Origin of the sequence: Bartonella henselae str. Houston-1 (genome assembly GCF_000046705.1) — a bacterium.
GTDB classification, from domain to species: Bacteria; Pseudomonadota; Alphaproteobacteria; order Rhizobiales; family Rhizobiaceae; genus Bartonella; species Bartonella henselae.
This window is the reverse complement of the sequence record NC_005956.1, coordinates 690,615-748,285: the sequence shown is the minus strand read 5'-3', so window position 1 is coordinate 748,285 and position 57,671 is coordinate 690,615. Positions and strand designations below refer to the sequence as shown.

The following is a 57,671-nucleotide window of genomic DNA, read 5'->3' as shown; positions in this document are numbered from 1 at the left end:
AACACTGTGCGAACTCATTGACAATGCCTCCTTCATTTTTACAAAACGTCCATTACAGCTTGATGAAAAAGCACAAACGCTCCTAGACAAAAATGGCCTCGCTATTTTAAAAGTTATTTATCTGGCTTTGAAAGCTTGCCCTTCTTGGGATGTAAAAAGCTTGGATGAAACTCTTCGATCTTATGCACAAACACAAGATCTCAAATTTGGATCTATTGCTCAACCACTTCGTGCAGCTCTCACAGGACGCCTAACATCTCCGGGAGTCTTTGATGTCCTTGTTTTATTAGGACGCGATGAATCTCTTAACCGTATTAATGACCAACTTGTCACAACCGCATGCTCATTGCATACAAATCAATGTATTTAGTCCAATGAGAATATACTTAATCACTCTGGGGATCCAGAATAGATGCCTCAACGCAAATTAAAAGTTATCATCTTTTTCAAATAATCGAAATACATGTTTGGCAAAATTGCAAATAAAAATATTTTTAGATTGCATGTACCAACTTTTAGAGTAAATCTACTCTCACATAATAGAAAAAGCTTCATTTATACCCCTCCCTCTCTGATGAAGCGGAATCTTGATTTTCAAGGAGAAGGATCTGAAAGGAATAGCTTATGTCTAAGAATAAAGCGCACATTACTGTGAATGATAAAAAAATAGAACTCTCCGTGCGTAAAGGTACACTTGGTCCTGACGTTATTGAAATTGCTTCTCTCTACAAAGAAACAGATACTTTTACTTATGATCCTGGCTTTACCTCAACTGCTTCGTGTGAATCGAAAATCACTTATATTGATGGTAATGAAGGAATTTTGCTTTATCGTGGTTATCCTATTGACCAATTGGCTGAAAAAGGAGACTTTCTCGAAAGCTGCTATCTTTTGCTTTACGGTGAACTGCCAACAAAACAAGAAAAAATTGATTTTGATCGCTGTATTATGCAGCATACGATGGTTCACGAACAGTTTGCAAGATTTTTCCATGGTTTCCGTCGCGACTCTCATCCTATGGCCGTCATGATTGCATGTCTTGGAGCTATGTCTGCATTCTATCACGACTCTATTGATATTACAGATCCTCAACAGAGAATGATCGCTTCTATTCGTCTCATTTCAAAGGTCCCAACTCTTGCCGCTATGGCCTATAAATATAGCATTGGACAAGCATTTGTTTATCCACGTAATGATCTTAGTTACGCTGCAAATTTTCTCCGTATGTGTTTTTCTGTTCCTTGTGAAGAATATAAAATTAATCCGGTGCTGACTCGAGCTATGGATAGAATCTTTACTCTTCATGCAGATCATGAACAAAATGCTTCGACATCCACTGTACGTCTTGCAGGTTCATCAGGTGCTAATCCATTTGCATGTATTGCAGCAGGTGTTGCATGCCTTTGGGGACCAGCTCATGGTGGAGCTAATGAAGCATGCCTAAAAATGTTACAAGAAATAGGTTCTGTTGAAAGAATTCCTGAATTCATTGCACGTGCAAAAGATAAAAATGATTCTTTCCGCCTTATGGGTTTTGGTCATCGAGTCTATAAAAATTATGATCCACGCGCAAAAATCATGCAACAAACCTGCCATGAGGTTTTAAAAGAATTGAACATTCAAAATGATCCACTTCTTGATATTGCTATCACGCTTGAAAATATTGCTCTAAATGATGAATATTTTATTGAAAAAAAACTTTACCCTAATGTCGATTTCTATTCTGGCATTACATTAAAAGCTCTAGGATTTCCAACAGAAATGTTTACTGTTCTTTTTGCATTAGCACGCAGTGTCGGCTGGGTTGCGCAATGGAAAGAAATGATTGAGGATCCTGCACAAAAAATTAGCCGACCACGCCAACTCTACACAGGCTACGCTGCGCGTGAATATATCCCTATAGACAAGCGTGTAAACTAAAAATAAAGTAACCCCTCATTAAAGCTTCAATAAATTGGAGCTTTAATCAGAATCAATTGTCTAAAATCAAAGTGTTTTTACAAACCTTGATTAGAAAACTCTTTTCATAACTATAACACCATCATAATCCAACAATTATGATAAAAGTTTTCTGATGGACTTTATTTGATGAATTAATGGAATCAAAAACGCTCTTCTTTCAGATTAGCAATATATTTGTAAAATAAAAAACTTCGATTAATGATTCTACTCAATTAGATACGTATTGCTCACCGCTCCATCTGTAAATTAAAAAACCATTATCCACATATGAAAACTCAGTGATAATAAGAATTTCGTTCTCTCCTTCCCCTAAAACAGCATCGTAAAAAAATTATCCAAGTGCTATTTTCAACTAAAAATGCCTTTTTCCCTTTTTCTATAAATTAGAAAAAGATTTAAAGCCCAAGCCTATTATTGAAATTTTTCTATAAAAAACCAACCACCACAAGAAGTATGGTCGTATATGCCTATCATAACCACATACAAAGAATCTTTCTGAAACCATCTATTAGCAATAGACTTCTTTTACGAGTAAAATATCTGTATCTACCAAAAATAATTGATTTTGTATGTTCCTCGATATGTAGACAATTTAGAAAAAATGATTTTATTTAAAGAGTCTTTTTTCAAAGTTAAATTCTCAATTTTTCTCAATTTTTCCTATATTAGTCTTGAATAAGAATAGATAATTTTTTTAAATAATGATACCCTTGCAATAATAATAAAATGAATCCCAATAAATTTTTTATATTGCTCTTAGAAAACCTTACAGATTATAAAATACATGATGATTTAATATTCTCTCGCTTATCTGATAGGAGAACATAATGAAATTATTAGCTGTAGCCCTCATAACAAATTTAGTACTGTTCACCCAATTGGCCAATGCTAAAACGCTGAAAATTGCAAGTGATGCTTCCTATCCCCCATTCAGTTACGTCAACTCAAATAACGAGCTTCAGGGTTTTGATATTGATATATCTTATGCACTGTGCAAAAAAATGAATGTCGAGTGTACTATCGTCACCCAAGACTTTGAGGGAATGATTCCTGGCCTTCTTGCAAAAAAATACGATGCTATCATTTCTTCTCTCGCTCCTACAGAAGAGCGCTTACAAAAAATTGACTTCACAGACGCATACTACAGTACAGAATTGGTTGTAATCGTTCACAAAGATTCAGGAATTAAAGAAATCTCGGCAGAAGCTTTTAAAGATAAGAATCTTGGTGTACAATCAAATACAACACAAGCTGTGTACGCAGAAGATCATTATGCAGCTGAGGGTGTGAATATCAAACTTTATCCTACAGCAATAGAAGTTAAACGTGATCTTTTAAGTCATAGGCTTGATATCGTCATCTCTGATAAACTGGCAGCAGTAAACTGGCTAGAAAATGAAGAAAAAGATTGCTGTCAACTTCTTGGTAGTCTGAAAAAAACAAAACTGCCTATCGCAATTGCTATACGCAAAAATAATAACGATCTTAAAAATAAGTTCAATGAAGCAATAAAAGAAATCCGTGAGGACGGAACTTATGATAAAATTATGAAGAAATATTTTACATTCGATATTTATTAAAAATATCAATATAAACTAAATTTGAACAAATTATTTATTTGTAAGAAAATTTATCTAAATTTTTGTGAGGAGCACAAGGATGGCCCAAAATTTAGCATTGCTATCATTTAGCAATGGGGGGTGGGGTGTAGTTATACTTTCAAGTGCAGGGATCACTTTATCATTGGCTTTATGCTGTGGAATCTTAGGACTTCCTCTAGGACTTCTAAGTGCACTGATGATACGATCTAATATCAAAACAGCTAAAGCTATAGCTACCCTTTTTTCATCAGTATTTCGTAGCTTACCAGAGCTTTTAACTTTATTTTTAGTCTATTATGGTTTACAAAGCGTTATTCAAGCTGTTCTTGATTATTTTAATATTGAAATAATATTTAGTATCAATGCTTTTATTGCTGGTGTTCTTGCACTTAGTATGGTTCTTGCTGCTTTTTCTTGTGAAGTTTGGCTCGGAGCATTCAACATTTTTGACAAAGGTCAATATGAAGCAGCTAAAGCTCTAGGACTTTCACGCTCAACCACATTTTTTCGTGTTGTCTTTCCTCAACTTATTCGAAATGCCTTGCCAGGACTTTCTAATAATTGGCTCACTTTACTTAAAGATACATCACTTGTTTCAACCATTTCACTTGTTGACCTTATGCAACAAACGAATTTAGCAGTCGCTGCTACCAATGAGCCTATGTTATTTTATCTTGTGGCATGTTTACTCTATTTATTATTTTCAGCGTTTTTTTCCGCAATCCTACATTATCTTGAAACACGCACTCAACTAGGATATCAGAAGGTGTTAGTCTGAGATGATTCCAGAGTGGCTCTATTTCCTTTTCAATCCTGCTCTCTTGAACCGTTATGGACTGAAATTTATTGATGGATTTCTTGTTACTTTTGAGCTAGTTTTTATTGCTTGCTCTCTTGGTTTTTTTCTCGGTATGTTTATTACATTTGTGCGTTTATCAAATAATAAGCTTTTGCGGTATTTTGCACATGCTTATGTTTATTTTTTCCGTGGATCTCCCTTATTAGCCCAACTTTTCCTTTTTTATTATGGACTTGGTTCAATGAACAGCTTTTGGCAACAAGTTGGTTTATGGTGGTTTTTCCAAAACGCATGGTACTGCTGTATTTTCATTTTTGCACTTAATTCCGCTGCTTATCAATCTGAAATCTTTAAAGGAAGTTTTTTATCAGTAAAAGCTGGACAAATTGAAGCATCAAAAGCTCTAGGGCTAAGCAGCTCTACAACATTTTTTAAAATTATTCTTCCGCAAGCAATGGTTGTAGCGTTACGTCCCCTAGGAAATGAATTTATTTTAATGATTAAATCCAGTGCCATTGCCTCACTTATTACTATTTATGATTTAATGGGGATTGCTAAACTCACTTATTCACGTACATTTGATTTTCAAGTTTATATTTGGGTTGCTCTTATCTATCTTCTTGTCGTTGCCCTTGTTCATCGTTTTATCATCGCGATTGAACGCCACCTCACCCGATATTTACGATAAACAAAAATGATCAGAAAAATTTTTACCACTAAAATATTAAATTAATCAATTTATTCATCAATGAAAGAATATAAAAGATGAATTTGAAAAATAATAAACTTGTCCATACCACTAAAAGCCCAGTAATCTCTATTCGAAATTTAAATAAATGGTATGGAAACTTTCATGTGCTCCATGATATTAACCTGGATGTAGAAATTGGACAACGCATCGTTATTTGTGGGCCTTCTGGATCAGGAAAATCAACTTTGATTCGTTGTATTAATCAATTAGAACAAACACACAAAGGTTCAATTTGTATCCATAATATTAATATCCATACGGCTCCTATACACCAACAAAAAACTGTTCTGCGCAAAATAGGAATGGTTTTTCAGCATTTTAATTTATTTCCCCACATGACTGTTATGCAAAATTGCATTTTAGCACCTATGACAGTTCAAGGACTTTCTAAACAACAAGCAAAGAAACGGGCAATGCATTATTTGACACAAGTTGGAATTGAAAAACATTGTGAGAAATATCCTTTACAACTCTCTGGTGGGCAACAACAGCGTGTTGCAATTGCGCGTGCACTTTGTATGAAACCTGAAGTAATGCTTTTTGATGAACCAACATCAGCTCTTGATCCAGAAAGTGTTGGAGAAGTTTTAGAAGTTATGGTTCAATTAGCAAATACAGGCATAACAATGCTGTGTGTCACCCATGAAATGGGTTTTGCTCGAAAAGTTTCAGAAAGAATACTTTTTTTAGAAAATGGAAAAATTATTGAAGATACAGCATCTGATGAATTTTTTATCAATCCTAAAAGTCAACGTGCTCGTGATTTTCTTGCTAAAATTAAACACTAATTATTAACATTGATTTATCTACGAGAACTTTAAAGATCCTGATCTCTTTTTGAGAAGAGTAACAATTGTTTGAGCAGCAATGACCCCAGATGGAACTTCAGTCTTCATTTTCTGTTCTACCATCTCAAAAACATCGAGCTGTGCCTGTCGTAATAAAGGATTATATAAAAGTTCTTCTATCTGCCTTGCTAACATGCCAGGACGTAGAAATTCATTAAAGTATTCCGGCACAATAGGCTTATCAGAGATAATATTTGGAAGAGCAGCACTCCATAACATTATTTTGGGAAAAATGAATAATTTAGAAAAACGATCAAGTTTATAGCAAAGAACCATGGGAATTTTTGCTAATGCTAATTCAAGTGAAACCGTTCCAAGTGCTGCAAGTGCAACATCAGCCTTCGAAAAAGCATGCCATTTTGCATCTTCATCAACAAGAATTTCTACTTTGTTTTTCCAGCTTTGTACAAAAGCACGAATTTCATCCACAAAATGTGGTAAGGTTGGCAAAATAATATGTAAATGAGGAATGCGTTGTATAAGAATTTCTACTGCTTCTCGAAAAATCGGCATTAAGTAGCGAATCTCTAAATTGCGTGATCCTGGCAAAATAACTAATGTAGGCGATGACGTTTGTTTAGCAAACACATGTTTTTTTTCTGATTGGTGCCTTTTTTTTGATTGGATAGTCAACAGTGGAGGATAAGTCAAAAGACGATGTCCGACATAAGTAGTGGGTGGACCTCCCAAATCTTGCATAATCTTTTTTTCAAAAGGAAAAACCGCCAAAACATGATCAACAAATTTACGCATAGCTTTAGCGCGCTCAGGACGCCATGCCCAAACTGTTGGTGCAATATATTTAATGATAGGAATAGAAGGTGCTAAAACATGCACTTTTTTTGCAACACGATGGGTAAAATCAGGGCTATCAATAATAATTAAACAATCGGGTTGTTCTTTTGCAATAAATTTGGATAAATTGTGAATATGTATCAATAATAATGGCAATTTTTTTAATACTGTGCCTAAACCAATTAAAGCAATATCTTGAAAATCAAAAAAGCTTTTTAAACCTAATGCCTTTAAATGCCTTCCCCCAACACCAATCAAATCAATTTTGCATCCTGTCTGTTGTGATAAACAAGAAATTAAATCTGCTCCAAGCAAATCCCCAGATTCTTCGCCTGCAACAATAGCAATTTTTAAGAAACACTTATTCATGATCAAACTTTTCAAATGTTTCTATAAACAAGGAATATTTGTTAGCTTTTTCTATTGTTGTTTTCACTGATAATATCAGACTTCTGTTTGCCTCCACCGCAATGCCAGACAATCCACTCTTTGCAATATTCATTATTGTCATAGGGCCAATTGATGGCAAATCAACGCGATGATCTTGTTGTGGTTTTGCACATTTAACAAGAACACCACCTTTAGGTGGAATTTGTCCTCTTTCTCGCATTTCACAAACTCGCCATAGCATATTATCAGTTCCCTCTGCTCCCTCAACCGCAATCACCCTTCCATTGATAACAACTGCTGCTTGCCCTATATCTAGACGACCTAAAAGCTTTGCTGCTTCTGCTGCTAACAAAATATCTTTTTTCTCTTTTCGCGTAGCTCGCCGCAATGTTAAATCAAATTCTCTTGGAGCTAAAAGATTTGGGACTATCTCATGAGCACCAATAATACAAAAACCATGCGCTTCAATAATCCGTACAAAGGCTTTTAATAATACATCATCCCCTCCCTTCAAAGCTCCAATTAACTTAGGAAGAGCTAAAAATGTTGTCCAATCGAATTGTAATTGCTTAAGAAGTGGCCGCCTTTTCACACCACCGGCCAAAACAATATTACAAATCTCAGCTGCCTTTAAGATTTTAACGAGACGCGCTAACTCTACAATTGATAACTCACAATGTTCATAGCGATAAAGCAAAGCATCTGCTTCATCACGCAAAAGTACAAGAAAAGGATTCTGCCCATTTTTTTCAAGTTCTTGAGCAATAGTGATAGGTAGAACACCATTTCCTGCTATAATAGCAGTACGGCCGGAAAGAAAATTTCTCGCACCAGAGACAGACATTTTTAATCCTTATTTTCTTTTATTCTATCACCTTCAAATTTGGGAGTACAATAAAAACGTTTTCCTTTTTCTTTAATAAAATTAACTACATCAACAACAGACTGAGAAGCGGGATAGAAAGAAGCAACATCGCTGACACGCTCTTTAAACGGCTTACTGTGATCAAAAAGCATAGCAACCGCATGGCGTAATGCATGAATATCTTTACGCTCAAGACCTGCGCGTTTCATACCAATAATATTTAACCCTGCAAGTTTTGCCTGCACACCAACAGCTGTTCCATAGGGAATTAAATCGCCAACCAGTGCCGATACACCACCAATAAATGCATGATGACCAACACGAACAAATTGGTGAACAGCAGCACCACCACCAATAATAACATAATCGCCAACAGTAACATGCCCAGCGATCATCACATTATTTGCAAATGTTACATTATTCCCCACACGGCAATCGTGAGCGATATGGGCATAACAAAAAAATTGGCAATTATCACCCACAATTGTCATTCCCACACTCGAATCAGAGCCTCTATGCATTGTTACGCCTTCACGAATTGTACAATTTTTACCAATAGAGAGAGTTGTATAACCTCCCTTATGTTTATTATCTTGCGGTTCTGCTCCCAAAATTGCATGTGAAAATACTTTACTATCGGCTCCTAACGTTGTTTTCCCCATTATCACAACATGACTCATCAAGCTGCATCCATCACCAATAACAGCCTCTGAACTAATATGACAAAACGGCCCAACGAATACATTCTCACCAAGCTGCGCTCCCTTCTCCACAAGAGCAGTTGGATGGATTTTCGTACCGGACATTTTTAAATTCCCATCAATATCGTTTACTCTTTCTCGAGAATCATCGCAGCAATTTCCGCTTCAGCAACACGGACACCCTTTACTTCTGCAATACACGAAAAACGCCTCATGCCAGATCGCTTTTTTAAAAGCCGAACATGGATCTTTAGCTGATCACCAGGTATAACTGGCTTACGAAACTTCGCATTATCAACAGTCATTAAATAAACCAAATTTGTTTGCTTATTCCCTAATCTTAAAAGTGAAATTGCTCCTGCTGTTTGTGCCATAGCTTCCAAAATCAACACGCCAGGCATGACAGGTTTTGCAGGAAAATGCCCCACAAAATGCGGCTCATTAATGGTTATATTTTTAATACCAATAGCTTCTTGCTCACCATCAATTTCAACAATCCTATCGATCAATAAAAACGGATAACGATGCGGTAATATTGAAAGCAATTTTTCAATATCTAAAGTCTCTAAACTTCTAGTTCCTTCGGTGGTGATCATATTAGCGTTTCTCCTTTTTAACTTTGCCAATACTACGCAAAGCCGCTACTTCACGGAACCATTGTTTAAATGGTCGTGCAGGACTACCTCCCCATTTTTCACCATCCGGAATGTCATTCATAACACCACTACCAGCAGCAATCTGAACATATTTACCTATGACGATATGATCTGCTACCCCAACACTCCCACCAAGCTGAGACATATCACCTATGGATGTACTTCCAGCAATTCCACATTGAGCGGCAATAAGACAATAACGACCAATCTTCACATTATGAGCAATCTGCACTAAATTATCAATTTTGCTTCCTTCACCAATAATGGTATCCTCAAATGTTCCACGATCAATTGTCGTATTAGCACCAATTTCTACACCATCCTCAATAATAACACGACCAAGTTGTGGGACTTTCTCAATTCCAGAAGCACCACCGATATAACCAAAACCGTCTTGCCCAATGCAGGCACCAGGATAAAGATGAACTTTGTCGCCTATCAAAGAATACTGAACTGTTACCTTAGGAGCAATATAGCAGTCACACCCAATACGGCAGTTTTCACCGATAACAGCAGTAGATGCAATAAGAGATCCTGAACCAATCTCAACATTTCTCCCAATAACAGCTCCCGCCTCAATACATACATCACCTGCAAGCTTAGCACTTGGATGAATATGCGCATGCGGAGAGATCTCTCTCTGTCCAAACCAAGGCATTGGTTTAACAGAATCGGGAAATAAGATGCGACCAATCTGGGCAAAATCACGCTGTGGTGTGGACGTCACCAAAATTGCCATAGATTCAGGAACTTTAAAAACGATTTCATTTGTACAAAAAACAGCAACAGCAGAACTTCCTACTAAAGCATCAGAAAACTTCCGATGCTCCACAAATACAAGAGAACCTTTTCCAGCACTCTCAAGCGAAGAAAGAGTATTTATAACTGTGTTAGAAAACTCTGGATTAAGAAGTTTTGCACCTGTCAACTCAGCAACATTAGCAACCGTCAATCGCCGGGACGGCGTAAAAAAAAATGTATCCGCCATCAAAACACTTTCTCTCCCAGCCTATACCCCATTCTCTTTATTTTTTTCTTCTAAAGAAAATTTAAATCAGAACTTCGTAGAAATACCAAAGTTCAATTGCTGCAAACGATCCCCTTCTTGCTTTTTTATTGGCCACGCATAATCAAAACGCAGCGGACCAAACGGCGAATCCCACATCAAACTAACACCTGCGGACGAACGCCATGCACTTTTGATATTTGTAACAGGCGTTTCACCCTGAAAAACAGGTTTATAGTTACTACCATAAAGCGTTGCAACATCCGCAAATAATGCACCACGAAATCCTAACCCTTCAGGCACAACAGGTATGGGAAACTGTACTTCAGCAGTCGCGTTCATATACGTCGTTCCCCCTAAGAAATAAACTTCACCTTTATTGGATACCTGACGCGGACCTATTCCGTTATATTTGAAGCCACGGATCATATCAGTATTTATTTTAAACATATCGAAGATACGAACTCCTTCTCGGCCTATTTCGTGAATATAACCACCACCAAAAGAAAGTAAACCGACAAGATCCATCCGATCAGAAAGCGTTTTATACATCATTGCTTTACCAGTTGTCTTCAAGAACTTTGCATTGCCGCCAAGCCCTGCATATTCCTGAAGAACACGCACATACCACCCATCATGCGGATTCTTCATATCATCAATAGTATTATAGGTTAGACCATAACTAATTGATGAACGTTTCCAGGGACTATGCTGTGCAGCTTGAACAATTGCACCAGAATATTTCCCATATAATTCTCTTATATCAGTCTCTTTACTTAAGTCATATTTTTTACCGAAATCATATTCTTCCTGTATATAAGAATAAGCTAAATTAGCAGATAACTGGTCATTAATAGGTACCGCAAACCGAAGTGATCCACCCGTCTGTCGTACATCATATGCTTTATCAGCGCGGTAAGTACTGCGAAAAATATCAACCCCAGCAGATAAACGATAACCTAAGAAATAAGGATCAACAAACGATAAATTGTAATTACGGGATTTCTCTTGTCCAGCACCTAAGCCTAAACGAACATACTGACCACGCCCTCCAAGATTACGCTCGGTAACAGATACCTCAAGTGACACACCAGGACTTGTACCACCCGTTGTATACCCTCCAGAAAAAGAAAGATCTCCCGTTGGTGCTTCAAGTACATCTACAACCAAGATAATCTGATCAGGTTGATCGGTGGGAACCATTGAAATATTAACGGCTTTAAAAAAGCCTAAACTCTCTAGACGACGTTTTGCTCGCTGCACTAAGGTCTGATTGTAAGCATCACCTTCATTTAGATCAATCTCACGGCGAATAACATAATCACGTGTCTTTTCATTACCACGTATTTCAATACGCTGAACATAAGCCCGAGGACCTTGTTCAATGTTATACAAAATGGAAATTGTATGATTTGCCAAATCACGATTTCCTCGTGGTTCAACTTTAGCAAAAGCATATCCCGAATCAGCAGCTTTATTGTTAATAATTGCAACAGACTGTTCAATATTTTCTGCACTATAAACATCACCGGAACGGGTTTTAAGTATTCCTTTCATAGATTGAACATCAATCCCATCGATATCACTTTCAATCTGAACATCACCAATTTTATAGCGCACACCTTCATCGAGAACGAAATCAATTTCATAAGCATTACGCGCTTCATCAAAAACTGCTTTAGAGGAAATAACGCGAAAATCTGCATAACCACGGTTATAGTAAAAACGACGGAGCGCTTCTTCATCAGCAGCCAAGCGTTCCTCACTATAAACATCACCTCTCAACAATAACGAAAGTATTCCTGAAGGCTTTGTTGAAATCACATCACGTAAACGGCTACTCCCAAAAGCGTGATTCCCCTTAAAAGTGATATTGCTAATCTTTGTCCTGCGACCTTCAACAATATTAAAGACCACATTTACGCGCCCTTTTCCAAGATTAATAGTTTGAATCGTAACAGCGATATCATTACGACCAACAGTTTTATAAGCTTCACGAATCACATTAACATCAGCTGAAAGCTTGGCAGAATTGAAGGGCTCATTGGGTTTTAAAGAAATAAACCGTTTAAGATCAGGATCTTTAAGAGATTTATTTCCTTGAAATAACACCTGATTAACGACTTCATACTCTTTGACCAGCACAACCAGCCTATCGCCTACCTGGTTTATTTTAACATCATAAAATAACCCTAACGCAAAAAGACGCTTTACCGCAAAATCAACATCACCACTGGAAAAACTCTTTCCAACTTTAATGTCTATATTATCTCGAACCACCTGAGCACTTACAAATTTATTTCCATGAACCTCAATGGAACGAACCACAGATGCTTGCACTTCTTCAACCATAGCAATTGATACAAAGGCTGTTGTTGGGGCAATAACCCTCATCCCTAACACCAACACAGATGCTGCATTTAAAAACCTTGAATTCATAGTCATTGGCTTTTGTACCTTATCTTATTCCCTGAACACAACGCCTCAAAAAGCTAACTGCCATAACAATTCTTTTACACAGCGAGACTTCTCACCCCTTAATTACTCATTATAGCGCATGATGCCACAATATTTTGTGGATATGGTAAACGACTTTTCAGTTGTATTTTTCTACTATTACCTAATTTATAAAATGTTTTCCATAATTTAATTAGCTAAACCAACAAAAATAATCATTAAAAAGCGCAAAAAACATAAATAGAAGAACAAAGCAGAGGCCTAAGCGAAAAATAATCTCCCGAATTTTAGCTGATATTGGCCTCCCAGTAATGATTTCAACAACATGAAATAACAAATACCCACCATCAAGTGGAGGAATTGGAAAAAGATTAATAAGTCCAACACCTATCGAAAGAAAAGCTGTAAAATTCAATAAAGAGAGAAAACCTGTTTCACTCACTTGCCAAGCAATTTTAACCGTCTTAGAAGGACCACTTAGCCGACAATGATCTTCTTTCCCACCGAGTAAACGCCCCATAAAAAAAACTGTTTGGGTAACAATAAACGTAGCACGTTTTGATGCCTCTCTCAAAGCTCTGCCAAAACTATAGCGAATATGTTTTACATAAGCTGGATCTAAACGCGCAGGATTATCTGGATCAACAGGAACTCCTACACCCATCAGTCCACTTCGAACCCGATTACCAAATCCATCATCTCGTTCAACTACTTTTGGTGTAATCACCGTCGTAAATACCTGCCCACTACGTTCCATTTTAAATTCTATAGGATCTCCACCATGAAACGTCACATAGTTCATCAAATCTTCAAAACTTTCAACCTGTTGACCATCCATCTCAATAAAACGGTCGCCTAATTGCAAACCGGCCTGAACAGCAGGAGAATCTTTTACGAAAGAACCAACAACTGGTTCAATGGCTACACGACCATATGTAAAGAAAAAAAACGTTAAAATAACAACGGTAAAAAGAACGTTGAACAAGGGACCAGCAAAAACAGTCGCTGCTTTTTTCCAAGCATGCGCACTACCAAATGAACCGTCAACAATCGGAAGTGATTGAGAAGATGTTCCATGCAATCCTTCTTCATCCCCTATAAACTTTACGTATCCTCCCAAAGGAATAAGTGCTAAACGCCATTGTGTACCACGCTTATCTGTGTAACCCACTATTTGTGGTCCAAACCCAAGCGAAAAAACCGATGCCTTAATACCACACCACCGCCCAATGAGATAATGCCCAGCTTCGTGAACAAAAATGATAATCATAATGACAAAAAGAACGCTCAAACTTCTCAAAAGTACGTCGCCCAAAGCAATTATATGATTCAAAAAATCCAAGATATCTTCTCCCGATTAAACCATACAAAAGAGGTTAAAAGGTGTATCCATATTAGACATAAAAGAACCAATTAAATAAAGAAGAAAAGCAGCCCCTACTAACCCATCCATACGATCCATAAACCCACCGTGTCCAGGTAATAAAGAACCAGAATCTTTAACAGAAAATTGTCTTTTTAGCCATGATTGCCCCAAATCACTCATTTGCGAAACAATTGATAAAATGAGCGCAAGCAATAACACAAAAAAAACGGCTGAATTTAAGTCAAAAAACTGAAAAGCAATCAATATACCGCCAGAAACTCCAACAAATGTACCACCAATTGCCCCCATCCACGTTTTATTAGGAGAAAACTGTGGTGCTAATTTAGGACCACCAAACGCACGTCCGCTAAAATATCCAGCGATATCTGTTCCCCACACTATCGTAAATAAAAAGATAACAACCCAGAATCCTAATGGCTCATGCCCCCGTAAAAAGGATAAAGCCACAACCGGAAAACATACATATAAAAAACCAAAAAAAACCCAAACACTCTTTCTCATAGGCCCGATAGCTAACAGTGCTGCCAAAGCTATCAAAATACAAAAGATCAATGAAGCAGATGCATTCGATATCAAAAAGGCGCCAAAAACCAAATAAAAAACACTCGCTAATATTTTTTGTAAAACATGCCACTTTTCTTTAGTAATACTCATCCATTCGTAAAGAATAAAACCACCAATGACCCAAACAAATAAAAAAAATAAAGTGCCCCCAACCCACGTTAAACACAAAGTAATGAAACCAAAAATCAAAGCAGTCAGAATACGAGAAATCAAATTAGACAAAATATCTTCCAAACATAAAATTAAAAAGACAAACTCAAAAGCCTCTGCAAAAAAAAGCTTTGGCTTTGCTACACAGCATTTTTACATTTATATTTTGCACACTTTACCAATAATTTACCATAAATAATTTGCTCTACCAAGATGGTGTTCATAAGACCAATAATCAGTGATAACGACTTCAAAAGCTTACACATAAAGATCAATCCTAAAACACGTTTCCCAATATACCGCTAACTTTAAAAATAAGAAAACACTCTTCACTCACCTGCCAATTATGAAGTTTGTTATTTATTTGATATTAAAGAATTTTTCTAGAAAACTATTAATCATCTGTTCAAAGTAATAAAATATCAAAAAAATTGCGCAGAACAATTCTCTTTTATCTATCCTATTGCTTTATTCGTAATGAAAAGTAAGATTAATTCTTTAACTCACATTACTTTTCCAAAATTTGCTGTGAAATATTTGAACGATCTTTAATTATGATAATATTTTTATTACAGAACTCAACAAAATTAGATTGAGCAAAAAATTTTCATTACTTAGTTAAATAATATGCTCCAGTAAATAGCCTCACTCAAAGTGTAAACAAAGTTTCAAAAACATCTACCACTCCAAATCAATCTTGCCTTCTACACTATACAACAAAAGGCATCTCTTCACACTTCATGCCCTGCTATCAACAGCACACACGACTTGCCTTTTCTATCAATAAGAACAATGTTATAAGATAGAGATATAATATTCTTTTTCTGGTAAAAAAACCGTCTTAAACGTGCATAATTTCAGATTCTTTAACAGCCAAAATCTTATCAATATCGGCAATGGTTTCATCGGTGAGTTTTTGAACTTTTTCGGATAAACCATGTGCTTCATCTTGACCGATTTCACCTTCTTTTTCTAACTTCTTCAAATTATCCATACCATCTCTGCGAACATGACGAGTAGCAACACGTGCTTGTTCTGCATATTGATGAGCAATTTTTACCAATTCTTTACGGCGTTCTTCATTCAATTCAGGTAAAGGAATACGTAAATTCATACCGTCAGTGATGGGATTTAAACCAAGACCAGAATCACGAATAGCACGCTCCACAGCCCCTACCATCGTTTTATCCCAAACAGAAACTGAAAGCATCCGCGGTTCTGGAACAGAAATATTCGCAACCTGATTTATATGTACAACAGAACCATAAGCCTCAACTGTTAACGGTTCCAGCAAACTGGCCGATGCTCTCCCAGTCCGCAATCCTCCTAATTCATGTTTAAAAGCCGAAATAGCACCATGCATGCGACGTTTCAGATCATCCATAATTGATGTAACACTCATATTTCTGTCTCCTTTAATTACACCTTGAAGATTATCTTCATTCCGATACTATTGTAAACCGTCCTGTTCCATTCAATACCTTAGCTAAACCGCTTTTTTCATGAATGGAGTACACAATAATTGGTACATTGTTCTCGCGTGCTAAAGTAACCGCGGTTGTATCCATAACGGATAAACCCCGTTGTAAAATCTCAACATGTGTTAACCGATCAAAACGCTTAGCTGTAGGATCTGTCTTTGGATCTGCAGAATAAATACCATCTACTTGTGTTCCTTTTAGGAGAACATCTGCACCAATTTCTGCGGCACGCAAAGTAGCAGCAGAATCAGTAGTAAAAAACGGATTACCAGTACCACCTGCAAAAATAACGACCCTTCCTTGATTCATATAACCTATTGCTTTACGTTGTGAGAAACTCTCACAAATTTGTGGCATAGCAATCGCAGATAATACAACTGTTTCAACCCCTAATTTTGTCAATGATGTTCGCAATGCTAAAGAATTAATAGCTGTCGCTAGCATTCCCATATGATCACCTGTCACACGATCTCCCCCATGGGAAGCAACAGCAACTCCACGAAAAATATTGCCTCCACCTATAACAATAGCGACCTCTACCCCTATCGCGCGCACTTCAGCAATATCAGCAGCGATACGGTCTGCAACAGAAACATCAATTCCAAAACTCTGCCCCCCCATAAGGGCTTCACCAGAAACCTTTAAAAGAATACGTTTATACTGAAGTGCTAATGTCATTGATAATCTCCCCAAAAGCATATTTATTTTTTGCTTTTGACACCACTAAGGGCACCACTTTGCTACGTGACGCCCTCTTAATAATAATTATACTCTTTATTACCAGTAATTTTATAATCAATGGTATGATTTAAAATCTCTGATCAATCATTTTAAAATGGCTACCCTTTTGCAGCAGCTGCAACCTCTGCAGCAAAATCAGATTCTTCTTTTTCCACACCTTCGCCCAGCGCAAAACGAATGAAAGCTGTGATTTTTGCCGGCGCACCAATCGATTTTTCAGCATCCTTCAAGGCAGCATCAACAGTAATATCAGGGTTCATAACAAAAGCCTGAGAAAGCAAAACAACTTCTTCAAAAAACTTACGCATGCGCCCCTCAACCATTTTTTCAATAATATTTTCAGGCTTTCCAGATTGACGTGCTTGCTCTGAAAAAATTGCTTTCTCACGCTCAATAGCACTGGAATCAACATCTTCCGCTGTTAGCGCTAACGGATTGGTTGCAGCAATATGCATTGCAACCTGCCTACCAAAAGCAGCTGCTGCCTTCTTATTTCCTGTCGTTTCAATAGCAACCAAAACACCAAGCTTGCCAAGTCCCTCAGCCACACTATTATGTATATAAGTAGCAACAACACCATCCTCAACAGAGAGTTTAGCAGAACGACGAAATGTCATATTCTCGCCAATTGTCGCAATTGCATCTTTAATTGTAGCCTCTACAGTCTTCTCAGAGCCCGGATAAAAAGATGCACAAACAGCATCAATACTCCCCTCTGTTCCCAAAGCAGCTGTTGCTACATTGCGCACAATGTCTTGGAATACATCGTTGCGCGCAACAAAATCTGTTTCAGAATTGATCTCAACTAAAACCGCGCTTAAATCTTGTGATACAACTCCAATCAACCCCTCAGCCGCCGTACGACCAGCCTTTTTATCTGCTTTGGCTATTCCTTTTTTACGAAGCCAATCAACAGCAGCCTCCATATCACCATTGGTCTCTGCCAGTGCTGCCTTGCAGTCCATCATACCAGCGCCTGACAATTCTCGAAGTTCTTTTACTTGTGCAGCAGTAATGCTCATATTTGCCTCTTTATTCTGTAACTGTAAAAGGCGTGCAAAAAGAAAATTCTGTGCACGCCTATAACCTTTTGTGTAGAAAATAAGTACCTACCTAATAGGCGTTTTCTTTAATATTACTCAGAAACCGGAGCAGTATTTTCCAAAACAGGATCCACAGGTGCATCAGCTTGAGCTCCTAAATCGATACCCATCGCACCTTGCTGACGAGCAATACCATCAAGAGCCGCACGAGCAAAAAGATCACAATAAAGAGAAATAGCCCGCGAAGCATCATCATTGCCAGGAATTGGATGATCGACGTTGTCAGGATCGCAGTTAGTATCAATAATAGCAATAACAGGGATACCTAAACGTTTTGCTTCTTGGATAGCAATATTTTCTTTATTGGTATCGATAATAAATATAAGATCTGGAACAGATCCCATATCCTTAATACCACCAAGTGCACGGTTAAGCTTTTCACGATCACGTTCAAGATTTAAACGTTCTTTTTTGGTAAAGCCTTGCGCTTCAGCAGCAAGAATTTTGTCCAGTTTACGCAAACGCTGTATCGAATTAGAAATTGTCTTCCAGTTTGTCAGCATACCTCCGAGCCAACGCGCATTAACATAATATTGTGCCGAACGATTCGCTGCATCTGCAATAATATCAGAGGCCTGCCGCTTGGTACCAACAAAGAGAATGCGACCACCACGTGCAACCGTATCCGAAACAAGTTTAAGCGCTTGGTGTAAAAGTGGAACAGTCTGAGCAAGATCAATAATATGAATATTATTACGCTGACCATAAATATAAGGGGTCATCTTCGGATTCCAGCGATGTGTCTGGTGACCAAAGTGTACACCTGCTTCTAAAAGCTGGTGCATAGTAAAATCTGGTAGTGCCATAAATTTATCCTTTCCGGTTTAACCTCCGCGGAAAAAGTAGGGAACCCTACTACCGGCGGACGCTTGCTAGACTTTCCTTGCAAACACCCAAGCTCCGCGTGTGGAATGAAATAACCATACTAATATTTGATTCTTTTTCAAGTTATTTTATACAATCATTTAACGCTTGCATTGACATTTAATGTTTGCATTGATCAAGGCTTTTCTCACCGTCAAGAAATTCAAGACTGTTCAATTTTGCACGTACTGCAAAAGCTCCATAATCTATATGAAGATCACGCATTACACCATTTTCATGTAAGAGAAAGCTGGTACGATAAACAGGTAAGCCATCTTTTTTTTCTATATCATCAAAATAAGAAATCGTAACGGGCCAATATCCCTCCTCATCCAATTTTCCCAACTTTTCCGTTTCATCATCAGAGAGCTGCGTCTTCTTTTCCCCAATAATTATACTTTCTTTTATGACTTTGTCTGCTTTATCAGTTCCATCAAATACGGTAGTATTATAAAAATGACGACCCGCTTTTGCATGCCGTATGATACTCTTAAGTTGCATAATTGGAAACTCAGCCAGTGCAAGCTTGTATTCCTTATCCTTTGGCTTTTTCAGTTTTATTATAATTCCATCTTGAGTACGTTCAGCTAAACCTTCGACATTATGCGCAACCTCTTGTCCAACCTGATCTTTAACACTAAAATGAAACGTCTGACTGTCACCTGTTTCATAACTCGTTGTTTGTTGATCAGTTAAGCGCACTGGCATATCTTCAATATGGATACGACTGATAAAACGAAAACGTGTTGTATACCCCTGACATACTGAACCCGTGAGTTCATAAACCATTCGCCCAGTCATCCCCAAAATTGCCATGTCATGAGAAGCACTATCAAGCTGAAAATCGTAAACAGCTCGATGAGGAGCAACAAAAATAGACTCCTCAGCTCTTGCTGCACATAAAAAGGCAATATATAAAACTATTACAAATAATAATCTGCTCATTCCCAACTTCCAATTTTATTGCCATTGCATACCATCATAGACGAAGACAAAAAAGGTCACCGTCTTAATTAACCACACATTTCCTTCAATCGAAAAATAGTTTATGCAATAAATGTATAATAGAATAGCTATGGAGTTTAAATTATGACCAACGCAATTGAAAACCATCTCAAAAATTTTGGAATGACTCTGCCAGAAGCAACACAACCTATTGCCAATTATGTAACAGCTTCACAAAGCAGCAACCAACTCTTTATCTCTGGACAGCTCCCTCTTTTTGATGGAAAGCCTGTAGCAACCGGTAAAGTTGGTGCAACTGTCAGCACTGAACAAGCAAAAAAATCAGCCGAAGTCTGCGCACTCAATATTCTTGCACAAATTAAAGCAGCTCTGGGTGACTTAAATAAAATAAAACGCGTGGTAAAAATTACTGTTTTTGTTGCTGTAGATCCTCATTTTACTGATATTCCTCTTGTCGCTAATGGAGCTTCTGATCTCCTCGTCAATATCCTCGGTGATGCTGGAAAACACGCCCGTTCTGCTATTGGTGTCGCCTCTCTTCCTATGGACGTTCCAGTAGAAGTTGAAGCTATCATAGAAATCTAGACTTTTATTAAATGATAGAACACCTAATACAAAACAAAAATTGAATGCCCCCTCTTTGTCAACCCTACCAACTTTCGCACTCTTTCATTTTGAATTAAAAATTTAAACTCAAAACGAATAAAAGGAAATATTTGTATGAAACAAGCTTATGATAATAATAATATTTTTGCGAAATTAATTCGCAATGAAATCCCTTCCGTCCGTGTCTATGAAGATGATGATGTTATTGCATTCATGGATATTATGCCACAAGCACCAGGCCATACACTGGTTATTCCAAAAAAAGGCTCTAGAAACCTCCTAGACGCAGATACTGAAACATTATTTCCAGTTATCAAAGCTGTTCAAAAAATCGCCAAAGCCGTCAAAAAAGCCTTTCAAGCAGATGGTATAACAGTTATGCAATTTAATGAAGCTGCTAGTCAACAAACCGTTTATCATCTCCATTTCCATATTATACCACGTATGGAAGGAATAGAGCTTACCCCCCATAATAATATTATAACGCCTACAGAAATACTTGAAGAGAACGCAAAAAAAATTCGAGCTGCTCTTTAAAGAAATTTTAAGTTGCTGAGCTTTTTCTTCCCACACGTTTTTTGCTAAAACGTGCTGTTTTTCTGTTCTTTAAACCAACAGATCCATCGGAAGATGAAATTTTTAACTGTAGCTTCTCTTTTCCTCCATTTGGTCTGTGTGTCAATACGCGAACCATGCCACCATTGCGCAACTGTCCAAATAAAATTTCGTCAGCGAGCGGTTTCTTAATATATTCTTGTATAATACGCCCCAATGGGCGCGCACCCATCTGAAAATCGTATCCTTTATTGGCAAGCCAAACCATTGCAGAAGGACTTAACTCAAAACAAATTCCCCGATCAGCCAGTTGTGCCTCAAGCTGAAAAATAAACTTTTGCACAATCTGATTGATAATTAACTGAGATAAAGGTGAAAATGGAATAATTGCATCTAGCCGATTACGAAATTCCGGTGTAAATAAGCGATTGATCGCTTCTATATCGTCACCATCGCGATGCACCTTGCCAAATCCAATAGCCGACTTTGCCATATCTGAAGCACCAGCATTGGTTGTCATAATTAAAATGATATTGCGGAAATCAATTTTTTTGCCATTATGGTCTGTTAATTTTCCATAATCCATTACCTGCAATAAAATATTAAAGAGCTCTGAATGGGCTTTCTCAATCTCATCCAGCAATAAAACTGCATGAGGCTTCTGATCAACTGCATCTGTAAGGAGACCTCCTTGATCAAACCCTATGTAACCTGGAGGAGCTCCGATTAAGCGCGCCACCGTATGCCGTTCCATATATTCTGACATATCAAAACGCAACAGTTCAATTCCTAACGACGATGCAAGCTGTTTTGTAACTTCAGTTTTTCCTACACCTGTTGGTCCTGAAAATAAATAACTTCCTATTGGTTTGTCCGCATCGCGCAATCCTGCTCGCGCCAATTTAATGGAGGATACTAATACCGAAATTGCTTGATCTTGTCCATAAACAACATGCTTGAGTTCCCTTTCAAGCTTGCTAAGCATCTTCTGATCATCGCCCGAAACTGTTTTTGGCGGAATTCTCGCCATAGTAGCAACAGTCGCTTCAATTTCTTTGACACCTATACTTTTTTTTCGTTGTTTTTTTGGCAAAAGCCTTTGTGCTGCACCGCTTTCATCAATAACATCTATTGCTTTGTCAGGTAATCTGCGATCAATCATATAACGTGAAGATAATTCTACGGATGCCTTCATCGCCTCATCCGTATATTTGATCTGATGAAAATCTTCAAAGTAAGGCTTTAATCCTTGCAAAATCTTAATTGCGTCGGCAACAGAAGGCTCGTTAACATCAATCTTCTGAAAACGACGTTCTAAAGCTCGATCTTGTTCAAAAATTTTGCGATATTCCTTATAAGTTGTCGAACCAATACATCGAATAGTTCCGGAAGATAATGCAGGCTTTAAAAGATTTGCCGCATCCATATTCCCTCCTAATGTAGCTCCTGCTCCAATCAATGTATGAATTTCATCAATAAATAAAACAGCATTTGAATATTGCTCAAATTCTTTAATAAGTTGCTTTAATCGTTCTTCAAAATCACCGCGATAGCGTGTGCCAGCAACAAGCCCTCCCATATCAAGGGAAAATATCGTTGCATTTGATAAAACTTCAGGCACTTCCCCATCAACAATGCGTTTCGCCAACCCCTCAATTATAGCTGTTTTTCCAACTCCAGGATCACCAACTAAAAGCGGATTGTTTTTCGATCTTCGACATAAAACCTGAATCATGCGTGAAATTTCAACTTCACGACCAATTAATAAATCAACTTTTCCATTACGTGCTTTACAATTGAGATCAATACAATAAGCAGTCAGCGCACTTGTTACCTTTATACTATTATCCGATATCTGCTGATCCAATTGATCTTCGAGATCTTCAAGTAACATGGATAATCCATCATCACGCGTGATACCATGTGAAATAAAACGCACTACATCATAGCGTGTCATGCCCATCTCTTGAAGGAAATATGCTGCATAACTTTCACGTTCAGAAAAAATTGCAACGAGAACGTTTGCCCCAGATACTTCATCTTTCCCAGCTGACTGAGCATGAATCACTGCACGCTGGATAACACGCTGGAAAAATGTTGTCGGTTTTGTATCCTCATCATTTCTCATTTGTGCATCTAATTCTGATTGGATATAGTTGGTTAAGCGCTCTCGCAATTCTTCCACATCTACCTGACAAGCCCGAATTACTGAACTTGCATCAGCATCATCTAGAAGAGCAAGGAGAAGATGCTCTAATGTCGCATATTCATGTCGCGCTTGATTAGCAATTGTTAATGCCCGATGCAGAACCTCTTCAAGACTAGGCGTAAAAGATGGCATAAATCCTCACTTCCATTCCATTACACATTGTAACGGATGTTCATTTTGACGTGCACACTCCCTAACTTGTATTATTTTCATTTCAGCTACTTCGTAATTATAAATTCCGCATTCACCTACTCCATTTTGATGAACACTTAACATAATATGCATTGCTTCTTCGAAGTTTTTTTTAAAAAAGCTCTTTAAAACAAAAATAACGAAATCCATAGGTGTATAATCATCATCCAGTAAAAGAACACGATATAGTTTAGGTTTTTGAAGTTTTGATCTCATTTTGGGCATTATAAAAGCATCATGCCTGTATTCATCCCCATTCTTGCCTTTTTCATTGTGCATAAAATGAGTTATGGAATTTTTTATTAGATTTTGTGCCATTATCATTTCCTGCGCAGGAGACCTGTTATTAATCTTAAATTCTTTCATAACTATTGCAACAACTGTTTATTTAAAGAATGAAGAAAACTTTCTTTTATGGTGAGATTAGGTCAAATATGGAAATTCCAAAAATACTTTCTGTAAACAAATTAGTAATATCATTCATATAAATTGTATCAACAAACTGCTGCGCAAAAAAGTTTTACAGATTTTTTAGTGTAAATGGAGAAATAGGATACTAAAAGTGTATATTGACTGCCAAAAAATTGTGCGTTGCTATAAAAAAATAGCAATTGCGTTTGTTGTTTTAGCTCTTTCTTACTCTTGGGCATTCGCTACTCCTCAAGAAGCCTATCCTGATAAGTATGCTGCTATCGTTATAGATGCAAATACAGGAAAAACTCTATTTCAAGCCAATGCAACATTAAAACGTTATCCCGCTTCTTTGACAAAAATGATGACGCTTTATCTGCTTTTTGAAGCTATGCATATGCGTCGTGTAACACCCAATACCCCAATCCTTGTCTCACGGAATGCAGCAACACGCCCACCCACAAAACTTGGACTTAAAACAGGACAAACAATTTCTGCACAAGAAGCCGCTAAAGCACTCATTACACGATCAGCAAATGATGTTGCTACTGCGATTGCCGAATATCTTGGTGGCAATGAAAAAAAATTCGCACGAATGATGACAGCTAAAGCTCGCAAACTTGGTATGATAAATACTCATTTCGCAAATGCTTCAGGACTTCCGGATGTGCGCAATTATTCTACAGCACGAGATATGGCTACTTTGTCATTGGCCTTACGCAAACATTTTCCACAACAGTATAAATTGTTCAAAATAAAAAGTTTTATTTTCCATGGACATACCGTAAACACTCACAATAAATTAGTCAAAACAATGAAAGGCGTCGATGGAATTAAGACAGGATACACACAAATGTCAGGTTCTAATTTAGCGACTTCTATGCGTATTGAAGGGCGCTCTATCGTTGCTGTCGTTATGGGAGGTAAATCCTCCACCGCACGCGATAAGCATATGGCCAGCTTATTGAGCCAATATTTACCCAAAGCAAGCCGCATGAAAAATGATGGACGTTTAATGGCTTCTGCACACTATAACTTACCCAATGGCGCTCAAACTCCTATACCACCTGTTAAAGCTGATCCAACCGATTCCGATGATGAAATTTCTACTCTATTGACAGCATTTGCAGAACAATCTAGAAATTCCAATACAGCAATAGCCGCTGTAAACCAGGCAATTATACCAATCCCTAACCCTCAAAAAGCTATATCTGTTAAAATTAATGAAATTGTTACGGCCTCTTTGTCCACAAACGCTGGATGGGCTATCCAAATTGGTTCTCTTCCTAGTAAAAAACAAGCAGAAACTTTACTTTTAAAAGCAAAAAATAAAGCCTACTCCGCTTTAAAGAACGCATCTTCACATATGCAACTTTTTGAAAAAAACAAACGTCGTTATTATCGTGCACGGTTTGTAGGATTTCAATCAAAAAAAGCTGCATTTAATGCTTGTTCTCTATTAAAGAAAGCAAATTTTAACTGCTATACTGTAGCTTATTAAAGGTTTTTGAATTCTGCGTTAAGGATAGTACCATGACACATAATGCTCTTGCTTCATCCACTGAAAAAGAAAAATTATTGAAGCAATCATTTCTTCTTTCATTGCGTTCTCTTCAAGATGCTGCAACAAAACTTGCTGGCTTAAAGCACACTCCTGCTCCCTTAAACACGCAGTCTCTTGTTAACCTTTTCATTTGCCAAACAACGCGGAATCGTCGTCTTATTATGCCTCCTGTACGAATTCATTTACGCGTTGCAAGCCAAACGCATAGCGTACCTATTAAAATCCGCCTTGGTGCAACAAATGTCTAATTCTATAAATAATTTCCATAAGGATTATTTTGTTAATAAAAGTTTTCACACCCCATTATCTACAATCTTTAAAAACTTCTCACAAATGCATTTCTTCCTTAAACTTATAAGAATTGTAGTGAAAATTTCTGTCAAACTCTCTGAAATAGGCATTTTCAGCTTTTCAATAAAACCGCCCTAAAAAAATACGTCAAAGCACTAAATCTTAGATTATTTTGGATTTAATATCAAACATTAGCCTACATACCTTTTTATAAAAAGGTACTTCCCCATTGGAGACAAGCCCTTCTTATTGAATATTGTCGTGAATAATCCAATGAAATAAGGAAACTTCTCTTCAATGACATACAAAGCTTCCCCTCAACGTAGATAGACATTGTATAAATTGCCTACGTAGTCTTTTAAACTTTTGTTCTTTTCAATAAATAAAATCATTTTAAAATGCGATTCTCTTATCAACCAACAAGTTGCAAAAAATTTATCCGATTAAATATTGTTTTTACACTTTAACAGGATATTGCATTAACTGCGAGACCAGCTTTACTCGTTTCTTTATAGCGTTCACTCATATCATGTCCGGTCTGACGCATTGTTTCTATACAAGCATCAAGAGAAACAAAATGCTTCCCATTACCATGCAACGCAAGAGAAGAAGCTGTTACCGCCTTAACGGCCCCCATCGCATTGCGTTCAATGCAAGGAATCTGTACAAGACCTGCAACCGGATCACACGTCATTCCCAAATGATGCTCAAGTGCAATCTCTGCTGCGTTTTCAATTTGAGCCGGTGTACCACCTAACACAGCTGTCAATCCTGCAGCTGCCATTGAAGATGCTGTTCCCACTTCACCTTGACAACCCACTTCTGCACCAGAAATAGAGGCATTATGCTTGATGACACCACCAATAGCTGCTGCTGTCAACAAAAAATTATGTATTCCTTCTTGATCTGAATTATCATTAAACTGAAGATAATAACGCAAAACTGCAGGCACAACACCAGCTGCACCATTCGTCGGTGCCGTAACAACACGACCACCAGCGGCGTTTTCCTCATTCACTGCTATGGCATATACTGAAAGCCAATCATTTGCTAAAAGTGGATAATTGCGATTTTTCTTCTGGTTTTCCAAAAGCGTTTCATATAGTTTTTTAGCACGCCTTGAAACACGCAATCCACCTGGTAACTCACCTTCTTGTGAAAGACCTCTATCAATGCATTTTGTTATCGCTGAAAAAATATTATCAAGGCCTGTATTAAGCGCAGAACGCTCCATCTTTGTCTCTTCATTTAAGCGCTTCATTTCAGCAATTGATAACCCTGATTTTTCTGCCATTGATAACATTTTACGCGCAGAATCAAAAGGATATGGTACCTTAGAAGTTTTTGATTGCGTATTACCATTTATACAGTTTAATTCATCCTCAGTCACCACAAAACCACCACCGATAGAATAATAAGTCTGCCTCAAAAGAACGTTCCCATCAGCATCAAGCCCTTCAAACGCAAGTCCATTAGTATGTCCAGGTAAAACTTCCTTTCGTTTAAAAATAAGATCACTTTGCAAATTAAACCAATAAGCAGGATGGCCGTCTGGTTGCACTTTCTTTTCACGTGTAACCTTTTCTAACAGTATATCTATATTATCAGGATTAACAGTTGCGGCTTCTTCTCCTAAAAGTCCTAATATAACAGCTCTATCTGTAGCATGACCAACTCCCGTAAAAGCTAATGAACCATAAAGATAGACACGTATATGAGAAATCCCAGTATGAGATGATCTTAAAAAATTGCATCTCATAATCTCTCGCAAAAACATATTAGCAGCAGTCATCGGCCCCATCGTATGGGAGCTGGATGGACCAATACCAATTTTAAAAAGTTCAAAAACAGATAAAAACACCAATCACCTCAAAATCAAATATGAATTTTGGGGGCACGCCTTTTTATCACTTTTGTCCCATTTAAAACTAAATAGCGAGATAAGCTAAGAAAATAACAGCAATAAAAACGAATGTTGCTCGTCTTGCTACTATCCAACACTTTCTTTCTATAGCGCTTTCCATAGCCAACCTTCAAAAAACTGACAATGACCCCCGACACCCCGAACAATCATTCTTTTGATGCACCAAACGTAGTAAAATAAGTGTTAAGATGCAATATTAAAATGAAATAAGAATAAGAATTCCCACCGAAATATTTTTCATATGGACTTCAATGTCTTAAAATTTTTATGCTCAATTACACGAAAACATTCTATGGGTATGATTTAATAAAATGTACAAAATTATCGATTGGTTCGCGTTCAGTTTCAAAATTGTTTTCTGGTGCGTTCATATCGCGATAGCCGAGTGCCATACCACAGATAATATGTCGATCAGAAGGCACAGACAAAAGTGAACGAATTTGTTTATGATAATCAGCAAAAGCTGCTTGAGCACACGTATCTAATCCAAACCCACGCGCTGCTAGCATAATAGTCTGCATAAACATGCCTAAATCAAGCCAGCTTCCCATTTCCATGTCATGATCTATTGTGAACAATAATCCCACAGGTGCACCATAAAATAAAAAATTTTTTGCCTTCTGATGAAGCATTTTTTCCTGATCACCCTTTTGAATTCCAAGGCTCTTATAAAGATCCAAACCAACCTTCCGACGCCTTGAAAGATAAGGTTCACGCCATTGACGTGGATAATAATGATATTCACGCTCTCCTTTTATTCCTGAAAGGACAAGTTGTGAAAGTTCTTGTCCTACTTTCTGTAATATTTTTCCCGTCAAAACAATCACTTGCCACGGCTGGAGATTTGTTCCAGATGGCGCACGTGCTGCAAGTTTTAAAATTTCTCTAATCGTTTCCTGTGTAACAGGCTGGTCAGTAAAAGCCCGTATTGACTTTCGCGACAGAATAGATTGGAAAATATCAATAGGAGCATCCGCCATTGTTTTTACTTTCTTCTTAAAAAATAAATTTGAATATTATTGTTTTCTCATTTAACATCAATGCATTGCAAAAAATTTTGCAGCTCTTTTAGTTAGACTACTCCTCCCAAATGACTGACACATTTCACACTCTGTTCATGTCTATCATGAGAGAACAATAAAGCCTCTCTCTTTTAAGAGAAAGGCAATCCTCAAAGATGAGTAAATGAAATATATTTTAAAATCAACGATTAACCCCCAATTCGGCTAAACTCTCAAATAAAGTTTCCTCGATGCGTTCTAAATCATGCAGAAAATCATCAATATCGCGTTGCATCTGCTGTAAATCAGCCCGTTTTTTATTAACCCCTGCAATTAATTCCTTAAGCTTTTTCTCATCAGTCGGCGGTTTTCCAACCATGCTTAACATCTCGGATATTTCAGACAAAGAAAATTTAACTCTTTTAGCACGCAGTATTTGTTTTAATTTATGACGATCTGTTTGCGTATAAAATCGTGCACTTCCATGCCGGCAGGGCACAAGAAGTCCTTCTTCTTCATAATAACGTAGCGTCCGAGCAGTTATTGAAAATTCCTTTGTCAATTCACCAATTGAATAATATCCGTACATTCTATCATTCTGTCTTCATAAACCACACTCTTTACAGAAATATATCTGTTTTTTACAAAATTTCAGTCAGTGTTTTATTCTCTATTTTCTTGCATTTTTTAATAGGAGAAAGATAAAGGTCTCCGGCCATACAAGCATTGTATAGCAGAAAATCAATTATTTTTTGAATTACAATAAGAATTTTTTAGTGTTCATTATAATGCCTTTTCAATCTTTATAGAAGATATTCATAAAAAAATTCTAAAGTTATTCAAAACCAACACCTACCTTTTTTGCAGACAATTTATCCTTTATCCTTAACTCCTGGCATCTAAGCATATTAGCTTTACGCATTTTTCAACTTTAAACTATTGAAAGTAAAATTTCCAGCTGATTGCTATAAATGAGGAACTTTATAAATGGAGAAACAGAAAAGATTCCTCTCCTCATAAGAAAATGCCATAAGTACAATAAGCTTTAAAAGTGCTTGAAACAACTATCACTTATCGTTTTTACAATCGCATTTTTCAGGAAAAAACACTATTTTTGCATTTTCAGACTTAAAAAAACGCCTAAATCTCTATTTAGGCGTTTTTTACCACTGCCGGCACATATCGAAATTATTCAACAGTTGTAACAGTTGTCATGTTTGTTAACATAGCTTTAGCTACTTCGTTATTACCAGACTTGCGCTGTTCATCAACAATCAAATCATCACGAACTGCAGCAATACGACGGATTTGAGCAATCGTACCGCCTGTACCCGCAGGAATAAGACGACCGACAATAACATTCTCCTTAAGACCTTGCAAAGTATCAATCTTTCCAGAAACCGCTGCCTCCGTAAGTACTCGAGTTGTTTCCTGAAATGATGCCGCTGAAATAAAGGAGGGTGTTTGAAGAGATGCTTTTGTAATCCCAAGCAGTATAGGATTACCAGAGGCTGGTCTTTTTCCTTCTGCAAGCAAATTATCATTGATTTCATCTAATTCAATACGATCAACGTGATCACCTGGAATATAACCAGAATCTCCCGATTCAGTAATTTCAACTTTTTGCAACATCTGACGAACAATCACTTCAATGTGCTTATCATTAATTAAAACGCCCTGCAAACGGTAAACCTCTTGAATTTCATTAACAAGATAAGACGCCAAAGCTTCAACACCTTTAATCGCCAAAATATCATGAGGAGCTGGATTACCATCGAGGATATAATCTCCTTTTTCAATTTGGTCACCTTCTTGGAAGTGAAACAACTTACCCTTTGGAATCAAATATTCTACTGGCTCAAGAGTTTCATCATTTGGTTCAATAATAATACGACGCTTATTCTTATAACCACGACCAAATCGTATTGTACCACTGACTTCAGCAATAATAGCATGATCCTTTGGACGCCGCGCTTCAAAAAGCTCAGCCACACGTGGGAGACCACCTGTAATATCTTTTGTCTTGGCACTTTCCATTGGCAAACGCGCAATAACATCACCCGCCTTAACATGAGAACCAGGCTCAACAGAAAGAATAGTCTCCACTGACATCATGTAACGGGCTTCAGCTCCCTTATATTTGGCAATAGCCTCACCTTTCTTATCTGCATGGATGATAATAGCTGGTTTTAGATCAGCTCCCCTTGGATTAGCACGCCAATCAATCACTAAGCGTTTCGTGATCCCTGTAGATTCATCAGCCGTTTCAGTAACTGATAAACCATCAATCATATCCTCAAAACCTACATATCCTTCAACTTCAGTGAGAATTGGACGCGTATAAGGATCCCATTCTGCGATACGCTGGCCACATTTAACAACATCACCATCATCAACAAAAATATGTGCACCATAGCTAATACGATGTACAACACGCTCTTTTCCAGATCCATCCTTGATAAGGATAGCCATATTACGTCCCATAACCACTAAATGGCCTTCAGAATTGCGAACCACATTGCGATTACGAATCTCTACTGTACCTTCATAAGAGGCCTCTAAATGAGATGAATCAACAACTTGCGCCGTTCCTCCCAAGTGGAAAGTACGCATAGTAAGCTGAGTTCCAGGTTCTCCAATCGACTGAGCGGCAATAACACCAACTGCCTCACCCTGATTAACCGGTGTCCCGCGTGCCAAATCACGACCATAGCATTTGGCACAAACACCAAGACGCGTTTCACATGTCAAAGCAGAGCGGATTTGAACAGACTGAATTCCGGCTTCTTCAATCTTAGCAACATCAGCCTCTTCAATCATCGCACCACCTTCAAGAATAACCTCTCCAGAAACTGGATGTAGAATATCAACAAGCGCTGTGCGACCAAGAATTCTTTGCCCAAGAGACGCAACGATTTGTCCAGCATCAACAATTGGCTGCATAGTCAACCCCTTTGCAGTACCACAATCAACTGCTGAAATAATAGCATCCTGTGCAACATCAACAAGACGCCGTGTGAGATAACCAGAGTTGGCAGTTTTTAATGCAGTATCAGCAAGTCCTTTACGTGCACCGTGAGTCGAGTTAAAGTACTCGTTAACAGTAAGACCTTCCTTAAAGTTTGAAATGATCGGTGTTTCAATAATTTCACCTGAGGGTTTTGCCATCAACCCACGCATACCAGCCAACTGTTTCATCTGGTTAGCAGAACCACGCGCACCAGAATGTGACATCATATAGATCGAATTCATTGGCCGCTGACGACCTGTTTTAGGATCAAATTCGACAGCTTGAATACGTTTCATCATTTCGTCGGCAACACGATCCGTACATTTACCCCAAGCATCTACAACTTTGTTATATTTTTCACCTTGTGTAATGAGACCATCATTATATTGTTGTTCATACTCTTTAGCCAAAGCTTCCGTTTCTGCAACCAAACGCAACTTGCTATCAGGAATAAGCATATCGTCCTTACCAAATGATATTCCCGCACGACAAGCATGAGAAAAGCCAAGCTGCATAATACGGTCACAAAAAATAACCGTTTCTTTTTGCCCACAGTGTCGATAAACTTGGTCAATCATTTTAGAAATGTTCTTTTTAGTCATTTCTTGATTAACAATATCAAAGGAGATACTTGGATTTTTCGGTAAAAGCTCCCCAATGATCAAACGACCAGGTGTTGTATCATAAAGCTTAGCAACTTCTTTTCCATCCTTATCGATATTTTTAACGCGGCCTTTGATCTTCGTGTGAAGAGTTACAACCTTATTTTCCAAGGCGTGATGAAGTTCGCCTATATCGGAAAAAACCATCCCCTCGCCCGGTTCTTTTTCAGAAACAATCGAAAGATAGTAAAGACCAAGAACCATATCCTGTGATGGAACAATAATTGGGGCACCATTGGCTGGATGAAGAATATTATTGGTCGACATCATCAAAACACGCGCTTCAAGCTGTGCTTCAAGAGAAAGTGGAACGTGGACCGCCATCTGATCTCCATCAAAATCGGCATTAAAAGCAGTACATACCAATGGATGAAGCTGTATAGCTTTCCCTTCAATCAAAACAGGTTCAAAAGCTTGAATCCCCAAACGGTGCAATGTTGGTGCACGATTAAGCAAAACAGGATGTTCACGAATAACCTCATCCAAGATATCCCAAACTTCTGGATGCTCTTTTTCAACAAGCTTCTTTGCCTGTTTTACAGTTGATGAATACCCCTTTGCATCAAGCCGTGCATAAATAAATGGCTTAAATAATTCGAGAGCCATTTTCTTAGGAAGACCACATTGATGTAATTTCAATTCAGGACCTGTGACAATAACAGAACGCCCCGAGTAATCAACACGCTTTCCAAGTAAGTTTTGACGGAAACGTCCTTGCTTACCCTTTAGCATATCTGAAAGAGATTTTAGTGGACGCTTATTGGCTCCAGTAATTACACGCCCACGACGACCATTATCAAATAATGCATCAACAGCTTCTTGCACCATACGCTTTTCATTGCGTACAATAATTCCTGGGGCCCGCAATTCAATAAGTCGTTTCAATCGATTATTACGATTTATAACCCGCCGATAAAGATCATTCAAATCGGACGTAGCAAAACGACCACCGTCAAGTGGAACCAATGGACGTAAATCCGGTGGAATAACCGGTATCGTTTTCATAATCATCCACTCTGGTCTATTGCCAGATTCAAGAAAATTTTCAACAATCTTAAGCCGTTTAATGAGCTTTTTCTGTTTTAATTCCGAAGTTGTCTCGGACAATTCGGCACGCAAATCATTGGCAATTTTTTCTAACTCCATACTAGCTAGAAGTTCGTAAATAGCCTCTGCACCAATCATGGCTGTGAACTGATCTTCCCCGAACTCATCAATAGCCAGCATATATTCTTCTTCAGAAAGAAGCTGATGGAGCTTAAGGGATGTCAGCCCTGGCTCTGTGACAATATAATTTTCAAAATAGAGAACTCGCTCAATATCTTTCAAAGTCAAATCTAAAAGTGTAGAAATGCGACCTGGTAATGATTTAAGGAACCAGATATGTGCGACAGGTGCTGCAAGTTCAATATGGCCCATACGCTCACGACGTACACGTGAAAGAGTAACTTCTACACCACATTTCTCACAGATAATGCCTTTATATTTCATGCGTTTATATTTACCGCATAGACATTCATAGTCTTTAATTGGACCAAATATACGTGCACAGAAAAGACCATCACGCTCTGGCTTAAAAGTCCTATAATTAATAGTTTCAGGCTTCTTGATCTCACCATACGACCAAGACAAAATCTTCTCAGGGCTCGCAATTGAAATACGAATAGAGTCAAATGTCTGCGCTGGTGACTGAGGATTGAAAAGATTCATGACCTCGTGGTTCATGCTGTTCTCCTTCAAAGATTCTTAGAACCTGTTGTAATATCTTATTAATTTTATTACAGACCTTATTTAAAACCTGTTTTTACTTTTTAAACTGTCTGTAATAACTTAATAGAAATTCCTTTATTTAGCCTTTTCAAGACAACCAGAGCGCACTCTTTCCAGCGCGCTCGTTGAATTATTGTTCTGTTGTATCAGATAATGCACGTTGTGCAATAAGCTCACGCGCATCATCAAGTTCTACATTAAGAGCGAGTGAACGCATTTCTTTCACTAACACATTAAAGCTCTCAGGTATACCTGCCTCGAATGTATCATCACCGCGCACAATCGCCTCATAAACTTTTGTTCTCCCCGCTACATCATCCGATTTCACTGTCAGCATCTCCTGCAAAGTGTATGCTGCACCGTAAGCTTCAAGTGCCCAAACCTCCATTTCACCAAAACGCTGACCACCAAACTGCGCCTTACCACCTAATGGTTGCTGCGTAACAAGCGAATATGGTCCAATTGACCGAGCATGAATCTTATCATCAACAAGGTGATGCAATTTCAACATATAAATATACCCCACCGTCACAGGACGATCAAAAGGCTCTCCAGTACGACCATCATAAAGCGTAACCTGCCCTGAGCTATCCAAACCGGCATCTTCCAGCATCATGTTGATATCAGCTTCATGTGCTCCGTCAAAAACAGGAGTTGCAATTGAAACACCTTTCCTCATCTGTAGTGCCAATTTGTAAAGGCTCTCATTATCATACTGACGCACTGGTTCATTATGATCATCATCAGGCATAAGATTCTCTATACGCTGACGCAAAGGAAGTATATCACCAGTCTCTTGATACAAGTCCACCAAATCGCCAATCTTCTTGCCCATACCTGCACAGGCCCAACCAAGATGTGTCTCAAGAATTTGACCAACATTCATACGACTAGGCACACCGAGCGGATTCAAGACGATATCAGCATGGGTCCCATCTTCAAGAAATGGCATATCCTCTATTGGAAGAATACGTGAAACAACACCCTTATTTCCATGACGTCCTGCCATCTTATCGCCTGGTTGGATTTTACGCTTCACAGCCACAAAAACCTTTACCATCTTCATGACACCAGGGGGCATTTCATCGCCTCTTTGAACTTTTTCAACTTTATCCATAAAACGACGTTGCAAAGCTTCTTTCGATTCATCATACTGATTACGCAAAGCCTCAATTTCATTCTGAAGCTTTTCATCCTCAACCGTAAACTGCCACCACTGAGATCGTGGATAATGCCCCATTATTGTAGTATCCAGCTTCTTGTTTTTTGAAAAACCTTTTGGGCCCTCCACAGCAACTTTACCTACCAACATATCAGTAAGACGTGCATAAACATTGCGATCAAGAATCGACTGCTCATCATCACGATCTTTAGCTAAACGTTCAATTTCTTCGCGTTCAATCGCCATCGCACGCTCATCTTTTTCCACACCATGACGATTAAAAACACGAACTTCAACAACAGTTCCAAAAGCCCCAGGAGGCATTCTCATAGAAGTATCACGAACATCTGAAGCTTTTTCCCCAAAAATTGCACGCAGAAGCTTCTCTTCCGGTGTCATGGGACTTTCACCCTTTGGGGTAATCTTACCAACCAAAATATCACCAGGTTGAACTTCAGCACCAATATAGATAATTCCAGCTTCGTCAAGATTCCTTAATGCTTCCTCTGCAACATTAGGAATATCTCGCGTAATTTCTTCAGGACCAAGCTTTGTATCACGTGCTGCAACCTCAAACTCCTCAATATGAATCGAGGTAAAAACATCATCAGCAACAATACGTTCAGAAAGCAAAATAGAATCTTCATAATTGTAGCCATTCCAAGGCATAAATGCCACAAGAACATTCCGACCAAGAGCGAGATCTCCAAGATCTGTAGATGGACCATCCGCAATGATATTGCCCTTTTCTACCCGATCACCAACATGCACAAGAGGACGTTGATTAATACAAGTAGACTGATTAGAACGCTGAAATTTCTGCAAACGATAAATATCAACACCAGATTTTGAAGGATCTAAATCTTCTGTCGCACGAATAACAATACGTGTTGCATCAACTTGATCAACAATACCACTACGCCTTGCAGCAACAGCAGCTCCTGAATCGCGAGCTACTATTGACTCCATTCCCGTACCAACAAATGGTGCTTCAGCACGTACAAGTGGAACTGCCTGACGCTGCATATTAGATCCCATCAACGCACGATTCGCATCATCATTTTCCAAAAACGGAATAAGAGCAGCAGCTACTGAAACCAACTGTTTTGGTGAAACATCCATCAAATCAACATGATCGCGCGGAGCCATCAAAACTTCACCTGCATGACGGCAAACAACAAACTCTTCTGACAAACGTCCTTCAGCATCTAAGGAAGAATTAGCCTGAGCCACATAGTGTTTTGACTCTTCCATAGCAGAAAGATAAATAACTTCCGTTGTCACTTTCCCATCAATAATTTTGCGGTATGGACTTTCAATAAAACCATATTTATTAACACGCGCAAAGGTTGCTAAGGAATTAATCAGACCAATATTAGGACCTTCCGGCGTTTCAATCGGGCAAATACGACCATAATGTGTAGGATGTACGTCACGAACTTCAAAACCTGCCCGTTCACGGGTTAAACCACCTGGACCAAGAGCAGAAAGACGCCGCTTATGGGTAATTTCCGATAATGGGTTGGTTTGATCCATAAACTGTGATAATTGCGAAGACCCAAAAAATTCGCGAACAGCTGCAGCAGCTGGCTTTGCGTTAATCAAATCCTGTGGCATGACGGTATCAATTTCAACCGAGGACATACGCTCTTTTATCGCACGCTCCATACGAAGTAAGCCAATGCGATACTGATTTTCCATTAACTCCCCGACGGAACGAACGCGACGATTGCCAAGATTATCAATATCATCAATTTCACCACGGCCATCGCGCAATTCAACCAACATCTTAACCACAGCAAGAATATCTTCTTGACGCAAAACTCGGACTGTATCTGGACAATCAAGATCCATACGCAAATTCATCTTAACACGCCCAACAGCGGAAAGATCATAACGCTCCGGATCAAAAAATAACGAATGGAACATAGCTTCTGCTGTATCCATTGTTGGCGGCTCACCTGGACGCATTACACGATAGATATCAAACAATGCATCTTGCCGACTTTCATTTTTATCCACTTTTAAAGTATTACGGATATATGCCCCAATATTCATGTGATCAATATCAAGAATATCGATTTGATCCGCATTAACATCAAACAAAACTCTTAACGTTTTTTCGTCAATTTCATCACCAGCTTCAAGATAAATTTCACCTGTCTGGTAATTAACTATATCTTCTGCGAGATAGGATCCTAATAAATCGTCTTCACTGACTTTAACTGCCTTTAGACCTTTTTCTGCTAAAGCCTTCGCTGCACGAACCGTTAGTTTTTTACCAGCTTCTGCAACAACTTCACCACTGTCGGCATCTATAAGATCAGAAACAAGCTTCATGCCTTTAAAGCGATCAACAGAATAAGGAATACGCCATCCATCCCCATCTCGCTCATAGGTAACTTTATTATAAAAAGTCGACAAAATATCTGATGCATCCATCCCTAATGCCATCAAAAGACTTGTAACAGGAATTTTGCGCCGCCGATCAATACGAGCATAAATGATGTCCTTAGCATCAAATTCAATATCTAGCCAAGAACCGCGATAAGGAATAACACGAGCAGCAAAAAGAAACTTTCCTGATGAATGTGATTTTCCTTTATCATGGTCAAAAAAGACACCTGGAGAACGATGCATTTGTGAAACAATAACACGCTCCGTTCCATTAACAATAAAGGTACCATTCGTCGTCATTAAAGGCATATCGCCCATATAAACGCCTTGCTCTTTAATATCCTTGATATCTTTCGAACCTGTATCTTCATCAACATCAAAAACGATTAAACGCAATATCACCTTTAATGGTGCAGCATAAGTCAAATCACGTTGACGACATTCTTCAACGTCAAATTTTGGTGAATCAAATTGATAACCAACAAACTCGAGCATAGCTGTACCGGAAAAATCCGAAATAGGAAATACCGATTTAAAAACAGCCTGCAAGCCTTCATCTGGACGCCCGCCTTTCGGTTCCTCAATCATGAGAAACTGATCATATGATGCTTTTTGAACCTCAATAAGATTTGGCATTTCTGCCACTTCAGGAATCTTACCAAAAAACTTGCGTACGCGCTTACGACCATTGAATTGAGACGTCATTGCTAGGGTCTGAGCCATCGTCGCTCCTCGATCTTTACTCTTCAAGGTAGACTAAACCTTGAAAGCTTTACATCATTAACCTGCACATGCAGACCAGTTCATTTGATACCCAATAGTGAGTACCACCAATTTGCCCCATTCATAATAGAAATCCATTGACTTGGCTCTACAATGAGGGGACAGCAAGAGTAACCCCATACCTATTACAGCTAATGAACTGTTGGAAAAAGGGCTGCATCAATAACCTTTCCTCTTTTCAGGAGAAAGAAAATCGGCGGATATAAAAGTCCGCCGATAAAATCAAATTTATTTAAGTTCAACTTTAGCACCAGCAGCTTCAAGCTGAGATTTAATTTTTTCTGCTTCATCTTTAGAAGCACCCTCTTTAATAGGCTTGGGCGCACCCTCAACCAGATCTTTAGCTTCTTTAAGACCAAGTCCTGTAAGAGCACGAACTTCCTTAATGACATTAATTTTCTGTGCACCACCTTCAACAAGAATAACATCAAATTCTGTTTTTTCTTCAGCAACGGGAGCAGCAGCACCAGCAACAGCAGCAACAGCTACAGGAGCGGCAGCCGAAACTCCCCATTTTTCTTCAAGTAACTTAGAAAGCTCAGCAGCTTCCAAAACGGTTAGGTTAGAAAGGTCTTCTACGATCTTCGCTAGATCAGCCATTTTAAAATTCCTTTAATTAAAAGATTTGAACCATTGTTTAGAACTTATTTAAAAAATAGAAAAACATTATAACTCTTCTATCACCATGAGTACAAAACAGCCCTAAGCCGCCTTACCCTCCTGAGCATATGCGCCAATAACACGTACAACCTGACCAGCAGGAGCATTAACAACCTGTGCGATACGAGTCGCAGGAGTAGAAATCATACCCACAAGTTTTGCCCGCAACTCGTTGAGTGAAGGCAATGAAGCTAAAGATTTCACAGCATCTACACTCAAACTTGTTGCGCCCATTGAGCCGCCAAGGATAACAAATTTGTCATTGGTTTTCGCAAAATCAACAGCAACTTTCGGTGCTGTAATTGGATCTTCTGAATAAGCAATAAGTGTCTGCCCACTAAACAAATCTACTATCGATTCAGATTCCGTGCCCTGAAGAGCAATTTTAGCAAGACGGTTTTTGGCGACTTTAATGGCACCGCCAGCTTCACTCATTTTCGAACGAAGATCGTTCATCTGTGAAACCGTCAGACCGGAATAATGTGCAACAATAACAGAACCAGACTTTCGAAAAGCCTCGTTAAGCCATGTAACAAATTCGCGTTTTTCCGCTCTATTCACTGTCTCTCTCCATTTAACAGATTTTCTTAAAACAAATCTGTTGGTTACCTTTAATAACATAAAATATTTTATGTTATCGATGAGGATCCTGTCCCCTTTTCACGAACAACGATCAAAGGTAACCCTGGCTCAAACCCTTTAAGTCTTTAAACTCTACAGTTCTTACCCCAGTCTCATGCAGGTTTTTTTGATTAAGATACTCAAACAGTATCACCCACAATCTCGGACAGGATATTCCGGAATTTCTTCCGTTATAACCCAAGCTCAATAAAGCTTAGATAGCAAAATGTCGATAAAAACCGACACCTTAAATATATTTCTGATATTCACATACCCCAAAATAAAATGATAAATCTGCTCATACCTACTCTGAACGAACAGTCGCAGGATCAACTTTAATTCCAACCCCCATAGTAGAAGAAACTGCAACACGCTTAATATATTCACCTTTTGCACCTTGCGGCTTAGCTTTAATAACTGCACTAGCAAAAGCTTTAATATTCTCTACTATCTTCTCAACTCCAAAAGAAGCCTTACCGATACCAGCATGCACAATACCAGCTTTTTCAACGCGAAACTCAACAGCACCACCTTTAGAAGCTTTAACAGCATTAGCAACATCAAGTGTCACAGTACCAACTTTTGGATTCGGCATCAAATTTCGTGGCCCCAGAATCTTACCAAGACGCCCAACAAGAGGCATCATATCTGGTGTTGCAATACAACGATCAAAATCAATAGCCCCACCATTAATGCTTTCAAATAAATCTTCAGCACCTACAATATCCGCACCAGCAGTCTTAGCTTCCTCAGCTTTATCCCCACGTGCAAAAACAGCCACTCGAACATTACGTCCAGTTCCATTAGGCAAATGAACGACACCTCGTACCATTTGATCTGCATGACGAGGATCAACCCCTAAGTTCATTGAAATTTCTATTGTTTCATCAAACTTAGCAATTGCACGCTCTTTAACCATCGAAACAGCATCTTTTAAAGCGTAAAGTTCATTGAAATTAATATCTTTGCGGATATTTTTTATTCTTTTTGCTACTTTTCCCATAATATTAGCCCACCACTTCCAAGCCCATAGAGCGAGCAGAACCTTCTACCATGCGCATCGCCGCTTCAATGTCATTTGCATTAAGATCCTTCATCTTTGCTTGTGCAATTGAACGAATTTTATCGCGAGAAATACTCCCTACAGAGACTTTACCCGGCTCTTTTGAACCAGATTTCAAATTTGCTTCCTTCTTTAAGAAAAACGATACAGGAGGCGTCTTTAGAGAAAATGTAAAAGACTTATCTTGGTAATAAGTGATAATTACGGGAATTGGTGCACCCTTTTCCATTTCTTGTGTAGCCGCATTAAACGCCTTACAGAATTCCATAATATTAATACCACGCTGACCAAGAGCAGGACCAATCGGTGGAGACGGAGTAGCCGCTCCTGCAGGAACCTGCAACTTTAGCTGACCTATACTTTTTTTTGCCATAACAATCTGCCTTCAATTTCACTGGCAAGCCGACAAATCATCTTGTCTGCCACCTACTGCAGTTCAAGTGGTTCGAATTGTTAAGCCGACAAAAGCCATAACTCACCTCCCACCAGTACCCAAGGTGATTAAAACCACCCTAAGCTTAATCAGAGTTTTTCAACCTGATTAAACTCCAAATCAACAGGCGTAGGACGCCCAAAAATCAACACCTCAACCTTAAGACGAGAGCGCTCTTCTTCAACTTCCTGAACAACTCCATTAAACGAAACAAAAGGACCATCAGCAACGCGAACTTGTTCCCCAACTTCAAACAATACAGAGGCCTTCGGAGACTCAACCCTTTCCTGAACTTGTTTAAGAATTTGCTCAGCTTCTCGATCAGAAATTGGAACAGGACGCGAATCCGAACCCAAAAAACCTGTCACCTTAGGTGTATTCTTAATGAGATGATAAACCTCATCTGTCAACTCAGCACAAACAAGAACATAACCAGGAAAAAACTTTCGCTCAGCATCAACCTTACGACCACGACGAACTTCAATAACACGCTCCGTCGGTACAAAAATCTTTTCAAATAAATGATCAAGTCCTTTTTGCTTCGCCTCCTTATCAATAGCTTCCGCTACTTTCTTTTCAAAATTTGAATATGCTTGAACAATATACCAACGAGCAGCCACAGTAACACTTCCTTGCACTATCAACTAAAAAGATATTTCAGGAGATCAATAAAACGCCAAACACTAAAATGCATAACCTGATCCACAATAAAAAAGAAAGCTGAAGCCAATGACGTTACCAATAACACCATAAATGTAGATATCACTGTCTCACGACGCGTAGGCCACTTCACCTTAACTGTCTCTGCATAAACCTGTTTTAAAAAGGTAATGGGATTGGTTTTAGATGGCATCAGTCACACTATACTCTTTCTAACCTTATTGTGAGTTATACAACAAAAAAAATAAATACGATAAAAATGCAAAAGGCCAATCTTCAGCCTTATACAATTCTCTTATCCTCTACTCAATACCGATTCACGTACAAAAAAACAAGCCCCACACAAAAAAAAGAAAGGAAGGCAGTAAAATCTACCTTCTCAATAATTAAAAGCCTAACTGTCTGGCAGGGGCAGCAGGGCTCGAACCCGCGACCTGCGGTTTTGGAGACCGCCGCTCTACCAACTGAGCTATACCCCTAACTCTCAAAATTAAAATATCTTTAATACACCTTCAATAATGCAACAACCATTATTTACTCAATGATCTTAGAAACGATACCTGCACCAACAGTACGACCACCTTCACGGATAGCAAAACGAAGTTTTTCTTCCATGGCAATTGGAACAATCAGAGAGACATCCATAGCAACATTATCACCAGGCATAACCATCTCTGTACCTTCTGGAAGCGTAACAATTCCCGTTACATCCGTAGTACGGAAATAAAACTGAGGACGATAATTCGTGAAAAATGGAGTATGACGACCACCTTCATCTTTCGTCAAAATGTAAGCCTCTGCTTTAAATCTCGTATGAGGTGTAACCGAAGCAGGCTTCGCCAAAACTTGTCCACGCTCAATCCCTTCACGATCAATACCACGAAGCAGCGCTCCAATATTATCACCCGCTTGCCCCTGATCTAAAAGCTTGCGGAACATTTCAACCCCTGTAACTGTTGTCTTAGAAGTTGGACGAATGCCGATAATCTCAACTTCTTCACCAACCTTAATAACACCACGCTCAACACGACCCGTCACAACAGTTCCACGACCCGAAATCGAAAAAACATCTTCAATTGGCATCAAAAACGGCTGATCAACAGGACGTTCAGGCGTCGGTATATAATTATCAACTTCACTCATCAAAAGACGAACCGCATCTTCACCAATGCTTTTATCTTTATCTTCAAGCGCTGCCAAAGCAGAACCTTTAACGATCGGAATATCGTCTCCTGGAAAATCATATTTCGACAATAACTCCCGAACTTCAAGCTCAACAAGCTCCAAAAGCTCAGCATCATCAACCTGATCAACCTTATTAAGAAAAACAACAATCGCTGGAACACCAACCTGACGGGCAAGAAGAATATGCTCACGTGTTTGAGGCATCGGACCATCAGCAGCTGAAACAACCAAAATCGCACCATCCATTTGCGCCGCGCCCGTGATCATGTTCTTCACATAATCCGCGTGACCTGGACAATCAACATGTGCATAATGCCGCTTCTCTGTTTCATATTCAACATGCGCTGTAGAAATAGTAATTCCACGTGCACGCTCCTCAGGCGCTGCATCAATTTGGTCATAGGCCTTAAATTCACCAAAATATTTCGTAATCGCTGCCGTCAACGAGGTCTTCCCATGGTCAACGTGACCAATCGTACCAATATTAACATGCGGTTTCGTGCGTTCAAATTTGCTCTTCGCCATCGCTGCCAATCTCTTAGTTTTGTTAGCACCTGGAAACAGGCCTGCAGAACTGAATTAAATCAGACTGATAGGTCACCCCGGCCATTATATCTCTTAGATGGAAATATTCTCCCATCACTCTCACTCAACCCAATCATCAACAACTATACGGCATTAACAACCGTCTGGAGCGGGTAGCGGGAATCGAACCCGCATATTCAGCTTGGAAGGCTGCTGCTCTACCATTGAGCTATACCCGCATACCACGTAACAACTCTCCTTCGATGAATGGTGGAGGGGGTTGGATTCGAACCAACGTAGCATACGCAACGGATTTACAGTCCGCCCCCTTTAACCACTCGGGCACCCCTCCATTCCACCGGCAAAGCTGCGCGATAAGGCATCACGACAACCAAATTTTGATCACCTATTTCAAATTGGTTGTTGGGTGGTTATGCCGATTACCATCGTATCTGTCAACAGAATAAATACGATTCCGTACAAATTTCTTGCTAATAATTTTAAACCACAGCTTTTTTCTCTCTACTTTTATTATTAACGCGCTATAAAGAGGATATGAGAGAAAAAATATCGAAAAGTTTTCACTATAATCGCTTACAGCGTCGATCTCACGATAAAAAAGGCTTTCTACCTGCAGCGCGCATGAAACAGAAATCTGTTCCCATGAGACATGGAACAATCTATCTTTATGGTCTTCATTCCGTTCATGCAGCTTTAAAAAATCCTAAAAGAGTTTTTGAACATCTCTATATCACACCAAATGCCTTAAAACGATTAAATATACCCGAATCAGATTTACCTTGTCCCATCACATTATGCTTACCCAAACAACTTGATTCGTTCGTTGGAAATGATGCAGTTCATCAAGGTATTGTTTTGGAAACTGAACCTCTCAAGCCGTGTCAATTATCCGAACTAACAAATACTGATCTTGTCATTGTAATGGATCAAATTACTGATCCACATAATGTCGGCGCTATTATGCGCTCTGCAGTCGCATTTAAAGCTGAGGCACTTATTACAACTTATCGCCACTCCCCCCAAGAAAGCGGTGTTCTTGCTAAAGCCGCATCCGGAGCGTTGGAAATGATTCATTATATCACCGTACAAAACCTCGCAGAAACACTCCAAGAACTCCATAAAGCAGGCTTTATCAGTTTTGGACTTGATTCAGAAGGCAATCATCCTCTCGAAACAACATTAACAGGAGAAAAAATTGCTCTTGTTCTAGGAGCAGAAGGTAAAGGCTTACGCAAAAAAACACGTGAAAACGTTTGTGCATTAACACGCCTTGATATGCCTGGAAATATTAAATCGTTAAACGTTTCAAACGCAGCAACAATAGCGCTCTATGCAGCTCATAAATATCTTAGAGGATAATCTTTACTTTACCGGGCGAAACGTCAAAAATACCAACCAACAAAAAACCCGAAACAAGCCCACCAATGTGGGCCTCCCATGCAATTGAAATATCGTCTCTTTCAAACAAAGAGGAAGAAATACCTATAATGAAATTAATTATCAGCCATACACCAACATAAACAAGGACCGTCTTGGAACAAAGTGTTTTTTTAATCGACCACAAAGGCCCAAAAAACCTCCCATTTTGCGTACTGATACCAAAATAAACAGGAGAAAAACCGTAACGTGCAATAGCACCCATCATTCCAGAAACTGCACCCGAAGCCCCAACAAGCGATGCTATACTATTTTGATGAAATGCAAAATAAGTCAACGCAGAAATAGCTGCTGTTAAGACCCAAAAAACTAAAAAACGTAAACTGCCAAAATGTCTTACCAAAGGAGACCCAAAAACTAAAAGCCAAGCCATATTAATAGTAGTATGTTCAAAACTCCCATGCATGAATGAATAACTCATAATAGTATGAGCAAATGCTAAAGGTGCAGCCTTGAATAATACTGGTGTAAATGAAAAAAATTCAAGGCTTTCAATATAAAGCTCATCAGAAAAAAAATACTGGGTAACGCAATAAATACAAAAACAAAGTGCTATCAAAATAACTATAGTCAATGGAATATTCAAAAATGATTCCCGAGGCTGTTTTGGTAGCAAAAAAGCATTATTAAATTGGCGGTCAGCATCTTTCATTGTATAAAATCTCGTACTCTTTACAAAATTGATAGTTTTTTTGCACAAAATACACAAAATAAATATATCAATTTTGATAATGAAACACCAAACCTTTTAATTTACAATTTTCCGATTTTTACTCATAAAGCCAAATATCTTTATATGGAAAGATTTTTATGTCCTATCCAAAAGATTTTCAAAAAAATGGATATAAAAAATATCATTCACAAAATTTTTGCACCATATAAAACTTAAACTAAGATTGTTAAATTAGATGAAACTCCTCCTAGACAAATAACATAAGATTGATTATTAAACTCTTTAACTTACAGAGCAATCAAAATAAAAAGATAAAACCATTATTAAGACAAAGCTCATTATCTCATTTATCTTTTTTCTTTACAAAAATGAAGTCTGACAGTTTTGCAATCTTATAGTTAGCCTCTTCACAAAAATCATCATAACTATCAAGTAGAGAAACTGCCTAGAAACGAGAAAATAAAAATATCACTAAATCTTTGATTTAACCTTTTACTGCTGTAATTTAAAAAGATATTTTCATAAAAGAATTATAAAGAATAATAAGCTGATTTCAATATACAGTTTTATATAAAAATCATTGAAGAAGCAGATTTTGAGAACTCTGCTTACAATCTTTTAACCATACGTCATAAATAGGATGTTCTACAGCATTCAAGCCAGGACTATCTGCAAACATCCATCCTGTAAAAATACGCCGTACCTTTTTATCTAATGTTACCTCGTTCACTTCAACAAAACCAGTTGTACGAGTTGGCTCATCCTTAGAACTCGTATAGCATACTCGTGGTGTCACCTGCAAAGCACCGTATTGATAAACTTCACCAAGAGAAACTTCAAAACGTGTAGTCCGACCAGTAATTTTATCAAGACCTGCAAAAACAGCAATTCCATTGCTAACACGTTCAGCCTGCACTCCATCCATTGAAGATAAAGTACCTACAATTCCCATAAAACAAGCGCAAAAAATATGCCTTAACCTTGGCAGTAAAAAAAAAATCATAATCTCAAATCAATCGCATATAAAAAACAATTCTAACTAAAAAGAGTGGAAATAAGAAAAAAACACACTCACGCACTAAAACACTTCATTTTTTAGGCGACCATGCATCATAGTCTTCATGTGTAGAAGAACGCTCATCTTTATGAAAGATCGAACCCTTTGGTCGATAAGCTGCACTTGTCCCTGTCATGTTCGCAACATGGGGCTTTTCCCATTCATATGGCTGATAATTCTCCTGCGTAGGTGGAATATCACAGCGATGATGAATCCAGCCATGCCAACCTGGTGGAATAGTAGACGCTTCAGAATAATCTTTATAAATAACCCAACGGCGCTGATAACCATCTTTATGATAGCCACCTTCATAATAAATATTCCCAAACTGGTCCTCTCCTACGCGCTTGCCTTTGCACCACGTAAAAAAGCGCGTATTGACGGTATTTCCACTCCACCACGTAAAAACTTGCTTAAAAAAACTCGCCATTCTTTATTCCATTTCTCGGTATACCTACAAAATTAATCGTTGGAATAAACCTGTTATGATGCTTGAAATTACTAGAGATAAAGATCACCTGTAAACTTTATCAGGATTTCATTTGGTATAAAAATTTCGAATTCGTATTCCTAAACTCCAAGAAAATATCATATTTACGGATTTTTCTCCACCCCATAATATTAATCTATACCAAGTTTCAGTTTAACCAATTCATTAACAGTTTGAGGATTTGCCTTACCACCTGTTGTTTTCATGACCTGCCCAACAAACCAACCCGCTAAAGCAGGTTTTTGTTTTGCTTGCGCAACTTTATCAGAATTATTGGCCATAATTTCATCAACAGCTCTCTCTATAGCCTTTGTATCTGTTACCTGTTTCATATTGCGTTCTTCTACAATCTGACGCGGATCCCCACCTTCATGCCAAATAATTTCAAAAAGATCTTTGGCAATTTTTCCAGAAATAGTCCCTTCCTTAATAAGATCAATAATGCTTCCCAACTGATCCGGTGAGACTGGTGTCTCTTCAATTTCACGATTATCTTTATTTAAAGCACCCAAAAGATCATTAATTACCCAATTGGCAACAGTTTTTCCATCACGCCCATGTGCTACTTTTTCAAAATAATTAGCAATGGCTTTTTCTGTTACAAGAATGGAAGCATCATATGCTGTCAACCCCATCTCGTTGATAAAACGTATTTTTATATCATCAGGCAATTCAGGCAATTCAGCTGCCAAAGCATCCACAAATGCTTGATCAAATTCCAATGGCAAAAGATCAGGATCAGGAAAATAACGATAATCATGCGCTTCTTCCTTTGAGCGCATAGATCGTGTTTCCCCTTTCGCAGCATCAAACAGCCGAGTTTCTTGATCTATAACACCACCATCTTCTAAAATCGCAATTTGACGGCGCGCCTCATATTCAATCGCTTGGCCAATAAATCGAATAGAATTAACATTTTTTATTTCACAACGTGTTCCAAAACTCTCACCAGGGCGACGAACTGATACGTTAACATCCGCACGCATGGAACCTTCATCCATATTGCCATCGCAAGTTCCCAAATAACGAACAATCGTACGCAATTTTGTCATATAGGCTTTAGCTTCATCTGCCGAGCGCATATCTGGTTTAGAAACAATTTCCATAAGAGCGACACCAGAACGGTTAAGATCCACAAAAGACATTGTTGGATGCTGATCATGCATAGATTTTCCAGCATCCTGCTCAAGGTGTAATCTCTCAATCCCAACTTCAATATCCTCAAACTGACCATTTGAATCCGGACCAATAGATATGATAATCTTCCCCTCTCCGACAATCGGATAACGAAATTGAGAAATTTGATATCCTTGCGGTAAATCTGGATAAAAATAATTCTTCCGATCAAAAACAGATCTCAGATTAATACGCGCCTTTAATCCCAAACCAGTTCGAACTGCTTGACGAACACATTCTTGATTAAGAACAGGCAACATGCCAGGCATAGCAGCATCAATAAGTGACACGTGATTATTCGGCTCCGCACCAAATTTGGTTGATGCACCTGAAAAAAGTTTTGAATTTGATATAATTTGCGCATGGACTTCCATGCCAATGATGACTTCCCAATCACCTGTAACTCCAGAAATAAAACGCTTAGAATTAGGAGTACGCGTATCAACGATTTCCATTGTCAATCCACTATCAATATAAAAAAATATACCTGATGGCTAATCTAAAACCACTCTACGTGCAAGCCTAGAATACAAATCTTATAAAAAAGCCCGACTTCATCGGGCTTGTTCTATTTGTATAAATATTAACTTTTTTTAGGTGCCTTTTTCTTAGTTGAAACTTTCTCTGCAGTTTTTTTCTTTAGCGGTTTTTTTTCCGTTAAATCTGTTTCATCATATTCTTTCATAAGCTCTTCAACTGTCACTTCTTTATCTGTGACTTTTATCCGTGCCAACAAATGATCAATAACTTTTTCTTCAAAAATCGGAGCACGTAGATTTGCAACAGCTTCCGGAGTATTACGGAAAAAGTCCATAATTTCTTTCTCTTGTCCAGGATACTGGCGAACTTGATCAAAAACTGCTGCTTTTAACTCATCTTCACTTACTTTAACACCAATATTCATTCCAATTTCAGAAAGTACCAAACCAAGACGAACACGGCGCTGTGCAAGCACACGATATTCTTCCCGTGCCTGTTCCTCTGTAACGCCTTCATCTTCGAAACTACGCCCAGCCTTTTTTAAATCATCATTAACCTGAGCCCATATATTATTAAATTCAATTTCTAAAAGTCCTTCAGGAATCTCAAAATTATAATCAGCATCTAAAGCATCAAGAATTTGACGCTTAATTTTTTGACGTGTCATTGAACCATATTGGCTTTCAATCTGTCCACGAACAACTTCACGCAAACGCTCTAAAGACTCCAAACCAACTTTTTGTGCTGCTTCATCATCAATTTTTAGCTCGTCCGATTTGCAGACGGCTTTAACGGTGATATCAAATTCTGCATTCTTACCAGCCAAATGAACCGCACTGTAATTGTCAGGAAACTTAACAGAAATTGTTTTCATATCCCCTGCTTTTACACCAACTAATTGCTCTTCAAAACCGGGAATAAATTGCTTTGACCCCAGAATCAATTGTGCATCACTCTCTGCTCCACCCTCAAATGGAACACCCTCAAGTTTACCAATATAGTCTATCGTAACACGATCACCTTCCTCAGAAGGACCATCTTTTAAAGAATAGTTACACGCAGAGGAAAGTACACGCTTTACTTGATCATCAATCTCTTGTTCAGGAATAACCGCAATTTCACGGATAATTTCAATATGTTCAAAGTCCTTAATTTCAAATTTTGGCAAAACTTCATATTTTAAACTAAAAATAAAATCGGCTTTGCCATCTAGAATCTTTTTATCTTCTTCTACATCAATTTTTGGCTGCATAGCCGAACGCTCACCACGCTCAGCTAAAATAGAACGAGACGCATCGCTGACAATCTCATTGAGAATTTCCGCCATAAAAGACTTGCCGTACATCTTTCGTAAGTATCCAGCTGGTACCTTACCGGGACGGAAACCATTAAGTTTGATTTTATCCTTGGTATTATCCAACCGTTCATTCAATTTCTCTTCTAAATTTCTCGCTGGAACCACGATCTTAATTTCGCGCTTCAGTCCTTCATTAAGCGTCTCGGTAACCTGCATTCAACAACCTTCATTTTCTTAAAAGAGGGATGACCCCACTCTGATAATAACTACATTCTAACACTTAAGTGTTAAATCACCATGAAGCGGAATTCCAGACACATAGATGTTCATAGTGCTTAAAGAATTCCTCTGGTGCGGATGGAGGGACTCGAACCCCCACGGTCTCCCGCCAGAACCTAAATCTGGTGCGTCTACCAATTTCGCCACATCCGCTCAAACTACAAACCACTAACCCTATACAAGCGGCGTTTTCTATACCATTAATTAAAGAAAAAAAGCAAACAAATATATTCAAAAAATCAAATACATATATTCTCACAAATTACAAAAACAAAAATCTATACTTTTCAGATAAGACAGCTTCCGCTAAAAGTAAATTATGTTCAATAAACTCAGCACTCCAATTCATATCATCGGCGGCGGTCTTGCTGGATGTGAAGCAAGCTGGCAAATCGCTCAATCAGGAATTCCCGTTATCTTACATGAAATGCGGCCCCAAAAAAAATCTGAGGCCCATAAAACCGGCCAGCTTGCCGAACTAGTATGTTCAAACTCATTTCGTTCTGATGATTCCTCAACAAATGCTGTAGGCCTTCTCCATACTGAAATGCGATTGGCAAAGTCCTTAATTATGAAGGCTGCAGATGCTAATAAGGTACCAGCAGGAAGTGCGCTTGCCGTTGATCGTGATGGATTTTCAAAAACCGTTACGGCAGCGCTCGAAAATCATCCTCTTATAACAATAAAGCGTGAAGAAATTCAAGAGATTCCTGAGAATTGGCCTCACATTATCATTGCAACAGGCCCCCTTACCTCACCAAAACTCGCTAAAGCAATCCAAACAATAACCGGAACAGAAGCTCTCTCTTTTTTTGATGCTATCGCACCTATTATCTATACCGATAGTATTAATATGGATATTTGTTGGTATCAATCGCGCTATGATAAAATCGGTCCTGAGGGAACAGGAAAGGATTATCTTAATTGTCCCCTTAATAAAGAACAATATGAAGCATTTGTTCAAGCGTTGAAAAATGCGGAAAAAACAGAATTCCGCGACTTTGAAAAAACACCCTATTTTGATGGATGCTTACCAATCGAAGTTATGGCGGAACGCGGACTTGAAACGCTCAGACATGGTCCCATGAAGCCTATGGGATTAACTAATGCTCATAATCCCACAGTTAAAGCTTATGCCGTCGTCCAATTACGCCAAGACAATAAGCTTGGAACCCTTTATAATATGGTAGGCTTTCAAACAAAATTGAAATATGGCGAACAAGTTCGCATTTTTAGAATGATTCCCGGTCTTGAGAACGCAGAGTTCGCTCGCCTTGGTGGACTTCACCGTAATACCTATCTCAACTCACCAATCATTCTTGATCAAACTCTTCGTTTAAAACAAAGGCCTGGACTGCGCTTTGCAGGGCAAATTACCGGATGTGAGGGGTATGTAGAATCATCAGCAATAGGGCTTCTTGCTGGACGTTTTGCCGCTGCTGAATATCACTATAATTGCCCTTGCCTACCACCATTAACCACAGCATTGGGAGCTCTCTTGAACCATATTACCGGTGGACATATCGTAGATGAAAAAACAGGAAGAAAATCTTTTCAACCAATGAACATCAATTTTGGACTTTTCCCTCCTATTGCTTCTGCTTCTTATTCAGGAAAACGTTTGCCAAGTAAAGAAAAAAAATTAGCAAAAAAACAAGCAATAACTGCCAGAGCTCTTAACACTTGCATTCAGTGGCTAATCAACGAAGAAAAAAATAAACTCTAGATCAATCACCATTAACCAATTGTTGTCTTTGATTTTCATGATACAGATGATATCTTTCGCCCTTCGATCTATTTAGATCGACGTCATTTACCCTCAATAACAACAAAAAACTATTCTTAAAAACAATTTTCAAACACACTTCAATCATTTAAATCAGCCATGATAGAAAATATGCTGCAATAGTAAATGCAACCAAATAGATACCAAACGCTTACCTGCTAACAGGACTTTTAATCAATGCCATAATTTTCTGCTATTTAGAGGAAGTTTGGTGTTATTTTGTGTCATAAAGTTAAGCTCACCATTTTACAGTTGACACTAACTCTTACAGTTAAATATTTTATTTGAAAATGCTGAAATAAAGATATATTTGTCCATAGAGTACTTTCTGTAAACCCTAAAAGAATCTTTAAAAAATACTGAAACAGTCGAAACAAAACATACTACAAAACTTCGTATGAAAAGCATGCATACAACACTTCTAGAAAACCCCGGTTATAAATAAACCGGGTTTTTTTAGTGCGGTTTAATTTATTATTTGTTAACTGCTTCTTTTAGACTTTTCCCTGCAGAAAATTTGGGCACAGAACGCGCTGGAATATTAATTTCAGCGCCAGTTGAAGGATTACGCCCCTTTGTAGCAGCACGATGAGAAACTTCAAAAGAACCAAAACCTGGAAGACGAACATCTCCTCCTGAAGCTAAAGCTTCTGTTACAGAAGCGATAAAAGCATCGACAACAGAGCCTGCCTGCGCTTTCGAAACACCTGCTTTTTCAGCAACGGAACTCACCAATTCACTTTTATTCATGGAATATTTCCTTTCCCTATATTACCAAATAACACAACTTAACCGTGTCATCGGCCAGTTTATTGAAAAGTACAGTAAACAGAAGCCTTATTTTTATTCAAAACATTGTTTTTTTAGCAATAATCACAGTTATTCACGGAATTTTTTACTTTTTTTCAAAATGAACAGAAAAATAACCACGAAAATGCCTTCTGCTGCTTTTAAAATTCAATAAAAAGTGGAAAGTGAATCAGTGTGCAATCTGTATTCCTTCGCTTTCGTTTTCTGTCCTGATAGGGACAGACACCGTAGAGGGCTCTGTCCATCCAATAGGATCAGGAAAACGAACCAAAGCGTGTCTAAGAACTTCACTCACATGACTTACAGGAATAATTTCCATATTATTTTTGACATCATCAGGAATATCAATCAAATCTTTTGCATTTTCTTCAGGAATGAGTACTTTTTTTATACCTCCTCGAAGAGCTGCAAGAAGCTTTTCTTTTAATCCACCAATTGGTAAAACACGCCCGCGTAAAGTAATTTCACCAGTCATCGCAATATCTTTATGCACAGCTATCCCTGTTAATACCGAAACAATTGCCGTCACCATTGCAATTCCAGCTGATGGCCCATCTTTTGGTGTAGCACCTTCTGGAACATGAACATGGATATCACGTTTATCAAAAAGTGGGGGTTCAATACCAAAATCAATAGCACGAAAACGCACATAAGATGCTGCCGCTGAAATTGACTCTTTCATGATATCACGTAAATTTCCAGTTACAGTCATCTTGCCTTTACCGGACATCATAACACCTTCAATGGTCAATAACTCTCCCCCAACTTCAGTCCAAGCAAGGCCAGTCACAATACCAATTTGATTTTCACCTTCAATCTGGTTATAGCGATAACGTTTAACACCCAAGAAGTCATTAATATTATTTTCCGTAACTTTTACAGATTTTTGCTGCGTTTTAAGAATTTTGGTAACTGATTTACGTGCTACCTTCATTAATTCACGCTCAAGGTTACGAACACCTGCCTCACGTGTATAAAATTGTATCATTGATCTTATAGCGCCATCAGAAACACTAAACTCTTTTCTAGTTAAACAATGATCCTTCAGTGCTTTTGGTAAAAGATGCTGCTTAACAATCTCCATTTTTTCACATTCAGTATAACCTGCAATACGAATAATTTCCATCCGATCCATTAACGGTCCTGGAATATTCAGAGTATTAGCAGTTGTAATAAACATGACATCGGAAAGATCATATTCGACTTCCAAATAATGATCAATAAAAGTACCATTTTGTTCAGGATCAAGCACTTCCAATAAAGCCGAAGAGGGATCACCACGAAAATCTTGCCCCATTTTATCAATTTCATCAAGCAAGAAAAGAGGATTAGATTTCTTAGCTTTTTTCATAGACTGAATAATTTTTCCAGGCATAGAACCAATATATGTTCGGCGATGTCCGCGAATTTCTGCTTCATCCCTTACCCCTCCCAAGGAGATACGAACATACTCACGCCCCGTCGCTTTTGCAATAGAGCGAGCAAGTGATGTTTTTCCTACACCAGGAGGACCTAGCAAACAAATAATAGGACCTTTTATTTTTGATGCACGACTTTGTACTGCCAAATATTCGATAATTCGCTCCTTAACTTTTTCAAGACCAAAATGCTCATTATTCATGACCTTTTCAGCAAAGTCTAAATTGTTTTTGATCTTCGACTTTTTCCCCCAAGGCATTGCTAATAACCAATCAAGATAATTACGCACAACTGTTGCTTCTGCAGACATAGGAGACATATTCCGTAATTTTCTAAGTTCTGCTCCAGCCTTTTCGCGCGCTTCCTTCGAAAGTTTTGTCTTTGTAATGCGTTCTTCTAACTCAGAGAGCTCATCGCGGCTATCATCGCTTGCTCCTAACTCTTTCTGAATAGCCTTCATCTGCTCATTGAGATAATATTCCCGTTGGTTTTTTTCCATTTGCCGTTTAACATGTGAACGAATACGCTTCTCAACCTGCAAAACAGAAATCTCTCCTTCCATAAAAGAAAGAACACGTTCAAGGCGATCACGCACAGGTAATAGCGCTAATATTTCTTGCTTTTCTGAAAGTTTAATCATCAAATGCGAAGCAATAGTATCGGCAAGTTTAGAAGGATTATCAATCTGGCCAATAGCATTGACCACTTCAGGAGAAATCTTTTTATTAAGCTTTACATAATTTTCAAAATAAGCAATCACCGATCGCGAAAGAGCTTCAATCTCAACATCGTTCTCTCTAGGCTCCTCTGTAAGAGTTGCGAGGGCCTGATGATAATTTTCATTCGTAGTAAATTGGCTAATTCTTGCACGTGCAATCCCCTCCACCAAAACCTTTACAGTTCCATCAGGAAGCTTTAAAAGTTGCAGAATATTAGCAAACGTACCAATATCATAAATATCTTCCGATTTTGGATCATCATCAGAAGCATTTTTTTGCGTCACCAATAATATCTGTTTATCAACCGCCATCGTCTCTTCGAGAGCTCGAATTGATTTTTCTCGGCCTACAAAAAGTGGAACAATCATATGTGGGAAGACAACTATATCACGAAGAGGTAAAACAGCATAAACTTCTCCCCTTACCCCATCTGTCTTTTCATCAATATATTGCATAATTCTCCTTTCTGGAGCCTATAATCTATCCGTTACACAAGCCCGCCTTTAGAAAAGCTTCCAGTTCTCCATAATACATGAAGTGGGAACTGGGAACATATAAATCAAGCATTATGACTATAATGTCCAAAAACATCCATCTTCAAATGATGTTTATTCCTACTTCTCATATCGCATAACATCATGCCGATACATTTTCTTTATCTTCTGTACGTTCTGAGTAAATGTAAAGAGGATGCGCTTTCCCATCAACTACATCACTCGAAATAACTACTTTTTGAACGCCTTCAAGAGCCGGAAGCTCAAACATCGTCTCAAGAAGTATCTTCTCCATAATAGAGCGTAAACCACGCGCACCAGTTTTACGCTCAATCGCCTTCTTGGCAATAACTCGCAAAGCATCTTCATGAAATGCTAATTCGACATTTTCCATTTCAAAAAGACGCTGATATTGCTTTACCAACGCATTTTTTGGTTTTGATAAAATTTGAACAAGCGCATTAACATCCAAATCCTCTAAGGTCGCTACAATGGGAAGACGACCAATAAACTCTGGTATCAAACCGAATTTTATAAGATCTTCAGGCTCTAAGTCACGAAAAATCTCACCAACACAACGCTCATCAGGCGCTTTAACGGTAGCAGAAAAACCAATAGAAGTTTTTTCACCACGTCCTGAAATAATTCGCTCCAAACCAGCAAAAGCCCCTCCACAAATAAATAAAATATTTGTCGTATCGACCTGAAGAAATTCTTGCTGTGGATGCTTACGTCCACCCTGAGGAGGAACAGAAGCAATTGTTCCTTCCATAATTTTTAACAACGCTTGCTGAACACCTTCCCCCGAAACATCTCTTGTAATAGAAGGATTATCAGCCTTACGAGAAATTTTATCGACCTCATCAATATACACAATACCACGTTGTGCACGCTCAACATTATAGTCAGCAGCCTGAAGAAGCTTTAGAATAATATTTTCAACATCTTCACCCACATAGCCTGCTTCAGTTAAAGTGGTCGCATCTGCCATCGTAAAAGGGACATCAATAATACGGGCCAATGTTTGTGCTAGATACGTTTTACCACATCCCGTTGGACCAACAAGAAGAATGTTCGACTTCGCTAATTCAATATCATTACTTTTAGACTGATGTGCAAGCCGTTTATAATGATTATGAACAGCAACAGAAAGAACGCGCTTTGCATGCTGCTGACCAATAACGTAATCATCGAGAACTGTTATAATTTCCTGTGGAGTAGGAACACCATCACGTGCTTTAATCCCAGAAGACTTATTTTCTTCACGAATAATATCCATGCAGAGCTCTACGCATTCATCACAGATGAACACAGTAGGGCCCGCAATGAGCTTACGCACCTCATGCTGACTTTTGCCGCAGAACGAGCAATAGAGAGTATTTTTCGATTCGTTCCCGCTATTGCTAAGTTTGCTCATTTCTCTTTCCTTTCACCACGATATATGAATACTTCCCCTTTTTAAAGGAAGTTTTTCATAATGAAAAAATAAAAGACATATAAAAACCATGCATGTCTCAATATCTTTAGATGTTTTTCTCTTATTGTCGCGATATTTTTTACAAAACTCTTTCTTAAATTAGCGGCTTTTTCTATAAAAACTCTTAATCTTTTTCTTCTTTTTCAGTTTCTGCACGATATTGTATAACATCATCAACCAAACCAAATTGCTTAGCTTCTTCCGCTGTCATAAAATGATCACGATCGAGCGTTCTTTCAATAACATCATAATTCTGACCTGTATGTTGAACATAAATTTCATTTA

At 38.4% G+C, this 57,671-nt stretch carries 48 protein-coding genes and 4 tRNA genes (2 of these 52 cut by a window edge); 12 read left to right on the top strand and 40 right to left on the bottom strand.

Features of this window, described 5'->3' with window-relative positions; all coding sequences use genetic code 11:
• The 6 genes from gltX to AYT27_RS03280 all read left to right on the top strand — a co-directional run.
• On the top strand, nucleotides 1–370 hold the 3' portion of the coding sequence (gene gltX, locus AYT27_RS03305) for a glutamate--tRNA ligase (RefSeq protein ID WP_011180563.1). 1,082 nt of this gene lie to the left of the window's left edge; 370 of the gene's 1,452 nt are visible here — the last part of the coding sequence; its start codon lies beyond the left edge, outside the window; its stop codon occupies nucleotides 368–370.
• Nucleotides 371–624: 254 nt separating this feature from the next.
• Entirely contained in the window at nucleotides 625–1,920 is a 1,296-nt protein-coding gene (locus tag AYT27_RS03300) for a citrate synthase (protein WP_011180562.1), read from the top strand.
• A gap of 869 nt (nucleotides 1,921–2,789) precedes the next feature.
• Nucleotides 2,790–3,542 carry a transporter substrate-binding domain-containing protein gene (locus tag AYT27_RS03295; RefSeq protein ID WP_011180561.1) on the top strand — a complete coding sequence of 251 codons (753 nt, stop codon included), beginning with the start codon at nucleotides 2,790–2,792 and terminating at the stop codon, nucleotides 3,540–3,542.
• Nucleotides 3,543–3,621: 79 nt separating this feature from the next.
• Complete coding sequence (locus AYT27_RS03290; protein ID WP_011180560.1) at nucleotides 3,622–4,341, top strand: ABC transporter permease; 720 nt, start codon at nucleotides 3,622–3,624, stop codon at nucleotides 4,339–4,341.
• A gap of 1 nt (nucleotide 4,342) precedes the next feature.
• Nucleotides 4,343–5,050: an ABC transporter permease gene (locus AYT27_RS03285; protein ID WP_011180559.1), complete on the top strand. Its 708-nt coding sequence runs from the start codon at nucleotides 4,343–4,345 to the stop codon at nucleotides 5,048–5,050.
• 77 nt (nucleotides 5,051–5,127) lie between these two features.
• A complete protein-coding gene (locus AYT27_RS03280; RefSeq protein ID WP_011180558.1) occupies nucleotides 5,128–5,901 on the top strand; it encodes an amino acid ABC transporter ATP-binding protein in 774 nt (257 codons plus the stop codon).
• 18 nt (nucleotides 5,902–5,919) lie between these two features.
• On the opposite strand, the gene lpxB is transcribed toward AYT27_RS03280, so the two are convergent.
• The 13 genes from lpxB to AYT27_RS03215 all read right to left on the bottom strand — a co-directional run bounded on the left by lpxB (nucleotide 5,920) and on the right by AYT27_RS03215 (nucleotide 20,066).
• Nucleotides 5,920–7,125, bottom strand: coding sequence for a lipid-A-disaccharide synthase (lpxB, locus tag AYT27_RS03275; protein WP_011180557.1), 1,206 nt, complete (start codon nucleotides 7,123–7,125; stop codon nucleotides 5,920–5,922).
• Nucleotides 7,118–7,990 (bottom strand): LpxI family protein, encoded by an 873-nt coding sequence (locus AYT27_RS03270; protein ID WP_011180556.1) that lies wholly within the window; start codon nucleotides 7,988–7,990, stop codon nucleotides 7,118–7,120. Before AYT27_RS03270 ends, lpxB begins: the two co-directional genes overlap by 8 nt.
• Nucleotides 7,991–7,992: 2 nt before the next feature.
• Complete coding sequence (gene lpxA, locus AYT27_RS03265) at nucleotides 7,993–8,817, bottom strand: acyl-ACP--UDP-N-acetylglucosamine O-acyltransferase (protein WP_011180555.1); 825 nt, start codon at nucleotides 8,815–8,817, stop codon at nucleotides 7,993–7,995.
• Nucleotides 8,818–8,840: 23 nt separating this feature from the next.
• Nucleotides 8,841–9,308 carry a 3-hydroxyacyl-ACP dehydratase FabZ gene (gene fabZ / locus AYT27_RS03260; RefSeq protein ID WP_011180554.1) on the bottom strand — a complete coding sequence of 156 codons (468 nt, stop codon included), beginning with the start codon at nucleotides 9,306–9,308 and terminating at the stop codon, nucleotides 8,841–8,843.
• A gap of 1 nt (nucleotide 9,309) precedes the next feature.
• Nucleotides 9,310–10,356 carry a UDP-3-O-(3-hydroxymyristoyl)glucosamine N-acyltransferase gene (gene lpxD, locus AYT27_RS03255; protein WP_011180553.1) on the bottom strand — a complete coding sequence of 349 codons (1,047 nt, stop codon included), beginning with the start codon at nucleotides 10,354–10,356 and terminating at the stop codon, nucleotides 9,310–9,312.
• 66 nt (nucleotides 10,357–10,422) lie between these two features.
• Nucleotides 10,423–12,819 carry an outer membrane protein assembly factor BamA gene (bamA, locus tag AYT27_RS03250; protein ID WP_011180552.1) on the bottom strand — a complete coding sequence of 799 codons (2,397 nt, stop codon included), beginning with the start codon at nucleotides 12,817–12,819 and terminating at the stop codon, nucleotides 10,423–10,425.
• A 205-nt stretch (nucleotides 12,820–13,024) separates the two neighbouring features.
• A complete protein-coding gene (gene rseP, locus AYT27_RS03245; RefSeq protein WP_011180551.1) occupies nucleotides 13,025–14,173 on the bottom strand; it encodes an RIP metalloprotease RseP in 1,149 nt (382 codons plus the stop codon).
• A gap of 15 nt (nucleotides 14,174–14,188) precedes the next feature.
• Nucleotides 14,189–15,004 (bottom strand): phosphatidate cytidylyltransferase, encoded by an 816-nt coding sequence (locus AYT27_RS03240; RefSeq protein ID WP_011180550.1) that lies wholly within the window; start codon nucleotides 15,002–15,004, stop codon nucleotides 14,189–14,191.
• A 769-nt stretch (nucleotides 15,005–15,773) separates the two neighbouring features.
• Complete coding sequence (frr, locus tag AYT27_RS03235; RefSeq protein WP_011180549.1) at nucleotides 15,774–16,334, bottom strand: ribosome recycling factor; 561 nt, start codon at nucleotides 16,332–16,334, stop codon at nucleotides 15,774–15,776.
• Between the two features lie 37 nt (nucleotides 16,335–16,371).
• A complete protein-coding gene (gene pyrH / locus AYT27_RS03230; RefSeq protein WP_011180548.1) occupies nucleotides 16,372–17,091 on the bottom strand; it encodes a UMP kinase in 720 nt (239 codons plus the stop codon).
• Nucleotides 17,092–17,252: 161 nt separating this feature from the next.
• Nucleotides 17,253–18,176, bottom strand: a complete 924-nt coding sequence (tsf, locus tag AYT27_RS03225) for a translation elongation factor Ts (protein ID WP_011180547.1) — start codon at nucleotides 18,174–18,176, stop codon at nucleotides 17,253–17,255.
• A 113-nt stretch (nucleotides 18,177–18,289) separates the two neighbouring features.
• Complete coding sequence (rpsB, locus tag AYT27_RS03220) at nucleotides 18,290–19,063, bottom strand: 30S ribosomal protein S2 (protein WP_011180546.1); 774 nt, start codon at nucleotides 19,061–19,063, stop codon at nucleotides 18,290–18,292.
• A gap of 178 nt (nucleotides 19,064–19,241) precedes the next feature.
• The gene (locus AYT27_RS03215) at nucleotides 19,242–20,066 is read right to left on the bottom strand and encodes a cell envelope integrity EipB family protein (protein ID WP_011180545.1); all 825 of its coding nucleotides are present in this window, start codon (nucleotides 20,064–20,066) and stop codon (nucleotides 19,242–19,244) included.
• 144 nt (nucleotides 20,067–20,210) lie between these two features.
• Between AYT27_RS03215 and AYT27_RS03210 the strand changes: the two genes are divergently transcribed.
• Together AYT27_RS03210 and AYT27_RS03205 are read left to right on the top strand one after the other, a co-directional pair.
• Nucleotides 20,211–20,672 (top strand): RidA family protein, encoded by a 462-nt coding sequence (locus AYT27_RS03210; protein ID WP_011180544.1) that lies wholly within the window; start codon nucleotides 20,211–20,213, stop codon nucleotides 20,670–20,672.
• A 135-nt stretch (nucleotides 20,673–20,807) separates the two neighbouring features.
• Complete coding sequence (locus tag AYT27_RS03205; RefSeq protein ID WP_011180543.1) at nucleotides 20,808–21,230, top strand: HIT family protein; 423 nt, start codon at nucleotides 20,808–20,810, stop codon at nucleotides 21,228–21,230.
• Nucleotides 21,231–21,237: 7 nt separating this feature from the next.
• Here the strand turns inward: AYT27_RS03205 and clpA are convergent, their stop codons facing one another.
• Both clpA and clpS read right to left on the bottom strand, forming a co-directional pair.
• Nucleotides 21,238–23,589 carry an ATP-dependent Clp protease ATP-binding subunit ClpA gene (gene clpA / locus AYT27_RS03200; RefSeq protein WP_011180542.1) on the bottom strand — a complete coding sequence of 784 codons (2,352 nt, stop codon included), beginning with the start codon at nucleotides 23,587–23,589 and terminating at the stop codon, nucleotides 21,238–21,240.
• Between the two features lie 6 nt (nucleotides 23,590–23,595).
• On the bottom strand, nucleotides 23,596–23,967 hold the full coding sequence (clpS, locus tag AYT27_RS03195) for an ATP-dependent Clp protease adapter ClpS (protein WP_011180541.1): 372 nt from the start codon (nucleotides 23,965–23,967) through the stop codon (nucleotides 23,596–23,598).
• Between the two features lie 244 nt (nucleotides 23,968–24,211).
• On the opposite strand from clpS, the gene AYT27_RS03190 reads away from it, so the two are divergent.
• Both AYT27_RS03190 and AYT27_RS03185 read left to right on the top strand, forming a co-directional pair.
• Complete coding sequence (locus tag AYT27_RS03190; RefSeq protein ID WP_011180540.1) at nucleotides 24,212–25,561, top strand: D-alanyl-D-alanine carboxypeptidase; 1,350 nt, start codon at nucleotides 24,212–24,214, stop codon at nucleotides 25,559–25,561.
• Nucleotides 25,562–25,593: 32 nt separating this feature from the next.
• A complete protein-coding gene (locus AYT27_RS03185) occupies nucleotides 25,594–25,872 on the top strand; it encodes a hypothetical protein (RefSeq protein WP_011180539.1) in 279 nt (92 codons plus the stop codon).
• Nucleotides 25,873–26,378: 506 nt separating this feature from the next.
• On the opposite strand, the gene AYT27_RS03180 is transcribed toward AYT27_RS03185, so the two are convergent.
• From AYT27_RS03180 to AYT27_RS03110, 15 genes are all read right to left on the bottom strand, one after another.
• The gene (locus tag AYT27_RS03180) at nucleotides 26,379–27,776 is read right to left on the bottom strand and encodes an L-serine ammonia-lyase (RefSeq protein ID WP_011180538.1); all 1,398 of its coding nucleotides are present in this window, start codon (nucleotides 27,774–27,776) and stop codon (nucleotides 26,379–26,381) included.
• Between the two features lie 353 nt (nucleotides 27,777–28,129).
• Nucleotides 28,130–28,819, bottom strand: a complete 690-nt coding sequence (locus AYT27_RS03175; protein WP_011180537.1) for a nitroreductase — start codon at nucleotides 28,817–28,819, stop codon at nucleotides 28,130–28,132.
• A gap of 223 nt (nucleotides 28,820–29,042) precedes the next feature.
• Entirely contained in the window at nucleotides 29,043–29,429 is a 387-nt protein-coding gene (locus AYT27_RS03170; protein ID WP_011180536.1) for a MerR family transcriptional regulator, read from the bottom strand.
• A gap of 599 nt (nucleotides 29,430–30,028) precedes the next feature.
• The gene (gene rpoC / locus AYT27_RS03165; protein WP_011180535.1) at nucleotides 30,029–34,237 is read right to left on the bottom strand and encodes a DNA-directed RNA polymerase subunit beta'; all 4,209 of its coding nucleotides are present in this window, start codon (nucleotides 34,235–34,237) and stop codon (nucleotides 30,029–30,031) included.
• 175 nt (nucleotides 34,238–34,412) lie between these two features.
• Nucleotides 34,413–38,564, bottom strand: coding sequence for a DNA-directed RNA polymerase subunit beta (gene rpoB / locus AYT27_RS03160; RefSeq protein ID WP_011180534.1), 4,152 nt, complete (start codon nucleotides 38,562–38,564; stop codon nucleotides 34,413–34,415).
• 288 nt (nucleotides 38,565–38,852) lie between these two features.
• Complete coding sequence (gene rplL, locus AYT27_RS03155; protein ID WP_011180533.1) at nucleotides 38,853–39,224, bottom strand: 50S ribosomal protein L7/L12; 372 nt, start codon at nucleotides 39,222–39,224, stop codon at nucleotides 38,853–38,855.
• A 102-nt stretch (nucleotides 39,225–39,326) separates the two neighbouring features.
• Entirely contained in the window at nucleotides 39,327–39,845 is a 519-nt protein-coding gene (gene rplJ / locus AYT27_RS03150; protein WP_011180532.1) for a 50S ribosomal protein L10, read from the bottom strand.
• Nucleotides 39,846–40,209: 364 nt separating this feature from the next.
• On the bottom strand, nucleotides 40,210–40,908 hold the full coding sequence (gene rplA / locus AYT27_RS03145; RefSeq protein ID WP_011180531.1) for a 50S ribosomal protein L1: 699 nt from the start codon (nucleotides 40,906–40,908) through the stop codon (nucleotides 40,210–40,212).
• A 4-nt stretch (nucleotides 40,909–40,912) separates the two neighbouring features.
• Entirely contained in the window at nucleotides 40,913–41,341 is a 429-nt protein-coding gene (gene rplK, locus AYT27_RS03140; protein ID WP_011180530.1) for a 50S ribosomal protein L11, read from the bottom strand.
• A gap of 149 nt (nucleotides 41,342–41,490) precedes the next feature.
• Entirely contained in the window at nucleotides 41,491–42,021 is a 531-nt protein-coding gene (gene nusG / locus AYT27_RS03135; RefSeq protein WP_011180529.1) for a transcription termination/antitermination protein NusG, read from the bottom strand.
• Nucleotides 42,022–42,041: 20 nt separating this feature from the next.
• Nucleotides 42,042–42,254 (bottom strand): preprotein translocase subunit SecE, encoded by a 213-nt coding sequence (secE, locus tag AYT27_RS03130; RefSeq protein ID WP_011180528.1) that lies wholly within the window; start codon nucleotides 42,252–42,254, stop codon nucleotides 42,042–42,044.
• A 210-nt stretch (nucleotides 42,255–42,464) separates the two neighbouring features.
• Nucleotides 42,465–42,540 (bottom strand) — tRNA-Trp (locus AYT27_RS03125).
• A gap of 55 nt (nucleotides 42,541–42,595) precedes the next feature.
• Nucleotides 42,596–43,771: an elongation factor Tu gene (gene tuf, locus AYT27_RS03120; protein WP_011180527.1), complete on the bottom strand. Its 1,176-nt coding sequence runs from the start codon at nucleotides 43,769–43,771 to the stop codon at nucleotides 42,596–42,598.
• 165 nt (nucleotides 43,772–43,936) lie between these two features.
• Nucleotides 43,937–44,010: transfer RNA gene (locus tag AYT27_RS03115), tRNA-Gly, on the bottom strand.
• Nucleotides 44,011–44,039: 29 nt separating this feature from the next.
• A tRNA-Tyr gene (locus AYT27_RS03110) sits at nucleotides 44,040–44,123 on the bottom strand.
• 203 nt (nucleotides 44,124–44,326) lie between these two features.
• On the opposite strand from AYT27_RS03110, the gene rlmB reads away from it, so the two are divergent.
• Nucleotides 44,327–45,151, top strand: a complete 825-nt coding sequence (gene rlmB / locus AYT27_RS03105; protein ID WP_011180526.1) for a 23S rRNA (guanosine(2251)-2'-O)-methyltransferase RlmB — start codon at nucleotides 44,327–44,329, stop codon at nucleotides 45,149–45,151.
• On the opposite strand, the gene AYT27_RS03100 is transcribed toward rlmB, so the two are convergent.
• From AYT27_RS03100 to AYT27_RS03070, 6 genes are all read right to left on the bottom strand, one after another.
• Entirely contained in the window at nucleotides 45,141–45,881 is a 741-nt protein-coding gene (locus AYT27_RS03100; protein WP_011180525.1) for a rhomboid family intramembrane serine protease, read from the bottom strand. The genes rlmB and AYT27_RS03100 overlap by 11 nt on opposite strands.
• Nucleotides 45,882–46,479: 598 nt before the next feature.
• Nucleotides 46,480–46,905, bottom strand: coding sequence for a DUF2155 domain-containing protein (locus AYT27_RS03090; RefSeq protein WP_011180524.1), 426 nt, complete (start codon nucleotides 46,903–46,905; stop codon nucleotides 46,480–46,482).
• Nucleotides 46,906–46,990: 85 nt separating this feature from the next.
• The gene (locus AYT27_RS03085) at nucleotides 46,991–47,389 is read right to left on the bottom strand and encodes an NADH:ubiquinone oxidoreductase subunit NDUFA12 (protein WP_011180523.1); all 399 of its coding nucleotides are present in this window, start codon (nucleotides 47,387–47,389) and stop codon (nucleotides 46,991–46,993) included.
• Between the two features lie 191 nt (nucleotides 47,390–47,580).
• A complete protein-coding gene (gene gatB, locus AYT27_RS03080) occupies nucleotides 47,581–49,080 on the bottom strand; it encodes an Asp-tRNA(Asn)/Glu-tRNA(Gln) amidotransferase subunit GatB (RefSeq protein WP_011180522.1) in 1,500 nt (499 codons plus the stop codon).
• Nucleotides 49,081–49,208: 128 nt separating this feature from the next.
• Nucleotides 49,209–50,618: a trigger factor gene (gene tig, locus AYT27_RS03075; RefSeq protein ID WP_011180521.1), complete on the bottom strand. Its 1,410-nt coding sequence runs from the start codon at nucleotides 50,616–50,618 to the stop codon at nucleotides 49,209–49,211.
• 133 nt (nucleotides 50,619–50,751) lie between these two features.
• Nucleotides 50,752–50,834 (bottom strand) — tRNA-Leu (locus AYT27_RS03070).
• Nucleotides 50,835–51,000: 166 nt separating this feature from the next.
• Here AYT27_RS03070 and trmFO point away from each other — a divergent pair.
• Nucleotides 51,001–52,407: a methylenetetrahydrofolate--tRNA-(uracil(54)-C(5))-methyltransferase (FADH(2)-oxidizing) TrmFO gene (gene trmFO / locus AYT27_RS03065; protein ID WP_011180520.1), complete on the top strand. Its 1,407-nt coding sequence runs from the start codon at nucleotides 51,001–51,003 to the stop codon at nucleotides 52,405–52,407.
• Nucleotides 52,408–52,941: 534 nt separating this feature from the next.
• Here trmFO and AYT27_RS03060 read toward each other — a convergent pair.
• The 4 genes from AYT27_RS03060 to clpP all read right to left on the bottom strand — a co-directional run.
• Entirely contained in the window at nucleotides 52,942–53,217 is a 276-nt protein-coding gene (locus AYT27_RS03060) for an HU family DNA-binding protein (protein ID WP_011180519.1), read from the bottom strand.
• Between the two features lie 229 nt (nucleotides 53,218–53,446).
• Complete coding sequence (gene lon / locus AYT27_RS03055) at nucleotides 53,447–55,870, bottom strand: endopeptidase La (RefSeq protein WP_011180518.1); 2,424 nt, start codon at nucleotides 55,868–55,870, stop codon at nucleotides 53,447–53,449.
• A gap of 181 nt (nucleotides 55,871–56,051) precedes the next feature.
• The gene (gene clpX, locus AYT27_RS03050) at nucleotides 56,052–57,326 is read right to left on the bottom strand and encodes an ATP-dependent Clp protease ATP-binding subunit ClpX (protein ID WP_011180517.1); all 1,275 of its coding nucleotides are present in this window, start codon (nucleotides 57,324–57,326) and stop codon (nucleotides 56,052–56,054) included.
• A gap of 184 nt (nucleotides 57,327–57,510) precedes the next feature.
• Nucleotides 57,511–57,671 carry the end of an ATP-dependent Clp endopeptidase proteolytic subunit ClpP gene (gene clpP, locus AYT27_RS03045; protein WP_011180516.1) on the bottom strand. It continues 472 nt past the right edge of the window, so 161 of the gene's 633 nt are visible here — the last part of the coding sequence; its start codon lies beyond the right edge, outside the window; it ends in the stop codon at nucleotides 57,511–57,513.

Excerpts from the sequence above, each read along its gene's own strand:
- AYT27_RS03300 (WP_011180562.1), top strand. The coding sequence starts at position 625 with ATGTCTAAGAATAAAGCGCACATTACTGTGAATGATAAAAAAATAGAA.
- AYT27_RS03295 (WP_011180561.1), top strand. The coding sequence starts at position 2,790 with ATGAAATTATTAGCTGTAGCCCTCATAACAAATTTAGTACTGTTCACC.
- AYT27_RS03290 (WP_011180560.1), top strand. The coding sequence starts at position 3,622 with ATGGCCCAAAATTTAGCATTGCTATCATTTAGCAATGGGGGGTGGGGT.
- AYT27_RS03285 (WP_011180559.1), top strand. The coding sequence starts at position 4,343 with ATGATTCCAGAGTGGCTCTATTTCCTTTTCAATCCTGCTCTCTTGAAC.
- AYT27_RS03280 (WP_011180558.1), top strand. The coding sequence starts at position 5,128 with ATGAATTTGAAAAATAATAAACTTGTCCATACCACTAAAAGCCCAGTA.
- lpxB (WP_011180557.1), bottom strand. The coding sequence starts at position 7,125 with ATGAATAAGTGTTTCTTAAAAATTGCTATTGTTGCAGGCGAAGAATCT.
- AYT27_RS03270 (WP_011180556.1), bottom strand. The coding sequence starts at position 7,990 with ATGTCTGTCTCTGGTGCGAGAAATTTTCTTTCCGGCCGTACTGCTATT.
- lpxA (WP_011180555.1), bottom strand. The coding sequence starts at position 8,817 with ATGTCCGGTACGAAAATCCATCCAACTGCTCTTGTGGAGAAGGGAGCG.
- fabZ (WP_011180554.1), bottom strand. The coding sequence starts at position 9,308 with ATGATCACCACCGAAGGAACTAGAAGTTTAGAGACTTTAGATATTGAA.
- lpxD (WP_011180553.1), bottom strand. The coding sequence starts at position 10,356 with ATGGCGGATACATTTTTTTTTACGCCGTCCCGGCGATTGACGGTTGCT.
- bamA (WP_011180552.1), bottom strand. The coding sequence starts at position 12,819 with ATGACTATGAATTCAAGGTTTTTAAATGCAGCATCTGTGTTGGTGTTA.
- frr (WP_011180549.1), bottom strand. The coding sequence starts at position 16,334 with ATGAGTGTTACATCAATTATGGATGATCTGAAACGTCGCATGCATGGT.
- pyrH (WP_011180548.1), bottom strand. The coding sequence starts at position 17,091 with ATGACATTAGCACTTCAGTATAAACGTATTCTTTTAAAGGTTTCTGGT.
- tsf (WP_011180547.1), bottom strand. The coding sequence starts at position 18,176 with ATGAGCATTACTGCTGCACAAGTAAAAGAACTTCGAGAATTGTCAGGC.
- rpsB (WP_011180546.1), bottom strand. The coding sequence starts at position 19,063 with ATGGCACTACCAGATTTTACTATGCACCAGCTTTTAGAAGCAGGTGTA.
- AYT27_RS03215 (WP_011180545.1), bottom strand. The coding sequence starts at position 20,066 with ATGAGCAGATTATTATTTGTAATAGTTTTATATATTGCCTTTTTATGT.
- AYT27_RS03210 (WP_011180544.1), top strand. The coding sequence starts at position 20,211 with ATGACCAACGCAATTGAAAACCATCTCAAAAATTTTGGAATGACTCTG.
- AYT27_RS03205 (WP_011180543.1), top strand. The coding sequence starts at position 20,808 with ATGAAACAAGCTTATGATAATAATAATATTTTTGCGAAATTAATTCGC.
- clpA (WP_011180542.1), bottom strand. The coding sequence starts at position 23,589 with ATGCCATCTTTTACGCCTAGTCTTGAAGAGGTTCTGCATCGGGCATTA.
- clpS (WP_011180541.1), bottom strand. The coding sequence starts at position 23,967 with ATGGCACAAAATCTAATAAAAAATTCCATAACTCATTTTATGCACAAT.
- AYT27_RS03185 (WP_011180539.1), top strand. The coding sequence starts at position 25,594 with ATGACACATAATGCTCTTGCTTCATCCACTGAAAAAGAAAAATTATTG.
- AYT27_RS03175 (WP_011180537.1), bottom strand. The coding sequence starts at position 28,819 with ATGGCGGATGCTCCTATTGATATTTTCCAATCTATTCTGTCGCGAAAG.
- AYT27_RS03170 (WP_011180536.1), bottom strand. The coding sequence starts at position 29,429 with ATGTACGGATATTATTCAATTGGTGAATTGACAAAGGAATTTTCAATA.
- rpoC (WP_011180535.1), bottom strand. The coding sequence starts at position 34,237 with ATGAACCACGAGGTCATGAATCTTTTCAATCCTCAGTCACCAGCGCAG.
- rpoB (WP_011180534.1), bottom strand. The coding sequence starts at position 38,564 with ATGGCTCAGACCCTAGCAATGACGTCTCAATTCAATGGTCGTAAGCGC.
- rplL (WP_011180533.1), bottom strand. The coding sequence starts at position 39,224 with ATGGCTGATCTAGCGAAGATCGTAGAAGACCTTTCTAACCTAACCGTT.
- rplA (WP_011180531.1), bottom strand. The coding sequence starts at position 40,908 with ATGGGAAAAGTAGCAAAAAGAATAAAAAATATCCGCAAAGATATTAAT.
- rplK (WP_011180530.1), bottom strand. The coding sequence starts at position 41,341 with ATGGCAAAAAAAAGTATAGGTCAGCTAAAGTTGCAGGTTCCTGCAGGA.
- secE (WP_011180528.1), bottom strand. The coding sequence starts at position 42,254 with ATGCCATCTAAAACCAATCCCATTACCTTTTTAAAACAGGTTTATGCA.
- tuf (WP_011180527.1), bottom strand. The coding sequence starts at position 43,771 with ATGGCGAAGAGCAAATTTGAACGCACGAAACCGCATGTTAATATTGGT.
- rlmB (WP_011180526.1), top strand. The coding sequence starts at position 44,327 with ATGAGAGAAAAAATATCGAAAAGTTTTCACTATAATCGCTTACAGCGT.
- AYT27_RS03100 (WP_011180525.1), bottom strand. The coding sequence starts at position 45,881 with ATGAAAGATGCTGACCGCCAATTTAATAATGCTTTTTTGCTACCAAAA.
- AYT27_RS03090 (WP_011180524.1), bottom strand. The coding sequence starts at position 46,905 with ATGATTTTTTTTTTACTGCCAAGGTTAAGGCATATTTTTTGCGCTTGT.
- AYT27_RS03085 (WP_011180523.1), bottom strand. The coding sequence starts at position 47,389 with ATGGCGAGTTTTTTTAAGCAAGTTTTTACGTGGTGGAGTGGAAATACC.
- gatB (WP_011180522.1), bottom strand. The coding sequence starts at position 49,080 with ATGGAAATCGTTGATACGCGTACTCCTAATTCTAAGCGTTTTATTTCT.
- tig (WP_011180521.1), bottom strand. The coding sequence starts at position 50,618 with ATGCAGGTTACCGAGACGCTTAATGAAGGACTGAAGCGCGAAATTAAG.
- trmFO (WP_011180520.1), top strand. The coding sequence starts at position 51,001 with ATGTTCAATAAACTCAGCACTCCAATTCATATCATCGGCGGCGGTCTT.
- AYT27_RS03060 (WP_011180519.1), bottom strand. The coding sequence starts at position 53,217 with ATGAATAAAAGTGAATTGGTGAGTTCCGTTGCTGAAAAAGCAGGTGTT.
- lon (WP_011180518.1), bottom strand. The coding sequence starts at position 55,870 with ATGCAATATATTGATGAAAAGACAGATGGGGTAAGGGGAGAAGTTTAT.
- clpX (WP_011180517.1), bottom strand. The coding sequence starts at position 57,326 with ATGAGCAAACTTAGCAATAGCGGGAACGAATCGAAAAATACTCTCTAT.